This is a genomic window from Ruminococcus sp. RTP21359st1_H3_RTP21359_211015 (genome assembly GCF_040909065.1).
GTDB classification, from domain to species: domain Bacteria; phylum Bacillota; class Clostridia; order Oscillospirales; family Ruminococcaceae; genus Hominimerdicola; species Hominimerdicola aceti.
Window position 1 is genome coordinate 1 of sequence record NZ_JBDGDD010000019.1, and the last position, 57,671, is coordinate 57,671.

The 57,671-nt window shown below is 43.2% G+C and carries 52 protein-coding genes; 42 read left to right on the plus strand and 10 right to left on the minus strand.

Annotated elements, in window-relative coordinates; all coding sequences use genetic code 11:
• Window positions 1–75 precede the first annotated feature (75 nt).
• Window positions 76–297, minus strand: a complete 222-nt coding sequence (locus AB5Z01_RS08955) for a helix-turn-helix domain-containing protein (protein WP_022288629.1) — start codon at window positions 295–297, stop codon at window positions 76–78.
• Between the two features lie 203 nt (window positions 298–500).
• Between AB5Z01_RS08955 and AB5Z01_RS08960 the strand changes: the two genes are divergently transcribed.
• The 23 genes from AB5Z01_RS08960 to AB5Z01_RS09070 all read left to right on the plus strand — a co-directional run bounded on the left by AB5Z01_RS08960 (window position 501) and on the right by AB5Z01_RS09070 (window position 25,850).
• Window positions 501–1,358 (plus strand): hypothetical protein, encoded by an 858-nt coding sequence (locus AB5Z01_RS08960; RefSeq protein WP_117892191.1) that lies wholly within the window; start codon window positions 501–503, stop codon window positions 1,356–1,358.
• A 128-nt stretch (window positions 1,359–1,486) separates the two neighbouring features.
• Window positions 1,487–3,289 (plus strand): translation elongation factor 4, encoded by a 1,803-nt coding sequence (gene lepA / locus AB5Z01_RS08965; protein ID WP_117858531.1) that lies wholly within the window; start codon window positions 1,487–1,489, stop codon window positions 3,287–3,289.
• 197 nt (window positions 3,290–3,486) lie between these two features.
• The gene (locus tag AB5Z01_RS08970) at window positions 3,487–3,960 is read left to right on the plus strand and encodes a hypothetical protein (RefSeq protein ID WP_022288626.1); all 474 of its coding nucleotides are present in this window, start codon (window positions 3,487–3,489) and stop codon (window positions 3,958–3,960) included.
• The gene (gene hemW, locus AB5Z01_RS08975) at window positions 3,957–5,054 is read left to right on the plus strand and encodes a radical SAM family heme chaperone HemW (protein ID WP_117864455.1); all 1,098 of its coding nucleotides are present in this window, start codon (window positions 3,957–3,959) and stop codon (window positions 5,052–5,054) included. Before AB5Z01_RS08970 ends, hemW begins: the two co-directional genes overlap by 4 nt.
• 149 nt (window positions 5,055–5,203) lie before the next feature.
• Window positions 5,204–6,202, plus strand: coding sequence for an efflux RND transporter periplasmic adaptor subunit (locus AB5Z01_RS08980; protein WP_332009100.1), 999 nt, complete (start codon window positions 5,204–5,206; stop codon window positions 6,200–6,202).
• Window positions 6,203–6,335: 133 nt separating this feature from the next.
• Entirely contained in the window at window positions 6,336–7,187 is an 852-nt protein-coding gene (locus AB5Z01_RS08985; RefSeq protein ID WP_117864457.1) for a hypothetical protein, read from the plus strand.
• Window positions 7,188–7,456: 269 nt separating this feature from the next.
• Window positions 7,457–8,431: a hypothetical protein gene (locus AB5Z01_RS08990; protein WP_332009101.1), complete on the plus strand. Its 975-nt coding sequence runs from the start codon at window positions 7,457–7,459 to the stop codon at window positions 8,429–8,431.
• 132 nt (window positions 8,432–8,563) lie between these two features.
• Window positions 8,564–8,836 (plus strand): hypothetical protein, encoded by a 273-nt coding sequence (locus AB5Z01_RS08995; protein ID WP_302844589.1) that lies wholly within the window; start codon window positions 8,564–8,566, stop codon window positions 8,834–8,836.
• Window positions 8,837–9,172: 336 nt separating this feature from the next.
• Window positions 9,173–9,556, plus strand: a complete 384-nt coding sequence (locus AB5Z01_RS09000) for a hypothetical protein (RefSeq protein WP_332009103.1) — start codon at window positions 9,173–9,175, stop codon at window positions 9,554–9,556.
• Window positions 9,557–10,285 (plus strand): F0F1 ATP synthase subunit A, encoded by a 729-nt coding sequence (locus tag AB5Z01_RS09005; protein ID WP_287216261.1) that lies wholly within the window; start codon window positions 9,557–9,559, stop codon window positions 10,283–10,285. It begins immediately after the preceding gene.
• A 53-nt stretch (window positions 10,286–10,338) separates the two neighbouring features.
• On the plus strand, window positions 10,339–10,593 hold the full coding sequence (gene atpE, locus AB5Z01_RS09010) for an ATP synthase F0 subunit C (RefSeq protein ID WP_022288618.1): 255 nt from the start codon (window positions 10,339–10,341) through the stop codon (window positions 10,591–10,593).
• Between the two features lie 55 nt (window positions 10,594–10,648).
• Window positions 10,649–11,164, plus strand: a complete 516-nt coding sequence (gene atpF / locus AB5Z01_RS09015; RefSeq protein ID WP_038671185.1) for a F0F1 ATP synthase subunit B — start codon at window positions 10,649–10,651, stop codon at window positions 11,162–11,164.
• Window positions 11,164–11,712, plus strand: coding sequence for an ATP synthase F1 subunit delta (gene atpH / locus AB5Z01_RS09020; RefSeq protein ID WP_256320944.1), 549 nt, complete (start codon window positions 11,164–11,166; stop codon window positions 11,710–11,712). The genes atpF and atpH overlap by 1 nt, the downstream gene beginning before the upstream one ends.
• A 20-nt stretch (window positions 11,713–11,732) precedes the next feature.
• A complete protein-coding gene (gene atpA, locus AB5Z01_RS09025) occupies window positions 11,733–13,247 on the plus strand; it encodes a F0F1 ATP synthase subunit alpha (protein WP_195221459.1) in 1,515 nt (504 codons plus the stop codon).
• A gap of 13 nt (window positions 13,248–13,260) precedes the next feature.
• The gene (gene atpG, locus AB5Z01_RS09030; protein ID WP_046439679.1) at window positions 13,261–14,124 is read left to right on the plus strand and encodes an ATP synthase F1 subunit gamma; all 864 of its coding nucleotides are present in this window, start codon (window positions 13,261–13,263) and stop codon (window positions 14,122–14,124) included.
• A 153-nt stretch (window positions 14,125–14,277) separates the two neighbouring features.
• A complete protein-coding gene (atpD, locus tag AB5Z01_RS09035; RefSeq protein ID WP_046439681.1) occupies window positions 14,278–15,687 on the plus strand; it encodes a F0F1 ATP synthase subunit beta in 1,410 nt (469 codons plus the stop codon).
• 116 nt (window positions 15,688–15,803) lie between these two features.
• Window positions 15,804–16,205 carry an ATP synthase F1 subunit epsilon gene (atpC, locus tag AB5Z01_RS09040; RefSeq protein ID WP_256321389.1) on the plus strand — a complete coding sequence of 134 codons (402 nt, stop codon included), beginning with the start codon at window positions 15,804–15,806 and terminating at the stop codon, window positions 16,203–16,205.
• Between the two features lie 156 nt (window positions 16,206–16,361).
• A complete protein-coding gene (locus AB5Z01_RS09045) occupies window positions 16,362–18,140 on the plus strand; it encodes a Na/Pi cotransporter family protein (RefSeq protein ID WP_287216263.1) in 1,779 nt (592 codons plus the stop codon).
• 95 nt (window positions 18,141–18,235) lie between these two features.
• Window positions 18,236–19,690, plus strand: a complete 1,455-nt coding sequence (locus AB5Z01_RS09050; protein WP_330023400.1) for a nicotinate phosphoribosyltransferase — start codon at window positions 18,236–18,238, stop codon at window positions 19,688–19,690.
• A 92-nt stretch (window positions 19,691–19,782) separates the two neighbouring features.
• Window positions 19,783–20,037 (plus strand): heavy-metal-associated domain-containing protein, encoded by a 255-nt coding sequence (locus AB5Z01_RS09055; RefSeq protein WP_022288609.1) that lies wholly within the window; start codon window positions 19,783–19,785, stop codon window positions 20,035–20,037.
• 269 nt (window positions 20,038–20,306) lie between these two features.
• Entirely contained in the window at window positions 20,307–20,681 is a 375-nt protein-coding gene (locus tag AB5Z01_RS09060) for a metal-dependent transcriptional regulator (RefSeq protein ID WP_117858556.1), read from the plus strand.
• The gene (locus AB5Z01_RS09065) at window positions 20,678–21,460 is read left to right on the plus strand and encodes a ZIP family metal transporter (RefSeq protein ID WP_368365473.1); all 783 of its coding nucleotides are present in this window, start codon (window positions 20,678–20,680) and stop codon (window positions 21,458–21,460) included. The genes AB5Z01_RS09060 and AB5Z01_RS09065 overlap by 4 nt, the downstream gene beginning before the upstream one ends.
• Window positions 21,461–21,881: 421 nt before the next feature.
• Window positions 21,882–25,850: a X2-like carbohydrate binding domain-containing protein gene (locus AB5Z01_RS09070; protein ID WP_368365474.1), complete on the plus strand. Its 3,969-nt coding sequence runs from the start codon at window positions 21,882–21,884 to the stop codon at window positions 25,848–25,850.
• 79 nt (window positions 25,851–25,929) lie between these two features.
• Here AB5Z01_RS09070 and AB5Z01_RS09075 read toward each other — a convergent pair whose 3' ends face one another.
• On the minus strand, window positions 25,930–28,029 hold the full coding sequence (locus AB5Z01_RS09075; protein ID WP_368365475.1) for a heavy metal translocating P-type ATPase: 2,100 nt from the start codon (window positions 28,027–28,029) through the stop codon (window positions 25,930–25,932).
• Entirely contained in the window at window positions 28,029–28,277 is a 249-nt protein-coding gene (locus tag AB5Z01_RS09080; RefSeq protein WP_022288604.1) for a hypothetical protein, read from the minus strand. Before AB5Z01_RS09080 ends, AB5Z01_RS09075 begins: the two co-directional genes overlap by 1 nt.
• Window positions 28,278–28,768: 491 nt before the next feature.
• Between AB5Z01_RS09080 and AB5Z01_RS09085 the strand changes: the two genes are divergently transcribed.
• The 5 genes from AB5Z01_RS09085 to AB5Z01_RS09105 all read left to right on the plus strand — a co-directional run bounded on the left by AB5Z01_RS09085 (window position 28,769) and on the right by AB5Z01_RS09105 (window position 33,246).
• Window positions 28,769–30,688: an EAL domain-containing protein gene (locus AB5Z01_RS09085; RefSeq protein ID WP_118159456.1), complete on the plus strand. Its 1,920-nt coding sequence runs from the start codon at window positions 28,769–28,771 to the stop codon at window positions 30,686–30,688.
• 95 nt (window positions 30,689–30,783) lie between these two features.
• On the plus strand, window positions 30,784–31,140 hold the full coding sequence (locus tag AB5Z01_RS09090; protein ID WP_195221453.1) for a type II toxin-antitoxin system RelE/ParE family toxin: 357 nt from the start codon (window positions 30,784–30,786) through the stop codon (window positions 31,138–31,140).
• The gene (locus AB5Z01_RS09095) at window positions 31,137–31,457 is read left to right on the plus strand and encodes a DNA-binding transcriptional regulator (protein WP_195221452.1); all 321 of its coding nucleotides are present in this window, start codon (window positions 31,137–31,139) and stop codon (window positions 31,455–31,457) included. The genes AB5Z01_RS09090 and AB5Z01_RS09095 overlap by 4 nt, the downstream gene beginning before the upstream one ends.
• A 124-nt stretch (window positions 31,458–31,581) precedes the next feature.
• Complete coding sequence (locus tag AB5Z01_RS09100; protein WP_158455080.1) at window positions 31,582–31,728, plus strand: hypothetical protein; 147 nt, start codon at window positions 31,582–31,584, stop codon at window positions 31,726–31,728.
• 198 nt (window positions 31,729–31,926) lie between these two features.
• A complete protein-coding gene (locus AB5Z01_RS09105; protein ID WP_195221451.1) occupies window positions 31,927–33,246 on the plus strand; it encodes an aspartate kinase in 1,320 nt (439 codons plus the stop codon).
• Window positions 33,247–33,333: 87 nt separating this feature from the next.
• Here the strand turns inward: AB5Z01_RS09105 and nrdR are convergent, their stop codons facing one another.
• Both nrdR and AB5Z01_RS09115 read right to left on the minus strand, forming a co-directional pair.
• Window positions 33,334–33,786 carry a transcriptional regulator NrdR gene (nrdR, locus tag AB5Z01_RS09110; RefSeq protein ID WP_022288601.1) on the minus strand — a complete coding sequence of 151 codons (453 nt, stop codon included), beginning with the start codon at window positions 33,784–33,786 and terminating at the stop codon, window positions 33,334–33,336.
• Window positions 33,787–34,073: 287 nt separating this feature from the next.
• Window positions 34,074–35,249, minus strand: a complete 1,176-nt coding sequence (locus AB5Z01_RS09115; RefSeq protein WP_138339064.1) for a glycosidase — start codon at window positions 35,247–35,249, stop codon at window positions 34,074–34,076.
• A gap of 447 nt (window positions 35,250–35,696) precedes the next feature.
• Between AB5Z01_RS09115 and AB5Z01_RS09120 the strand changes: the two genes are divergently transcribed.
• Window positions 35,697–37,115 carry an extracellular solute-binding protein gene (locus tag AB5Z01_RS09120; protein WP_333632860.1) on the plus strand — a complete coding sequence of 473 codons (1,419 nt, stop codon included), beginning with the start codon at window positions 35,697–35,699 and terminating at the stop codon, window positions 37,113–37,115.
• A gap of 62 nt (window positions 37,116–37,177) precedes the next feature.
• Here AB5Z01_RS09120 and AB5Z01_RS09125 read toward each other — a convergent pair whose 3' ends face one another.
• From AB5Z01_RS09125 to AB5Z01_RS09140, 4 genes are all read right to left on the minus strand, one after another.
• Window positions 37,178–38,194 carry a lysostaphin resistance A-like protein gene (locus tag AB5Z01_RS09125; RefSeq protein WP_368365476.1) on the minus strand — a complete coding sequence of 339 codons (1,017 nt, stop codon included), beginning with the start codon at window positions 38,192–38,194 and terminating at the stop codon, window positions 37,178–37,180.
• A gap of 202 nt (window positions 38,195–38,396) precedes the next feature.
• Complete coding sequence (pduL, locus tag AB5Z01_RS09130) at window positions 38,397–38,972, minus strand: phosphate propanoyltransferase (protein WP_022288597.1); 576 nt, start codon at window positions 38,970–38,972, stop codon at window positions 38,397–38,399.
• 164 nt (window positions 38,973–39,136) lie between these two features.
• A complete protein-coding gene (locus AB5Z01_RS09135) occupies window positions 39,137–43,663 on the minus strand; it encodes an NPXTG-anchored protein (protein ID WP_287215462.1) in 4,527 nt (1,508 codons plus the stop codon).
• A complete protein-coding gene (locus AB5Z01_RS09140) occupies window positions 43,660–44,379 on the minus strand; it encodes a TetR/AcrR family transcriptional regulator (protein WP_272125456.1) in 720 nt (239 codons plus the stop codon). Before AB5Z01_RS09140 ends, AB5Z01_RS09135 begins: the two co-directional genes overlap by 4 nt.
• Window positions 44,380–44,620: 241 nt before the next feature.
• Here AB5Z01_RS09140 and thrH point away from each other — a divergent pair, with 241 nt between their 5' ends.
• From thrH to AB5Z01_RS09205, 13 genes are all read left to right on the plus strand, one after another.
• Entirely contained in the window at window positions 44,621–45,223 is a 603-nt protein-coding gene (gene thrH, locus AB5Z01_RS09145; protein ID WP_117904714.1) for a bifunctional phosphoserine phosphatase/homoserine phosphotransferase ThrH, read from the plus strand.
• Between the two features lie 371 nt (window positions 45,224–45,594).
• On the plus strand, window positions 45,595–45,894 hold the full coding sequence (locus AB5Z01_RS09150; RefSeq protein WP_022288593.1) for a DUF2325 domain-containing protein: 300 nt from the start codon (window positions 45,595–45,597) through the stop codon (window positions 45,892–45,894).
• A gap of 43 nt (window positions 45,895–45,937) precedes the next feature.
• Window positions 45,938–46,510, plus strand: a complete 573-nt coding sequence (locus tag AB5Z01_RS09155; protein WP_038671240.1) for a DUF3793 family protein — start codon at window positions 45,938–45,940, stop codon at window positions 46,508–46,510.
• A 12-nt stretch (window positions 46,511–46,522) separates the two neighbouring features.
• Window positions 46,523–46,930 carry a flavodoxin gene (locus AB5Z01_RS09160; RefSeq protein WP_117897679.1) on the plus strand — a complete coding sequence of 136 codons (408 nt, stop codon included), beginning with the start codon at window positions 46,523–46,525 and terminating at the stop codon, window positions 46,928–46,930.
• A gap of 296 nt (window positions 46,931–47,226) precedes the next feature.
• Complete coding sequence (locus AB5Z01_RS09165; protein ID WP_022288590.1) at window positions 47,227–47,439, plus strand: FeoA family protein; 213 nt, start codon at window positions 47,227–47,229, stop codon at window positions 47,437–47,439.
• Between the two features lie 69 nt (window positions 47,440–47,508).
• Window positions 47,509–47,730, plus strand: a complete 222-nt coding sequence (locus tag AB5Z01_RS09170; protein WP_022288589.1) for a ferrous iron transport protein A — start codon at window positions 47,509–47,511, stop codon at window positions 47,728–47,730.
• 104 nt (window positions 47,731–47,834) lie between these two features.
• Window positions 47,835–50,324, plus strand: coding sequence for a ferrous iron transporter B (locus AB5Z01_RS09175; RefSeq protein WP_287215468.1), 2,490 nt, complete (start codon window positions 47,835–47,837; stop codon window positions 50,322–50,324).
• Between the two features lie 51 nt (window positions 50,325–50,375).
• A complete protein-coding gene (locus tag AB5Z01_RS09180) occupies window positions 50,376–50,534 on the plus strand; it encodes a FeoB-associated Cys-rich membrane protein (protein ID WP_287215470.1) in 159 nt (52 codons plus the stop codon).
• Between the two features lie 34 nt (window positions 50,535–50,568).
• Window positions 50,569–50,946, plus strand: a complete 378-nt coding sequence (locus AB5Z01_RS09185) for a metal-dependent transcriptional regulator (protein ID WP_022288586.1) — start codon at window positions 50,569–50,571, stop codon at window positions 50,944–50,946.
• Window positions 50,947–51,123: 177 nt separating this feature from the next.
• The gene (locus tag AB5Z01_RS09190) at window positions 51,124–51,822 is read left to right on the plus strand and encodes an ABC transporter ATP-binding protein (RefSeq protein WP_368365477.1); all 699 of its coding nucleotides are present in this window, start codon (window positions 51,124–51,126) and stop codon (window positions 51,820–51,822) included.
• Between the two features lie 11 nt (window positions 51,823–51,833).
• Window positions 51,834–54,092 (plus strand): ABC transporter permease, encoded by a 2,259-nt coding sequence (locus tag AB5Z01_RS09195; RefSeq protein WP_368365478.1) that lies wholly within the window; start codon window positions 51,834–51,836, stop codon window positions 54,090–54,092.
• A 295-nt stretch (window positions 54,093–54,387) separates the two neighbouring features.
• Window positions 54,388–55,773, plus strand: a complete 1,386-nt coding sequence (gene trkA / locus AB5Z01_RS09200) for a Trk system potassium transporter TrkA (RefSeq protein ID WP_117892637.1) — start codon at window positions 54,388–54,390, stop codon at window positions 55,771–55,773.
• A gap of 10 nt (window positions 55,774–55,783) precedes the next feature.
• Window positions 55,784–57,253, plus strand: coding sequence for a TrkH family potassium uptake protein (locus tag AB5Z01_RS09205; protein ID WP_117858599.1), 1,470 nt, complete (start codon window positions 55,784–55,786; stop codon window positions 57,251–57,253).
• Window positions 57,254–57,287: 34 nt separating this feature from the next.
• Here AB5Z01_RS09205 and spoIIID read toward each other — a convergent pair whose 3' ends face one another.
• A complete protein-coding gene (gene spoIIID / locus AB5Z01_RS09210) occupies window positions 57,288–57,554 on the minus strand; it encodes a sporulation transcriptional regulator SpoIIID (RefSeq protein WP_038671255.1) in 267 nt (88 codons plus the stop codon).
• Window positions 57,555–57,671: the final 117 nt, after the last annotated feature.

The following is a 57,671-nucleotide window of genomic DNA, read 5'->3' on the forward strand; positions in this document are numbered from 1 at the left end:
ACAAAAAAGACTGCTTTCCTACCCTTTTAAGGGTGGTTGCAGTCTTTTTTTATTGCGCGTTTTTTTACAGCGCCTTTACATATCTTTATAGTAGGTCTTGTTTTTGGTTAGTCCCAGAAGATAGTCTACATTTGTTTTGTGATATTCAGCTAGGGCTATGAGGATATCCGTGGGAATATCACGCTGTCCTAGTTCGTAGTTGCTGTAAGCTTGCTGTGAGCAATGGAGTATTTTTGCCATATCGTTTTGTTTAAGGTCTGCATCTTCTCGCATATCTCGTATTCTTTGAAAAACCATGCGGCGCTCCATTCCTTTCTGATAGTCTATATTTAATATATCATACAACATTATGTTGTGCTTTTCTTACTACATTATGTTGTAAAAACACTATGGCTGTTTGTGGGTATTTAACAAAATATTTATAAATGTCGAAAATATTGTTGACTTGCATAGGAGAATGTTGTAAAATAAATTTATTAAAGAAATATGGAGGTAACATTATGAAAAAAATATCTGCTCTTTTATTGGCAGTGGTAATGGCTTTTGGCATGGCAGGCTGTTCTGACAGCGGGTCTTCCGACAGTGATAACGAAAGCTCTGCTGCGGCTGTGCAGACGGAAAGCAGTGCTGCTGACTCATCAGAAGATGCAACAGCAACGACAACTACCACAACAACTGCTCCTGCGGTAACGGAATCATCACAGGCTGAGGTGGCTGACACAAGCACAGCTGACGAAAACAAGCCTGCAAGCGGTGACAGCAATGACATTGCGGCTAGTGCTATAGAGCCGTCTGAAACAAGCGAGGAAAATCTTGCGCCTATCGGTCAGTGGATAAAGACTACCAGATATTGTGCTACAGACAAGATCTACCACACTATTTATACAAGAATAACAAAGGTAGTTAGCAAAAGTGAGGACGCAGATTATGTAAACAAGGCTATCGAGCTTAACAACTCTGTTGGCAGTGATTTTTCCAAGATAGACGAGAGCGAGCTGAAAATACCTGATGACTGTGAGCTTTGCGTTATGGAATATGAGGTCTATGTTCCTGAGGATTTCCCTAGCGATGAATGGGGCATAATCTCTCCTGATGTAAACTATTCTGCTTCCAACAAGGGCGGCGGAGGAATACCTTCTGCTGACGGAGCTTCTACTTATATCGGCATGGGCGGAACTACTGAGCTTCTTACACAGAAAAAGAACGAATATTTTGTTGGAAATACATACAAGTATGTAAACCTTTTCCTTATGGTAAAGGGCTACAAGGATTACAAGTTCACATTCAGCTCTTATCCAGAGGGAACAACTTCTGACAGCTCTGATGACGCTGTAACGGCATATATCAGCGCAGAATAATATGTATTTTGGGGCAGGCACGTTGTGTCTGCCTTTTTTCTTTGCGGAGAAATTGACAATGTCGGGCAAGCGTGTTATAATAAAGTATTATGGAAAAGTATACTTGTCTGAGAGAGGAAAATCAGTAAATGAACGAAAATAATATACGAAATTTCTGCATTATAGCTCATATAGACCACGGCAAATCTACTCTTGCCGACAGAATTTTGGAGCTTACCGATACTGTGAAGCTGAGAGATATGGAAAATCAGCTTCTCGATAATATGGATATCGAGCGTGAAAGAGGTATCACTATCAAGGCTCGTGCGGTGCGCCTTAATTATCACGCTGACGACGGGCAGGACTATGTTTTCAACCTTATCGACACCCCAGGTCACGTTGACTTCAACTATGAGGTGTCACGTTCTCTTGCTGCCTGCGAGGGTGCATTGCTTATCGTTGACGCTTCCCAGGGTATAGAAGCGCAGACCCTTGCAAACACTTATCTTGCTATCGAACATGACCTTGAGGTAGTGCCTGTTATAAACAAGATAGACCTGCCGTCCGCTGACCCTGAAAGGGCTTGCACAGAGGTAGAGAACGTTATCGGCATTCCTGCTATGGACGCTCCGAGGATATCAGCTAAAATGGGTACGAACGTCAAAGAGGTGCTTGAGCGTGTTGTAAAGGATATACCATGCCCAAAGGGCGACGAGAACGCTCCGCTTAAGGCTCTTATTTTTGACAGCTATTATGACCAGTACAAGGGAGTTATAATATACTGCCGTGTGAAAGAGGGGCATATCAAGGCTGGAGATACCATCAGGCTTATGGCTACGGGGGCTGAATTTCAGACGGTGGAGATAGGTTATATGGGAGCAACTGACCTTGTGCCTGTGGGCGAGCTTCATGCAGGCGAGGTAGGATATATCGCCGCTTCTATCAAGGATATCGGCGACACTCGTGTGGGCGATACTGTGACAAATGCGGCTGAGCCTTGCGCTGAGGCACTCCCTGGATATAAGAAAGTAAACCCTATGGTATACTGCGGAATCTATCCTGCGGACGGAGCAAAATATCCTGACCTTCGTGACGCTTTGGAAAAGCTTATGCTCAATGACGCTTCACTGTCCTTCGAGCCTGAAACTTCAATTGCACTGGGCTTTGGTTTCAGATGTGGATTCCTCGGACTTCTGCACATGGAGATAATCCAAGAGCGTTTGGAGAGAGAATATAATCTCGACCTTATCACAACTGCGCCGTCTGTTATCTACAAGGTAAATCTGACTAACGGCGAAACTGTGTTCATTGATAACCCGACAAATTATCCTGATGTGGCAAATATTGCTTCGGCGGAAGAACCGATAGTTAACGCACATATTTATACGCCGTCTGAATATGTTGGAAATATAATGGAGCTTTGTCAGGACAGACGTGGCGTATACAAGGATATGAAGTATATAGACGAAACTAGAGTTGACCTGCATTATCAGCTTCCCCTCAACGAGATAGTTTATGACTTCTTTGACGCATTGAAATCACGCACAAAGGGCTATGCTTCATTTGACTATGAGATGATGGGCTATGCGAAGTCTAAACTTGTGAAGCTTGATATACTCCTTAACGGCGAGGTGGTTGACGCACTTTCATTCATCGTACACGAGGATAAGGCTTATTCAAGGGGCAGAAGACTGACTGAGAAGCTTAAAGAAAATATACCAAGACAGCTCTTTGAAATACCTGTGCAGGCGGCTATCGGCGGAAAGATAATAGCCAGAGAAACTATCAAGGCTATGAGAAAAGACGTGCTTGCTAAGTGCTATGGCGGAGATATTACAAGAAAGAAGAAGCTGTTGGAGAAGCAAAAAGAGGGAAAGAAGCGAATGAGACAGCTTGGATCTGTGTCAGTGCCGCAGGAAGCGTTTATGTCGGTGCTGAAACTGGACGAGTAGAGAGTTTCAGTGAGGAGTGAGGAATGGCGGAGCCATACCGAGCAAATCACCAATACAAAGTAGAGAAAACACCGAGCGGAGTAATTTTGCAACGGTAGAATTTTGGCGTAGGGGCTGGCGCCCTCGACAGCCCGTTCGGAGAGTGGATAGGTTTTGGTTTATACAAATATATCAACATTTTTTTGAAAGGAGCAGCTATGCCTGATATACAAAAGTCTATGAAATTGTCGCTGGCTTTCGGGCTGAGCGGTGCGGTGATATTGCCTGTGCTTTATGAGGTGTATGCTAATATCTCTGCGGCGGCTGGGCTTGTGCTTATCGCTGTGTGGGCGGTGTGTGCAGGAGCTAAATTCTCGGCACTCAAATTCAAGGAAGCTTTTATGGGTATGGTATGCACACTTGCTTATGCAGGTATTCTTGGCGTTATCTGCTATATCGTTATCCACCCCAAAGTTTCCGATATGCTAAACAGGCGGTCGGTGTATTTTCAGCTCAGTTTGAAACAGCAGGCTTATTTCGTGCTTTATGCGGTGCTTATAAGCCTTTGTATGTTCCTTGTGTGGGGCGGTATATTTGGTGTGAAAAAGGCGATAGAGAGATTTCGGCTCAACCGTGAAAAAACAGGAGAGTATATCGACAAGGCTTTTGATGATGACGAGGATATGCTATGACGGGAATTTATATCCATGTGCCTTTCTGTAAAAGAAAATGCCCTTACTGTGACTTCTATTCCGTTTGCAGACCTGAGCTTTATGAGGACTACACGCAGGCTGTGTGCCGCAATATAGAGGCTTTCAAGGGTAGGGACATAAAATGCGATACTATCTACTTCGGTGGCGGTACGCCCTCTGTGCTGTCGGCTGAACAGGTTGACAGGATAATAGATACGGCAGGAAAGTGCTTTGATCTTTGCCAGCCTGAAATAACCTTGGAGGCTAATCCCAGCTCTGTGGACAGGGAGAAGATGTCAGGGTGGAGAAAAGCAGGGGTAACAAGGCTTTCTTTTGGCGTTCAATCGGCTAATGACAGGGAGCTTGGCTTCTTGGGCAGGCTCCATGACTTTTCTCAGGCAAAGTCGGCTGTGGAAACGGCGGCTCAGGTGGGATTTAGGCACATCTCCTGCGATATCATGCTCGGGGTAAAGGGTCAGACCCTTGAAAGTCTTTGGGATAGCATAGAGAGCCTTACGGCACTCCCTGTTGATCATATTTCGGCTTATATGCTGAAAATAGAAAAGGGTACGGCTTTTGATTGTGATGAGATGAGAAACGCTGTGGCTGATGACGATATGCTGTGCGATATGTATTTGCAAACTGTGGGACAGCTTGCAAGCAAGGGCTTTTTACAGTATGAGATATCAAATTTTGCCAAAGAGGGCGGAAAATCACGGCACAATCTTAAATATTGGCACGGGGAAGAATATATAGGCATTGGTCCGTCGGCACATTCTTTCTTTGATAATGAGAGATATTACTGCAAGAGCGATGTTGAGGAGTTTATTTCTGACAAGGTGCAGAGCATGGTGGTGCTTGAGGACGACCCTGACAAGGCAGAGGAGTATGTCATGCTGGGGTTAAGGCTCACGGAGGGCATTGACATAGGTAAAGCCGAGGAGCTTGGTGGTAAAGAGCTTGGGGAGAATATCCGCAAGAAGGCGGCTTTGTTTCAGAAACAGGGGCTTTGCGTGGTCGAAAAGGGTATTTTAAGGCTTACGCCTGCGGGATTTCTGGCTTCAAACTCTATTATCGGTGAACTGCTGTGGTAAACCTGTATAAATATAGGCAGACAGTGTTGTGCAGTTATACAATAGATATACGATATGTAGGGGATAAGCTTGAAAAATGACGGAAAATGTGGTATAATTCACTGCGGCGGAGTGTGTCCGCAGTTTTATATTACCGAGAGGGCTTTTTTATGAAAAGTATAAGATTTATTGCTTTGATCTCAGCAGCGGCAATGTGTTTCGGACTTTGCGCCTGCGGAAAGTCGGAGAAAAAAGACGAGATAGCTGTGCCTATTCTTGAAACTAAGGATATAACATATAAGACGGTAAAAGCTGAGATAGGAGATATATCTCAGGAGTATCATCAGGAGGGTGTTTATGATTACCCTTACAGTGAAACCGTCACCTTCAAGGCAAGCGGTCAGATAAAGTCTATAGATGTGGAGTCGCCTTGTGATGTGAAAAAGGGTGACCTGCTTTGCACACTTTATTCTGACGATGTGGACGAACAGATAGAAGAGGAAGAAATAAGGCTCAATCAGGCGAAGCAGACAGTCGCTACATTGCAGGCGAACGGTGCTGACTACAGCGAGATACAGCTTTCTCAGTATGATTTACAGATAGAACAGCTCAAATATGACAGTCTTGTGGCATCCTTGGAGGATTATAAGGTTTACGCTCCATGTGACGGACAGTTTGATCTTGCAGACAGACGAGGTCAGGAGCTGACAGCGTTCATGCCGGTGAATAAGGGCGAGGTGCTTGGGTATACTTCCGATAAATCACAAAAGGCTCTGTGCGTGTCTGTGTTTGATAACGCGCTCACAAACGTCAATTTTGGCACTGCAGTGCAGATAGTGCAGGGTGCCAATACGATGGGCGGCACTGTGACGGATATAATCTACAATGAGAGCGGAGATTTCTCGGCATATGTTTATGTTATCACCCCTGATGAGGAGAACGATATGCTGGATCTTGGCGGCATAGAGGTTGTCTTTGACGTGTATTCAAGGCTTGATACTGTGATAGTTCCGCAGAAGGCGGTGAAGAGGCTTGATGGACGCAACTATGTGAACCTGCTTGTGGACGGTGTAAAGATAGAGCAGGACGTAGAGCTTGGCATCGAGGACAACGACAACGTTGAGATACTTTCGGGACTCAGCGGCGGTGAAGAGATAATACTCAATTGACGGCATTCAGCCAACTAAATACTATTTGATATGTCTGATTTGTGTTTTAAGAAAAAATAAAGAAATAAAGCACTTGATTTTTTGCGTAATTTCGTGTAAAATAAAAGAACAGAGTGTCTAGGGAGGACTAAAAATGAAGGATTTTTTATCTAACGTATGGGTAAAGCGAGCGGTATCAGTTTTCAATGTCGCTTACTTTGCTGTAATAACTCTGCTCACTTATGCAACGTTCCTGTATGATCTGGAGTTTGCGGCAGGCAGAGAAAAATCGTTTTTCACAGTGTATGTGGTGATTAACGTAGTTTTTATGGGTCTTATGCTCTTTTCAAGACGTGAGCTTGTGACGGAGATACTGAGCATACTCATGCTTCCGGTCGTGTTCTGCATGATACTTTTCAACATGGGCGACTGGATATTGATAGTTCCGCCGTTCATTGTTGCTATCATAATGTTCTTTGCAGCAGGCACGAACGAAACTGTAAAGGTTATAATGGGTACAATATATCTGCTTTTGTATGTTCTTGGAATAGTTGCATACTTTGTGCTTAATATCCTTTTCGGAGGCACGTCTGTTGAAACTGTGCTAAATTCAGATCTTGACACATCGTCAAGTGTTTATGCTCTCTACAGAGATAACTTCAAGAAGCTCACTGAAGTAACGTCAGAATCAAATACCATATCGCCTGACGGCCAGTATCAGATAATACTTTATGATGTAAAGGACAGCGACAAGGGTGCTGTAAAGATATGCGTAGTGCCATACAATCAGGATATCGAGCTTAAATTCTTTACTCTTAAGCAGAAAGGTATCAAAAAGACCATTTCCAACAAGGGTATAAGAGGAACAGTTCCTGATGTTGGCTGGGTAAAGGAGGACGGAGTCCTCAAGGTGCAGTACAGACTTTCGGAGGCTGATGATCTGAGAGCCACTTCTGTTACAACAATGCCGGATAAGCAGTATTTCCAATTCCTTGGTATTCAATAAGTTCGCAGGACCGTCTGAGAAGGCGGTCTTTTTTTGATAAAAATGGCTGTCAATAAGAGCTTATTCATAAGAATCGTGTGGTTATTTTGGTTAAAACGCTTAGCTTGTATTACAAAACAGTTACATTATATGAAAAATTGTATGGTACACTTGACAGATTTGTTAAAAAGGTGTAAAATATTAATAGTGTTTTATAACGTTTCGATACTTGTGTGAACGGCTATGAAAGCGTTTACATACAATAGTATCAAGGGAGGATAAGAATTAAAATGAGATCAAAGAGAATACTTGGCGTGGTATCAGCGATAATGATGCTTGGCGTTTGTGCTGTGCCTGCTTATGCCGACAGTGAGGCTGAAATACCTGAATATAGTGCCGACAAGAGTATCCTTACAACAGATACTTCAGCACCGTCCTTGTCGTTTGATATGAAGGATTGGGAGAGATATATCAAGGTGACTCCTGACGGTGAGAAGATATCAGTGGGAGCATCCCAAGAAAAGACCTATGCTTATCAGGGTGCAAGCCTTAAGATAACAGCAACACAGCCTAATGACATAAGCGATTATTGTACTTTTGCTTCGCTTATAAGAGATGATGATAAGAATTTGGTTTATCCTGGCTCTGATTCTGAAGATGCGCCTTATATAACGATGGGCGTTGAGATCGACGCCAAGGATTTTGGTATGACTTGTTTTGACGGCTGTATGGTTTCTTTCAAGTACAGGATAAATCAGGACGCTCAGGGCAAACTTATGGGAGATTCTGTGTTTGCTTTTCCTTGTACTGAGGAATACAAAAAGGTGACCAGCAATAGTGTTCAGCTTGAAATAAATACAGATGCAAGCAATAATGTTACTCAGTATGCGACAGCACTTATACCAGTACCTGACAAGTGCGGAGCAACAAAGTTCGTATTCGAGATACCGGTTATAAAGAAAATGGATAAGACAGATGTGCTTTATATTGATAATCTTGTAATAGATACTCCGTTGCAGAAGAACGGTGTAGATCTTCAGGTAATGAATCTCGATGGCTACAATAAAAGTGCAAAGGCACAGGAGATCGTGCAGGGCTTAAAGATACAGCCTAAGTCAAACGGACTGAGCAGCACTTCGTCATCTGAGGCTGAATCTTCAAAGGGTATCGGAGTAGTAGGCATTGTAGTTATTGTGGTCGTTGCGGTGGTTATTGTCGGTGCTGTTATTTTCGTTATCAAGAAAAAGAAATCGCGGTTCTATTGATTTTTTTGATCTGACAGAGAGATGGGCTTTTGGCTCATCTCTTTTTTGTTTTTTTTATGAATATATCCTCATCTCCGAGAAATAATAGCATTAGCCTAAAATGGCATATCTTATACTGAAAGGAACTTAATTATGAAAAAATTGTTTGCTATGCTAACTTGTCTTGGCCTTTGCGGTGTTATGCTCGCAGGCTGTTCAAGAAATGACGATAACTCAGGTTCGACATCTTCCGGCGTTACTACGACCACAACTTCTAAAAATGAGGTCACAAGCAGACGTGATGACAGCGACACGCTTGTGAGCCGTGTTGGCGATGGTATCAAGGACACTGTAAGCGGTGGTGCGGATATTATTGATGATACTGTAAGCACTGTAGAAAGCGTTGTTGACGATATCATCAGATAAGCTGCACATATGCTTGCGGACTGCTCAGCCGTGATATTATTTCGGCTTGCGGCAGTCCGTTTTTTATTGTGAAATCGTATGACAAAACTCAAACAATGTCAAAAGTCAATGATTGACTATCGATAAATTATTAACGCCAAATCATAATTAACTAATTGTTTGACTAACTGTGAACGAAATGTAAAATCCATGTAAAATAAATGTTTAAGTTTGCGGTTTGCTCTTTAAAAATGTGGGGCTGTGTGGTATAATGAAATACATCAGGCAGATATTTTCTGCTATTAAGAAAATGTAAAGATTTATGGTGGATTTCTTTATGAAAATCGGAGAAAATAAGTGAAAAATATAGGCTCTGAGCTTGGCGGCTTGCTGAAAAAAATATGCTTATGGGGCGGTGTTATGGCTGCTGTATGCTGGGCATTTACTTTGCTGTGGGGCTTTGACATCACACAGCTTGCGGGCTTTGCATTGGGCTGGGGCTATATGTGCCTTTGTATGTACTACCTTGGTGTGACCTGCGAAAAGGCTGTGGAGCTTGAGGGCAAAAAGGCTAAGCGGACAATGCTTGGGTGCTATATGGCAAGGTATGGGGTGCTTTTTGTGCTTTGTGCTGGGGCTATGCTCACGAAGACTGTGAGTGCAGTGGGGATACTGCTGCCGCAGTTTTATCCGAGGATAATTCTGTATGTCATACAGATAAGAGAAAGAAGGGATAAATAAATGACGGGTATAGGAAACGGCCCTAAGATAGTGTTTGAGATAGGCGGTCTGAGGATCACCGAAACGGTGGTGATGGGCTGGCTTATTATAGTTGCGGTGCTGATACTGTGCTTGTGGCTCACACACGATTTGAAAAAAGTGCCTGAGAAAAAACGTCAGGTGGTTGCGGAGATGCTTGTGAACTTCGTCAACAACATGGTCAAAGAGAACATGGGCGTTAAGATGATGAAGTATGCCCCTTATATTGCTACGCTGCTTATTTATGCGGTGTTTGGCGCTCTTATCAGTATGATAGGTCTGAGGTCTATGACTGCGGACATCAATGTTACGGCAACGTGGGCACTTATGACATTTGTGCTTATCACATACAACAAGATAAAAGCGAATGGTTTCAAGGGCTATCTTAAAAGCTTTGCTCAGCCTGTGGCTTTTATCCTGCCTCTCAATATCATCAGTGAGGTGGCAACGCCTGCGTCTATGGCGTTCCGTCTTTTTGGTAACGTTGCAGGCGGCATGGTAATAACGGGACTGCTTTATGGTGCACTCGGCTCACTGTCATCTGCACTGGGTCTGACTTTTGAGGCAGGCTCATGGGCGTTCAGTGTATTTCAGGTAGGTATACCTGCGGTGCTCAGCGTGTATTTCGACCTGTTCTCAGGGTGCATACAGGCTTATATCTTCTCCATGCTCACCATGGTAAACGTTGGTGCGGCTGCGGAAACAGAGTAAATTACCGCTTTTGCGGAAAAGTATAAATATGTAAATAACGGAGGTTTATCATTATGGAAAAGGCTATTCTTCTTGGCTGTTCAGCAATCGGTGCAGGACTTGCAATGATCGCAGGTATCGGACCTGGTATCGGTGAGGGCTACGCAGTAGGAAAGACTATCGAGGCTATCGCAAGACAGCCTGAGGCTAAGGGTGACTGCACAAGAACAATGTTCATAGGCGTTGCTATGGCTGAGTCAACAGGTATCTACGCATTCGTAGTAGCACTTATCCTGCTCTTTGCTAACCCATTTATCGGAAAGCTTTAATAAAAAGCTTCAAACAAGATTTGCTCTGCATGGATGCGGAGGGGAGGTTGGATAAATGGTATTGGCAGCAGGCGATGTGACAGAGTTTCTGTCAATAGATCTGACAACGATAATTGCGACTTTGCTGAATACGCTCATACTGTTTTTGGTGCTCAAGCATTTTCTGTTTGACAAGGTGAACAAGGTCATCGAGGACAGGAAAAATGATGTTAAGGAAACTTACAGGCAGGCTGACGAGGCAAAAGAAAATGCCGAGAAGCTGGAAGCTGAGTATACAAGCAGATTAGAGGGTGCAAAGGAAGAGTCTGCACAGATTATACAGACGGCAACAAGAAAGGCTCAACAGCGTTCTGACGAGATAATCAGCGAAGCGAGAACTGAGGCAAAGGGTCTTGTGGATAACGCTTCAAGAGAGATCGAAAGAGAAAAGAAGATCGCTGTCAACCAGATCAAGAACGAGATCACCGATATTGCTTTCTCGGCTGCGGCGGCAGTTGTGGAAAAGGATATGACAGGCGAGGACAACGAACGTCTTATCGAGAAGTTCATTGACAATGTGGGTGAGATGTAATGGCAGACAGTATCGGGAATATTTACGGCAACGCACTTTTTGAGGTGTGCTGCGAAGAAAACTGCCTTGATGAAGTCTATGGTGAGCTTGGGAGCATAAGGGATATACTTTTCTCTCAGGGTCAGGAGGAATATGTGGAGCTGCTTGCGTCACCGCTGGTAACAGAGAACGAGAAAAGGGCGGCACTGGAAAAGGTGTTTATGGGCAGGGTACAGCCTGTTACGCTTAATTTTCTTTGCCTTGTGAGCGAAAAGGGCAGGATAAGGTTTCTGCCTGAGATATGCGCAAAGTTCAAGGAGCTTTATGAAAAGCATAATAATATCATAGAGGTCACTGCGGTGACGGCTATGCCTCTGTCTGAAAGGCTCAGGGACAAGCTTGTGGCTAAGCTGGAAGCTGTTTCTGGGGCAAAGATAGTGCTTGTGGAAAAGGTGGACAAAAGCCTTATGGGCGGTATCGTGCTGAGATATTCAGACACAGAAATAGACGGCAGCGTCAGAACTAAGCTTGATAATATCAAGGCTCAGATCGACGGGGTCATTGCATAGGAAAGGAACGGTATTTTAATATGAAATTACGTCCTGATGAAATAACAGGCTTGATAAAACAGCAGATCAAGGACTACCGCAGCAAGCTTGAGCTTGACGATGTGGGGACGGTCTGCACTGTTGGCGACGGAATTTCAAGAGTTCATGGACTTGACAAGTGTATGTCGGGCGAACTTCTTGAATTTTCTAACGGAACATACGGCATGGCAATGAACTTGGAGCAGGATTTTGTAGGCTGTGTACTTCTCGGCTCTGAGGACGGAATAAAAGAGGGGTCTGGAGTAAAGAGAACAGGCAGGATAGTTTCTGTGCCTGTGGGAGACGCACTGCTTGGCAGAGTCGTGAACGCTCTCGGTGCACCTATCGACGGCAGGGGCGCTGTGCTTACAACAGAAACAAGACCTGTGGAAAGCCCTGCTTTCGGAATAATTACAAGACAATCAGTAAACAGACCATTGCAGACAGGTATCAAGGCTATCGACTCTATGATACCGATAGGCAGGGGTCAGCGTGAACTTATTATAGGCGACAGACAGACAGGTAAAACTTCTATAGCACTTGACACTATCATAAATCAGAAAGGCAAGGACGTTATCTGTATCTATGTTGCGATAGGTCAGAAGCAGTCTACTGTGGCAAACGTGGTGGATACCCTTTCTAAGCATGGGTCAATGGATTATTCTATAGTTGTATCGGCAACGGCTTCTGAAATGGCGCCTTTGCAGTATATAGCACCATATGCAGGCGTTGCAATGGCTGAGTATTTCATGCTTCAGGGCAAGGATGTGCTATGCGTTTATGACGACCTTTCAAAGCACGCTGTGGCGTACAGAACTATGTCACTTCTGCTTCAAAGACCAACAGGCAGAGAGGCTTATCCGGGAGATGTATTCTATCTCCATTCAAGACTTTTGGAGAGAGCCTGCTGTCTTAACAAGGACTACGGCGGAGGCTCTATAACCGCTCTGCCTATTATCGAAACTCAGGCAGGCGATGTTTCGGCTTATATCCCGACAAACGTTATATCTATCACTGACGGACAGATATTCCTTGAATCTGAGCTGTTCTTCTCAGGCGTCAGACCTGCGGTAAACCCTGGTATATCAGTATCCCGTGTAGGCGGTTCGGCACAGATAAAGGCTATGAAAAAGGTTTCAGGCTCGCTGAAACTGCTTTATTCACAGTACAGAGAGTTGCAGTCATTCTCGCAGTTCGGCTCTGACCTTGACAAGGACACTAAGGAAAGACTTGCACAGGGCGAACGTATCGTGGAGGTGCTCAAGCAGGGCAAGACCTCACCACTGGACGTTGAGAAGCAGGTGGTCATAATCTATGCGGTGGTAAACAACTATCTGAAAAATATCAGAGTTGAAGATATCGCTGAATTTGAGAAAGACCTTTTTGTGTATATAGATGAAACTCACCCTGACATTTTCTCTTCAATAAGAGAAACAGGAGAGCTTACAAAAGAGAATGAACAGGCAATAAAGGACGTGCTTGCGGAGTATTCACAGAAGTTTCTTCAAAGCAGATAAGGAGCGCTGAGCAATGGCAACAGCTAATATGAAAGACGTCAAAAGACGTATCAAAAGCGTTGAAAGCACCATGCAGATAACAAAAGCCATGCAGCTTGTGGCGGCTTCTAAGCTCAGACGTGCCAAAGACAAGGCGGTGGCAGTTCAGCCGTTCTTTGAAACGCTTTTTAAGACAATGTGCGATATATCCTGCGACAGAGCTTTCAAGTCGGTGTATACAAAGAAGAAGTTTCTTAATTCCACACTGCTTATAGTGGTGGCAGGCGACAGGGGACTTGCAGGAGGATTTAACTCCAACGTGCTGAAAATGGCTAAGGCAAAGGCTGACGATGTGCTGTCATCAGGCGGTCAGCTTCGTGTTATGGCTGTGGGCAAAAAGGCTGTTGAGTTCTTTGAGAAGCGTGACTATGACCTTGTGTGGAAATATCCGCAGATAGCGGAGAGCATTGACACTGACACTGTTATAGACATTGTGGAAGATATTATCGCAGGCTTCAGAAATGGTGATTATGACAAGGTAGAGCTTGTGTATACCACATTCGTGTCGGTACTGACACAGGAGCCTTGCAGTTTGCAGATACTTCCCGTGGAGGATCTTGACAAGCTTGGGGGAAGAAAGCATCCGTCAACTATCTATGACCCGTCCCCTGAGGAGGTCTTTGACGGCATGATACCGCAGTATATAGGCGGTATGCTTTATTCTGCGATAGTGGATTCTTACGCTTCTGAGCAGGCGGCAAGACGTACTGCAATGGAGTCTGCAACGGACAACGCAGGAGAAATGATAGACAATCTGTCGCTTCTTTACAACAGAGCAAGACAGGCGCAGATAACTCAGGAGCTTACAGAGATAAGCTCGGCAACTATCGGAAGATAGAAATAATAATTATGCCCCGAATGTGGGCGTTCAAAAGTAAATGTAGTGGGTATTGTTTGAGAAGTCTTGCAGGGGCGAACAGTGTTCGTCTGCATTTTGCAGGCTTTTAAACATATCAAGCTATGATATCCCTTTTTGAAAGGTGGTAAATAAATGGAAAGCAAAAACATAGGCAAGGTAGTCCAGATAGTGGGAGCGGTAGTTGATGTCCGCTTTGAAAAGGACAGCTTGCCTGACCTGCTCAATGCCATTGAGATAGACAACAAGGGCGAAAAGCTCGTTGTTGAGGTGGCTCAGCATATAGGCGACGATATAGTAAGATGTATCGCCATGGGCTCTACAGACGGACTTGTGAGAGGTATCGACGCTGTTGATACAGGCAAGGCTATTTCCGTTCCGGTGGGCAAGGAAACTCTTTCGAGAATGTTCAATCTTCTGGGCGAGCCTGTTGACAATCTGCCTGCCCCTGAAACTAAGGAGCGCTGGGAGATACACAGAGAGCCTCCGACATATGAAGAGCAGTCTGCTTCAAACGAGATTCTGGAAACTGGTATCAAGGTCATCGACCTTATCGCACCATATCTGAAAGGCGGAAAGATAGGTCTTTTCGGCGGTGCAGGAGTAGGCAAGACGGTGCTTATTCAGGAGCTTATAAATAACGTTGCCAATCAGCATGGTGGTATCTCGGTATTCACAGGCGTTGGAGAGCGTACCCGTGAGGGCAACGACCTTTATTATGAGATGAAAGAGTCGGGAGTTATCGATAAGACTGTGCTTGTGTATGGTCAGATGAACGAGCCGCCCGGAGCGAGAATGAGAGTTGCACTTTCAGGTCTGACAATGGCGGAGTATTTCAGAGATGTTGAGCATCAGGACGTGTTGCTTTTTATCGACAACATATTCAGATTTACTCAGGCAGGTTCTGAGGTGTCGGCACTCCTTGGCAGAATGCCGTCAGCCGTTGGTTATCAGCCTACACTTGCAACTGAAATGGGTCAGTTACAGGAGCGTATCACTTCAACAACAAAAGGCTCTATCACTTCCGTTCAGGCAGTTTATGTGCCTGCGGACGATTTGACAGACCCTGCGCCTGCAACTACGTTTGCTCACCTTGACGCAACAACTGTGCTTTCAAGAAGTATTTCTTCACTGGGTATCTATCCTGCCGTTGACCCGTTGGAGTCAAACTCCAGGATACTTTCACCTGAGATAGTGGGCAACGAGCATTATCAGGTGGCAAGACAGGTACAGTCTATCTTGCAGAGGTATGTGGAGCTTCAGGATATCATCGCTATCATGGGTATGGACGAGCTTTCTGACGAGGATAAGCTCACTGTATCAAGAGCAAGAAAGATACAGCGTTTTCTGTCACAGCCGTTCTCCGTTGCTGAGCAGTTCACAGGCATGAAGGGCAAATATGTGCCTATCAAGGAGACTATCAGAGGCTTCAAGGAGATAATCGAGGGCAAGCATGACGATCTGCCTGAATCTGCTTTTCTGTTCGTGGGAACTATCGACGAGGCTGTTGAAAAGGGCAGACAGATCGCAGAAAGTGAACAGTAGTAACAGAACGTTTAAAGAAAAATACTTGACAAGAGTCGGATTATAGTATATAGTGAATGTATGTGGCAATTTTGTGCCGCATGCGCTGATTTGTAAAAAACTTATGGAGAAAGATTATGACGCCTTTTGATCTTAAGATAATAACCCCTGAAAAAATTTTTTTTGAGGGAAATACTGAGCAGATCATTGTGAGGACCGTATCAGGTGATATCGGTATACTTGCAGGTCATGCGCCATATGTGGCAAATATCGTTTCTTCTCCTTTCCGTATCAAAATAGAAGGTGAGTTCAGAACAGCCGCTATTTCGGGAGGGCTTATAAAGGTGTCTGCTGACGGTGTGACAGTGGTGACATCTGCTATCGAATGGGCTGATGAAATAGACGTTGCAAGAGCCGAAAAGGCAAAGGCGGCGGCAGAGAACAAGCTCAGAGAAAATGCTAGCCAGAAAGAGTTTGAAAGGGCAGAGCAGAAACTGCGACGTGCCATGAACAGACTTGTGGTGGCAGGAAAGAAATAATTATCAAAGTCAGAGCCTTGCGGGATATCCGTGCAGGCTTTGGCTTTGTTTTATTTATTAAGTAAAATCGGCGTAAAGGTAAGGTAAGTAATGGGGTGCGCAGGGGCGTGCTCGGACGTTGTGCAGTGGAAAAAACAAGAAAAGGAATGAATTGATTTGAGTATCTTTAACATTATCGGAATGGCGGGCGGACTTGGTCTGTTTTTATACGGAATGACCATATTGAGTTCGGGACTTGAAAAGGCTTCGGGCGGACTTATGGAGAAGGTCCTTGCGAAAATGACGGGAAACGTGTTCTCAGGAATACTTTTCGGTGCATTGGTAACAGCAGCGGTGCAATCATCGTCTGCAACTACTGTTATCGTGGTGGGACTTGTAAACGCAGGCCTTTTGAAGCTTAAGGGCGCAGTTGGAATAATCATGGGTGCGAATATCGGAACGACCATGACAACGCAGATATTAAGGCTCACAAACCTCGAGGGCGACAGCAGCGGCCCTGCTATATTACAGCTTTGCAAGCCGTCAAATTTCTCGTCTATACTTATCGTTATCGGTCTTATCATCATAATGGTGGGAAAGAAGAACAAGACAAAGAACGTGGGCGAGATAATGATGGGCATAGGTATCCTCTTTACCGGAATGATACTTATGCAGGAGAAGATCGCTCCGCTGGCAGAGCTTCCACAGTTCGAGCAGCTTTTTGCAGTGCTTAAAAACCCTGTTCTGGGCGTATTGGTGGGTGCGATATTCACGGCTATCATACAGTCATCAGCCGCTTCTATAGGCATTTTGCAGGCGCTTTCAGTGTCAGGCGCTATCACATTCGCTTCTGCATTTCCTATCATAATGGGTACTAACATCGGTACTTGTGCTACACCTCTTATTTCAAGTATAGGTGCTTCAAAGAACGCTAAGAGAGCCGCTATGATACACTTCTATTTCAATCTTATCGGTACTATAATCTTTCTTATCGGCGTTTATATCATTCAGTATACAATAGGACTTCCGTTCTGGAATAAGAGCTTTACAACGGGAAGCATCGCAAACTTCCATACCATCTTCAATGTTGTGGTAACTATAATCTTTCTGCCGTTCTATACAGTGCTTGAAAAGCTTGCCGAATGGACTATTAGAGATAAGAAGAACGCTGAGGACGATGATACTTTCACTAAGGAGGATCTTCTTGACGACAGATTTCTTGTTACTCCAAACGTTGCTATCGCACAGGCTACAGAGGCAGTTGTTCAAATGGGTGTGCTGGCACAGAAGAATTTCATATCGGTAAGAGAGCTTTATGACAAGTATGACCTTAAGTCTATCGACAAGATAAAAGAGCGTGAAGAGCTTATCGACAGGCTGGAGGACAGAGTAGGTTCATATCTTATAAAGCTCAACGACTGCGGTCTGAACGAGGATGAGTCGAGAACTGTTACTGCGCTTTTCCACCTTATCTCGGAGTATGAGAGAATAGGCGACTATACTATAAACATCTATGAAACTGCGGATGTTCTTTATGAAAAGGAGATCGGTTTTTCTGAGCAGGCGAAGCACGAGCTTGACGTTGTGTGCAACGCCATTCAGGAGATAATCGGGCTTGCTATCGAAGCCACAAAGACAGGGGATATGAACGTTCTCAAGGAGGTCGAGCCACTTGAAGAAGTAGTAGACAGACTTGTTGAGGAGCTTAAGGCTGTTCATATCGACAGGTCTAAGAATGGTCTTTGCAACATCGAGGTGGGTGTGAACTTCCTTGATATACTCACAAATGTTGAGAGAATATCAGACCACTGCTCAAATATTGCGGTCTATCTTATCGCAAACCAAGAGAAATACAACAGCCTTAAAAAGCATGAATATCTTGATAAGCTTCACAGAAACGGTCCTGACTATTACGAGAAGCTGTTGGCTGAATATTCAGAAAAGTTTGCGCTTTAGTTCAGGTTTTTGCACCTGTGGCGTGATATAATATTGTAAAACAGCAAGGAGGGACATTGGTCCCTCTTGTTATAAGCTGAAAAGGAGAGAGCAAAATGGACAAATTCAATTACACTATGCTGTGCGATTTTTATGAGCTGACAATGGGAAACGGCTACTTTGTAAGCGGTATGCAGGAAAAGATATCTTATTTTGATCTGTTTTTCAGACAGATACCTGACGGTGGCGGATTTGCCATTGCCTGCGGTCTTGAGCAGGTTATAAACTATATCGAAAATCTGCATTTTGACGAAGAGGACATAGAGTTCCTGCGCTCAAAGGGCATTTTTGACGAGGGCTTTCTTGAATATCTTAAGGATTTCCGCTTCACAGGAGATATATTTGCTGTTCCGGAGGGTACTGTTGTGTTCCCAAACGAGCCTATCATAACGGTGAGAGCACCTGCGGTGCAGGCGCAGCTTGTGGAAACTTATCTTCTGCTTTGCATAAATCATCAGACACTTATTGCAACAAAGGCTAACCGTATTGTAAGGGCGGCTCAGGGCAGGGCGGTATCTGAGTTTGGTTCAAGACGTGCTCATGGTGCAGACGCTGCCATACTCGGTGCAAGAGCCGCAGGCATAGGCGGTTGCTCAGGCACAGCCTGCACTATCACTGACCAGCTTTTCGGCTTTAATGCAACAGGCACAATGGCACATTCATGGGTGCAGATGTTTGACAGCGAGCTTGAAGCTTTCAAGACTTACTGTAAGTGCTATCCTAATGGCACTGTTCTGCTTGTGGACACTTATAATGTGCTGAAAAGCGGTGTGCCTAACGCAATAAAGGCTTTTGACGAGGTGCTGAAGCCTATGGGCTGCCGACCTGTGGGAATAAGGATAGACTCGGGAGATATAACTTATCTTTCCAAGAAAGCAAGAAAAATGCTTGACGAGGCAGGCTATCCTGATTGCAAAATATGTGCCTCAAACGCCCTTGACGAGTATCTTATAAGAGATATGATATATCAGGGCGCAAAGGTGGATATGTTCGGAGTGGGCGAAAGACTTATCACCGCAAAGAGCGAGCCTGTTTTCGGAGGAGTTTACAAGCTTGCGGCTGTGGAGGACGATGATGGCAATATTCAGCCTAAGATAAAGATTTCTGAAAACGTGGCGAAGATAACCACTCCGCACTTCAAAAAGCTTTACAGAATTTATGATAAGAATAACCACAAGGCTGTGGCTGACCTGCTGTGTGTTCATGACGAGGTGATAGATGAAAGCAGACCTCTTACGCTTTTTGACCCACAGTTTACATGGAAGAAAAAGGTCGTCAAAAACTTTGAGGCAAAGCCTATTCAACAGCAGATATTCAAGGACGGCAAGTGCGTATACAAGAAGCCTGCATATGAGGATATCGTAAAGTATGCGGCATCTGAGATAGACACTCTTTGGGACGAGATTACAAGATTTGAAAATCCGCACACTTATTATGTTGACCTTTCTCAGAAGCTTTGGGAAGTGAAGAATTTTCTTCTTGCGGAGAACAACAGACAAACGGCAGATTAAAATTTACATTATTGACTTGAAAAAAGCTATAGGCTGTGTTACAATAAGCATGGTTAGCAAATTCTAACCTATTAAGCATTGGAGGGTCAGAAATGGAAAAGATAACAGTAAAAATAGACGGAATGATGTGCGGAATGTGTGAATCGCATATGAATGACACTTTCAGGCAGAATTTCAAGGTGAAAAAGGTAAGCTCTTCCCATGCAAAGGGCGAAACTGTGGCTATAGTTGATGAGGATATCCCTGATGAAAAGCTTAAAGAAGCAGTTGAGAAAACAGGTTACACTTTTATTTCCGCTGAAAGAGAGCCTTATGAGAAAAAAGGATTTTTTGCAAGATTCAAGTAAATAGCTATGCACAAAGTCGTGGCAGATGAAAAGGTCTGTCACGGCTTTTTTGTTTGCTTGACAAAACATATTTTCTGTGATATAATAAATATCAGTTAGTATACATTAACCGATATTCTATACTTTTGATACTGCACGAGAAGGGTGCGGCTAAGTTTGCAAAAAGCTTTTTGTGAAAAGGCATTTTGTTTTGATAGGCTTAGCTTCGTGGCGTGCAGTAATTTTATAGATGCAAGTTAGCTATAGCTAACAAAGAAAGGGGCATACAAATGGGAAACATTCACACATCTGGGGAGGACTATCTGGAGACGATACTCGTTTTATGGAACAAGCAAAACGGCGAGGTGAGGAGCATTGATGTTGCAAGGGAACTGAATGTTACAAAACCCAGTGTATCAAACGCTATGAAGATACTTCGTGAGGGAAAGTTCATCACAATGGACGAAAACGGTTTTATCACTCTAACTGATGCCGGCAGATATGTTGCGGAAAAGATCTACGAAAAGCACCTTGTATTGACAGAGTGGCTTGTAAGTCTTGGTGTTGACAGAAAAACATCTGAACATGACGCCTGCAAGATAGAACACGTTTTGTCTGACGAGAGCTTTGCGGCATTGAAGAAGCATATCAGTGAAGAACAATGAGCATGACTATTTTTAAAGGCATTCTGATACCGTTTTTGGGTACATCTCTTGGTGCGGCGTGTGTGCTTTTCATGAAGAAAAATCTGCATTATCTTGTCCAGCGAGCCTTGACAGGCTTTGCGGCAGGAGTAATGGTGGCGGCAGGCGTGTGGAGCTTGCTAATACCCTCTATGGAGCAATCAGCGAGAATGGGTAGACTGAGGTTTGTTCCTGCGGCGGTGGGATTTATGCTTGGAGTGTTTTTTCTGCTTTTTCTTGACAGGGTGATACCGCATCTTCACATGAATGCCACCGAACCGGAGGGTGCAAAAAGCAGTTTTCAGCGCACAACGATGCTTGTGCTTGCGGTGACGCTTCACAATATCCCCGAAGGAATGGCTGTTGGCGTTGTATATGCAGGCTGGGCGGCTGACCATAATGCTATAAGCGCCGCTGGTGCGTTGGCATTATCCCTCGGTATCGCAATACAGAACTTTCCAGAGGGTGCGATAATATCCATGCCACTGCGTTCGGAGGGTATGGGAAAGGGAAAAGCGTTTGTTTACGGCGTTTTATCGGGAGTTGTCGAGCCTGTTGGGGCTGTGCTGACGATACTTTTGGCACAGTTTATAATCCCTGTTTTGCCGTATCTTCTAAGCTTTGCGGCAGGTGCTATGATTTATGTCGTGGTGGAGGAGCTTATACCTGAAATGTCGGAAAAGCCACACTCCAATATTGGAACTATAGTTTTTGCGCTAGGTTTTGTGCTTATGATGATACTTGATGTGGCACTTGGATAGGTGTTTTTTTATGTTTACATAGGGATCATCTTTATGTATGGTAAGTGTATTGAATATCTTTTTTGTATAGCCGGGCATATCATTTTGAAGTGATATGCCCGGCTTTGTTTTGTGTGTAAATTGCATTTGTTAATTTGTTTATCTTAAACGTTTGATGTTAATATGAAGTGTAAACGTTTTTTAACTATTGTTTTCTTTGGCAATGAAAGACAAAAATAATATAAAATGATGATTACTTATAGCACAATTCACTAAGTTTATACTTCTTTATTTGTCAAAAACATTGATTTTTAAAAACTTGCTTGCTTAATCGTTTTAAGAGATTGACATTAAATTAAGTTTGTGATAAAGTAAAAATGCAATAATTCGACAAGCTAAATTAATCAAAAATTAGCTAAAGTAATGAAAAAGGAGTATGGTTATGACAGGAGTAATGAGAAGATTTTCTGCGGCTCTGGCGGCTGCAGCAATGGCTGTTAGCATTGTGCCTTTCGCAGATATCAGCGCATATGCGGAGTATGCGGCGACACACCCAGAGGGATTTGTTTATGCTGACGGCTCAAAGTTTATGTGTGACGGAAGCCCTTACTATTACGGCGGCACGAACTGCTATTATCTCACCTATAAGTCAAAGAGTGAGGTAAAGAATGTTTTCGATGACGCTTCAAAAATGGGGCTTAAAGTAATAAGAATTTGGGGAAATCTTGACGTTGGTAAGAAAACAGGCGAGATCGACTCGCAGTCTGGTCATGAGACTTTTGAGGGCAACAATGACGGAACGGGCGAAAAGGACGGAGTTTACTTCCAGTATTGGGACGATAAGGCTGGCAAGCCTGTTGTGAACGAGGGTGAGGACGGCCTGAGACATCTTGATTATATTATCAAGCAGGCTGAAGAACATGATATGAAGCTTGTTATCACTTTCACGAACTATTGGGAAGCGTTCGGCGGAATGGGTCAGTATGTAAAGTGGTATCAGATGTCACAGGGCAAGAGCGTTGGTAATAGCAAAGTGGACGAAAAGGACACCTGCGATTTTTACACTAATGAAACTATCAAGGGTTGGTATAAGGATTATATCAAGACTTTGTTAAATCACACCAACTACTACACAGGCGAGAAGCTTATGGATTCTGAAGCTGTTTTTTCTTGGGAGCTTTCAAACGAGCCGAGATGTACTGTTGACGAGTTCTGCAAGGACGATATTCTTTATAACTGGGCAAAGGAAATGTCAGCATATGTAAAGTCTATCGACCCTTATCACATGGTATCTGTTGGCGACGAGGGCTTTTATAATCTTGGCTATCAGGAAGCTGCAAGGCAAGATCTTCCGTCTTCCGCATATTCAGGCTACTACGGTGTTGACTTTGACAAGCTTATGACTATCGATACTGTAGACTTTGGCACACCGCATATGTACGTTGATCAGTGGGGCTTTGACCTTGGCGATGATGACCTCGAGTGGATAAAGCGCCATGCCCAGACCACATCTTCCGCTGACAAGCCTATTATCTTTGAGGAATTCGGTCTTACAGACAAAACAAAGCGTGACGCCGCTTATTCCGATTGGCTGGATATTGTAACAGGGGACTACTATGAGGGTGTCGAATATCAGGGCTTCAACTACTGGATGATAGCTTCCTATCTTGATGACGGCACTCTTTATCAGGACTACGACGGCTACACCGTTTACGGCCCTGAGGGTATCGAAAAGACGGACAGCACAAGAACTCTTATGATGAACGCTGCTGCAAAAATGGAAAAGAAGAACATTATAAACACCACTGACAAGTCTACATACAGTTTTGACAGAAGCAAGTCAGATAACGTTGTGGTGAATGTTTCTATGAAAGAGGGCAGCATAAGCGGTGTTGAGGTCGGCGGAAAGAAACTCTCGTCAGACGATTACACCATAAGGGGCAACGCTGTTACTATCAAGGCTTCTTATCTTAAAAGGCAGGAGCTTGCAAAGTATTCGTGCAGGATACTCACAACAGGCGGCAATCAGCCTAAGTTCAATCTGACGGTGAGCGACAGCTCTATCCCTAAGCCTATTATCTCACCTGAGATAATCTCTGTTGACGTAAACCCTAAGAAGTGCAGTGATGTTGATATCACCATGGATCGCAAGACAAGCGAGTTCAGAGGCATTGTTGCTGATGGAAAAGCACTCGCAGAGGGTACAGATTACACAACTTCGGGCGACACTGTGACCATTAAAAGTGCATATCTCAAGACGCTTTCAGCAGGCATTGTGACGCTTAAGTTCGATTTCTATGAGGGCGAGGATAGGGAGCTTACAATAAATGTTTTCGACACCACAGGCTTTGATGAGCTTGACACATTTGAGAGCTATTCAAATGATAAGGCACTTTGGTCGTCTTATTCAAGAAACACAGGCGGCAATGAAGTTTCACTTTCTCTTGCTGCAAAGAACGGTTCAAAGGCGCTTGCTTTCGGATATGATATCGGATCACCAAACGGCTACTGCGGAGTAAACCACCCTATTGCAGTAAGAAATGCTTCATCATTTGCAGGCGTTGAGCTTTGGGTAGAGGGGGACGGCACGGGCAACAGCCTTACTGTTCAGCTTAGAGATGCAAACGACAATTATTTTGAAGCGCAGATAGCACTTGATTTCGCAGGCGGAAAAACTATCAAGATATCATTCGCTGACTTTAAAGCACCAAGCTGGCAGTCGGGCGGAAATCTTGATACATCAAAGCTTAACCAGTTCTCGTTCTATATGGGCGGAGATTCTGCTCAAAAGACAGGTACAGTTTACATAGACAATGTTGTTTTCTACGAGGACGGACAGATCGAGAAGCCACACCTTTCCACAAAGTCAGGCATATTTGACGCTGATGCTCCAAGCGGTGTGAGAACAGACCTTGTGCTTTATGGAAAGAGCGTAGAGTCTATCATAGTAAACGGCAAGAAGCTTACAGGCGGCTTAGATTATTCTACAAGCGGAAGTCAGATAATGCTCAACGAAAGCTGGCTCAAGACGCTTGCAAATGGTAATTACACACTTACATACACATTCTCAGACGGAAACACAGATGCATTTGCACTCACTGTCAAGAATGTTAAGTCATCACACACCCACAGCTACACCGCAAAGGTAACAAAGGAAGCTACTTGCACAACAGAGGGCGAGAGAATTTATATTTGTACTTGCGGAGACAGGTACACTGAAATTATCCCTGCAAAGGGTCACAGCTGGGTAAAGGGCGAGACAGTTGCTCCTACAGAGAACGAAAAGGGCTACACTATCCACACCTGCGCTTCCTGCGGCGAGACAAAGAAGGACGATTACACCGATCCTATCGGTCACAGGCACAGCTATACCCTCACATCAACAAAGGCTGCAACTTGCGAAGCTGACGGCGAAAAGGTATACACTTGCTCATGCGGTGAAAAGTACACTGAAACTATCCCTGCGACAGGTCACAGCGAAAGCACATGGATAATCGACAAGGCGGCTACTGCGACAGAAAATGGCTCAAAGCACACTGAGTGTACAACTTGCGGCAAGGTGATAAAGACAGAGGTTATCCCTGCAACTGGAGAGGTAAGTGACAAAATAGAAACTGTTATCTTCACAGGCTCGGCAAAGACATCAGGCTGGGGTCAGGCTATCACACTTTCCACAACTAAGGAGGGCGGCAGCTTTGACAGCTCAGTTATCGAAAAAGACGGATATTTTGAAGTTCAGTTCAAGGGCGGCACAGACAAGGCGGAGGTCATTCTCCAGAGTTGGTCAGGCGGTGCAGACTGGGCGAGAGTTTCACCAGCTGAGGTAACAGAAAAGGATGGTATTGTATACGCAAAGTATAGCTACGACGATGTTGCGGCGGCGTTCGGAACAACAGATTTCTCTAAAGTAGACCGCTTCCATGTTGGTGCGGCTAACGGAGATATCGAAGTTCTTAGTGTTAAGTATATTGTCGGAAAGTCAACAGAGCCGGTTGATCCGGTAGATCCTGTTGACCCTGATAAGCCGGAGCAGGATCCATATGTATCTATTTTCTGGGGTGCAAAATCATGTGGCTCATGGGGTCAGGCAGTTTCAGTTTTGACTTCAAAAAATTATGGCAGTTTTGATGTTTCGTCTCTTTCTGCAAACGGCTATTTCTATGTTGAGTATTCGGGCGCAGAGAACGAGCTTGAGCTTATTCTCCAGAGCTGGTCAGGAGGAGCAGGCTGGGCAAGAGTTCAGCCTAGCGAAACAGGCAGAGCGAATGATCATTACTATGCTAAGTTCACATATGCAGACTGTGTAAAGGAGCTTGGTGCAGGTTTTGATAAGCTGGATCAGCTTCATGCTGCGGCCAAAAACGGTGATATCACAGTTTATTCTATTTGCTACTGTACACCTGCTAGGTAATTTAAGAAAAAAGCGTTACATTTATTAAGATGCAAAAAAGAGCGAATGACGTTACGATCATTCGCTCTTTATATTTTGTTTACTTGTTTTTCTTTTTGCGCTTTTTATCCTCTAAAGGAGTCATGCTCTTTGCACAGATCGCCATTGTTGAAGCGTTGTGCAGAAGCGCTGAGGCTGACGGCTGTAAAAGCCCGAAAGCTCCTGACAGCAGAAGCACTGAATTGAACAGCAGTATAAATCTGTAGTTACTGTTTATTCGGTGCATTAGCTTCTCGCTAAGCTGTCTTATAGACGCAAGCTGTGTAAGGTCTGCACCACGAACTGTTATATCGGCAGTTTCCTTTGCGATATCGGAAGCATCGCTCATTGCAACAGAAACGTTCGCCGCCGCAAGGGCTGGAGCGTCGTTTATTCCGTCGCCTACCATTATTACTCTGTGTCCTTGCTCTTTGAGCTGTTGAACATATCTGTGCTTGTCCTCAGGAAGAACCTGCGCCCTGAAATCTGATATGCCAAGCTTCCGTGCAGTTATCTCGGCAGCCTTTGCGCTGTCGCCTGTGAGCATAATGATATTTGTTATGCCTGCTTCTTTGAGCTGTTTAACAGCTTCCTCAGCTTCAGGTCTGGGCGGGTCGCTTATGCAGAGCGCACCTGTGAGCTTGTCGCCTACAGCAAGATAAACTACCGAGCATGCTCCCGACTTTTCGTCGATCTCAGCCTGCTGTTCGTCTGTTATCTCTATGCCCTCGTCCTCGCAGACAAAATGCCTGCTTCCTATGATAGCACGTTTGCCGTGAAGCGTTGTTGAAATTCCGTGGGCAACTATATACTGCACCTCAGCGTGTTCCTCGGCATGGTCGATATCTCTATCGGCCGCACCCTTTACTATAGCTCTCGCTACGCTGTGAGGGAAGTGCTCTTCAAGGCAAGCCGCAATTTTCAGCGTTTCCGCCTCGGAGTAATCCCCGAGGGCTATTACCTTTTCAAGCACAGGCTCAGCGTTTGTAAGAGTGCCGGTCTTGTCAAAAACGATAGAATCGGCAAGTGCGTATTCTTCAAGATATTTTCCGCCCTTTACCGTAACGTCATCATCAGCGGCTTCTTTAATAGCGGATATAACGGCTATAGGTGTTGAAAGCTTGATAGCGCAGGAATAGTCCACCATAAGAACGGAAACTGCTTTTGTGACATTTCTAGTAAACAGCAGTGTAAGACCAAAGGCAAGGAAGCTGTACGGCACGATAGAGTCCGCAAGACGCTCCGCTTTGCTCTGCACCCCTGCTTTAAGGTTTTCTGAATTGTCGATAAGCTCGATTATCTTGCTTATCTTTGTGTCGGAAGAAAGCTTGCGAACTTTTATCACAACTGAGCCTTCCTCGACAACTGTTCCCGCAAATACGCTTGCTCCTGCGCTCTTCATGACCGCAAGAGGCTCGCCTGTCATGGAAGCTTCATTTATGTAAGCTTCGCCCTCGGTTATCTGACCGTCAACAGGAATAACGCTTCCTGTGCGAACTCTTATGCAATCGTCCACCTGAAGCTGTGACATTGGTATAAGAGTATCAGCGTCCTTGCCTGCCAGCCATACCTGATCTGCCTTTATCGCCAAGCTGTCAGTAAGAGCGGCTCTTGTTCTCGCTCTTGTGTAATCCTCCAGCAAGCCTGATACAGAAAGCAGGAACATGACAGTGCCAGCCGTATTGTAATTTTTCTGGATAAGACAAGCGCTTATTGACGCTCCGTCAAGCACTTCAACTGTAAGCTTGCCGTCAAACAGTGCGCTTACGCCCTTTGCTATGTATTTAAGTCCGCTGTACACGATAAGTGCTGCGCCTATAGGTGCAGGCAGAATAGCTTTTCTTATATATCTTTGCATCACAAGCTTTGCAAGGTCAGATTTGAATGTTCTGTCTATCTCCTCGGTGTCATACTGATTGTCGCTGACAGGTGCTAGGTCGCTTCCTCTGAGCTTTCTTACAAGTTCGACAGCTTCGGCTCTGTGACCCTCTTTATAGCGTATAAGTATTCCGCCGTTCTCATAGTGAGCCTCGCAGGCGATCGCCCACGGGTTTGACATAACAAGCTTATGTATCGACCGTTCAAGTTCTTTTGTGAAAGCGTTGCTACCACAGCGGAAACGTATGCGGCGGGGCTTGTCATAAACGATCTGAGCTTTCATTATTCAGTTACTTCTTCCTCGTCATCTATTCCTGCCTCGACCTTAGCGTCATAGCAGATGTCAGATGCTTCGTCCTTCATGCTTCTCAGTGCTGACTGAGCGTCGCTCTTGAGCTTCATTCCCTTTGCCAGACCTGTAACGGCAAGCTCTCTTGTTTTCTTAGCCTTTACGACTTTCTTGCCAAGAATGACTGCGGCTGCTCCGCCTACTGCACACCAGAATTTCTCGTCTTTAAAACATTTTAACATAATATTACCTCCTGTTTTGTTTTTAGATATTAGTAAGAACTAATTATTTCGGCATATACAGAAACTCTGCCAAAATACGAGCATATAACAAGTCCTTTGACAGGATCTTTACCGTGATTTCAGTATAACTCTATATTGTTTATTAGTCAAGTCAAACCGACAAATTTAAAAATTATTTAAAACTATGTATAATCTTTTGCCGTAAGTTAAATTATCATCGTTTTTCTAACTTTTCATTTTGGGGTGAAGCTTTAGGATAATGTTAAAATGTTTATGATATCTTATCAGTAAACCGCAAGAATGGACATTACCATGAATAAATGAACATTACAACGAATAGATAATAATTGACAAAAACCATAAATTCGGGCTTTTATTTATATGTAAGTTATGCACACAACCAAAAATATTATAACTTTTTGTTAAATCGGTTGAAGCCATAACAGAGTTATGTTAAAATATTATCATAACAATACGGGGAGGTCTGCGTTGTGGGTTATATTATCCATTATGATATATGCGCCCTTGTGATATATGCTATCACAGGAGTTGTATTCTATTTCAAAAAGCGTATTCCGTGCAGCAAGAATAAGGTCTTTGGCATTCTCGTGGGCGACTCGGCTTTGTCAACTGTTTTGGATATTTTAAGCGTGTTGTCTACCGGCGAATGGGGTATAGGGCTTAAAACCTTCTTCCATACGGCTTATTATTTTACACATAATCTTATTCCGTTTCTATTTGTGATCTATATACTTTTCCTGACGGACGGCTTTAAAGAGATGTCGGCTCTTTTCAAAAGCTTTTTATATACACCGATGATCGTTGATCTTTTGCTTGTGATCACGACGCCTGCAACACATTTTATCATCTATGTGGATAGTCAAGGTGGTTATCATCGTGGCACTCTTCAGCCATTTACATACATTGTGGCGATCTATTATCTTATATTTGGCATCGTTTACGCAATGGGTAATAGAAGTATGCTCTCAAGACAAGTGGTCACTTCTATAACAGCCTTTATCTCAATGACGGTAGTGGCGGTAATTGTTCAGATGATCAATAAACACCTTCTTGTGGAGTGCTTTGCGGCATCTGTATGTATGCTTCTAATAATGTTCACTTTGCAAAGTCAGGACGATATGATAGACCAAGGAACAAAAATGCTCAACTGGAGCAGCTTTGTCAATAGGTGTTCCATAAAATATGCCTCAGCTTCTGATTTTACATTATTGCTCATAAGGATACCGGATTTCAAAATGTTTATGAAAACCTTTGGCGGACGTTTTTCCAACTCTCTGTTAAGAAGCTTTTCCGACTATCTTTATAACTTTGTTAATCTGGGCGATGGATTTTATTTGGAGGACGAATGCTTTGCTCTTATGTTCCCGAAGGATTCTGAAAAGGTGGGGGAAACGTATCGTGCGATAAGGAAAAAGCTGTCTGAAAACTGGAATATAGGTACTGTGGATACTTTGATAACAGCCTGCTTTATGCGTATCGACTGCCCTGAGGACGTTGACAATGCAGATATGCTGGTGGACTTTATCGAGCAGTTCAAGCATCGTGAACCTGAAACTGAAAGACTTCTTCATGCAACTGACATAAACTTTTATGACAGCAAACGTCGAAGCGAGGTAGAGAATGCTATAGACAAGGCTCTGGATAATCGTGGTTTTGAGGTATACTATCAGCCGATATATTCAAGTTCAAGAAATAAGATAGTTTCCTGTGAAGCCCTTGTTAGGCTTAAGGATGAAAAGCTTGGATTTATCTCTCCGCAGGAATTTATTCCTATAGCTGAGGAAAACGGCAAGATACTTAAAATAGGCAAATATGTTTTCGAGGAAGCCTGCCGCTTTATAAAGAAAGGCATGGGAACTTCACTTGGTATCGAATATGTGCAGGTAAACCTGTCGGTAGTCCAGTGTATGCAGTCGGACCTTGTAGAGCAGCTTCTCAGCGTTATGGACAGATACAAGGTAGACCCGTCATCTATTTGTCTTGAAGTAACGGAAACTGCGGCGGTGTATACTCCGCACATTATGGAGAAAAACATCAAGACCCTTTCCGACTATGGTGTGAAGTTTGCACTTGACGATTATGGTACGGGATATTCAAATATGACATATCTTCTCAGCCTGCCTTTCAGATTTATCAAGCTTGAAAAGGAAATAGTCTGGGAATGTTTCAAGAGCGAAAAGGCGCATATCGCCATTGAGAGTACAGTGGCGATGATAAAGAAGCTCAATATGCAGATAGTCGCCGAGGGTATCGAGGACAAGCACCAACTCGACACGCTTCTTGGCATGGGCTGTGATTTCATTCAGGGATACTACTTCTCAAAGCCTGTTCCTGAAAAAGATTTTATTGAGGTGCTTAAAAAGAACAATACTCAGGCTGTGACGGTTTAAGCAGTCTGATGAAAAAAGCCCTGACTTCGGTCGGGGCTTTTTATATGTCTTGACAAACCCTATTAAATAGGGTATAATATATATGGGTGATGGTGTTGACGAGAGAATTTATAATGCTCCCTGAGTTTGAGAAACGCTGGGGGCAGATAGGTTTAACTGACAGTGACTTGAAACGATTGCAGGCGGAGTTGCTTTTTACTTCACAGGATAATCCTGTTATGCAGGGAACAGGCGGTCTTAGAAAAGTCAGATTTGCACTGGAAAACAGAGGTAAAAGCGGAAGCGTTCGTGTTGTGTATGTAGATTTTGTGGTTTATGAAACTATATACCTGATAACTGCATATACTAAAAATGAAAAAGATAATCTTAGTAAATCAGAACGAAATGCGATCAAAGCTGTGATAGAACAGCTTGAAAAGCAGATAAGATCAAATAAGGAGGCTTTAAAATGAATGTTTTTGAAAGTATCATGACGGGTTTGAATGAAGCTGTTGAATATGAAAAAGGCAAACTTCCTGCCCCAAAAACTACCTTAACGATAGAGCCTTTGCCCGATATATCAGCAGAAGAAATAAAAGCTATCAGAAAAAGATTAGGTTTTACACAAGCTATGTTTGCAGCGGTGATAGGTGTTTCTACTAAAACAGTGGAAGCTTGGGAAACAGGCACAAATCGTCCTATCGGACCTGCAAGAAGGATGATATCACTCATTCAGCTTGACCCTGAAATACTTCAGAACTGTCATATCGTAATTGAAAGCGTTGTTTGATATGATATCCGCCCTGACTTCGGTCGGGGCTTTTTTTCACATAGTTTTCACTTTGCATTAAGGTCTGTTTAAGTGAGAAACGCTATAATATAGTCATAACAAAACCGAGACGGGAGGCGTTCTTGTGAACGTAAGTAATATGGCTATTCTTATTATTGCGGCTGTGCTGCTTTCTTTGCCGCTTGTTTTATCTGCTGCATTTTGTGTTGAAGAACGCTGGGGCTTTCTTTCACGAAAACATGATAAGTGGATAGACGAACATTACAGATAATAGGCAGACAGATAAGTATGAGTTGTCCGTCATACAAATACAAGCGTATTTCACAAACATACATCGAAAAAACTATAAAAATTAGTCCATTTATACATTGACTTAATCACGCAAATTCGGTATACTATTTATTGTAACGTCAGCGTGGGAAAAGTACGCAGACAGGAATAATTCTATAGTTTATAAGGGGTTTGTGAAATGACAAAGGTTGTAAAATTCGGCGGAAGCTCTCTTGCAAGTGCTGAGCAGTTCAAAAAGGTAAAGGAGATAATCACAGCGGAAAGCTCAAGAAGATTTGTTGTGCCGTCTGCTCCTGGTAAAAGATTTTCAAACGATACAAAGGTAACTGATATGCTTTACGGCTGCTATGATCTTGCTGCAAAGGGCAAGGATTTCAGCAGCGAGTTCGACGCTATCAAGGAAAGATATTACGGCATAATTAATGATCTGGGTCTTGACCTTTCTCTTGAAAAGGAGTTTGAAACTATCAAGGCTTGCTTTATCGGCAAGGCAGGACGTGACTATGCGGCTTCCCGTGGCGAGTATCTTAACGGTATCGTTCTTGCTAACTATCTTGGATATAACTTTGTTGACGCTGCCGATGTTATCTATTTTAACGATCAGGGTCAGTTCGATTCTGCAAGAACAAACGAGGTGCTTCCTCAAAGACTTGCTACACTTGACAATGCGGTAATACCTGGTTTCTACGGCTCAATGCCAAACGATACTATCAAGACATTTTCAAGAGGCGGTTCTGACGTAACAGGCTCTATCGTTGCCGCAGCAGTAAACGCTGATCTTTATGAGAACTGGACAGACGTATCAGGATTCCTGGTATGCGACCCTAGAATTATCGACAACCCACAGCCTATCACTACCATAACATATAAGGAACTGAGAGAGCTTTCTTACATGGGTGCAGGCGTACTTCATGAGGACGCTATTTTCCCTGTAAGAAAAGCAGGTATCCCAATAAACATCAAGAACACAAACAAGCCTGAGGATATGGGTACGATGATCGTTGAGTCCACATCTCAGAAGCCTGCATTTACTATCACAGGTATAGCAGGAAAGAAGGGCTTTACTGTAGTTAATATCGAAAAGGATATGATGAACGCAGAGCTTGGTTTCGGCAGAAGAGTTCTTGAAGTTTTCGAGAAGAATGGTATCTGCTTTGAGCATATGCCATCAGGCATCGACACAATGTCTGTCGTTGTTCATCAGGCAGAGTTTGCTCCAAAGGAGCAGGAGATAATGTCAGGTCTGCACAGAAACTGTCACCCTGATACAATTGATATTGAAACAGACCTTGCGCTTATTGCAGTTGTGGGACGTGCAATGAAGTCAAACAGAGGTACAGCAGGCAGAATATTCTCAGCCCTTGCACACGCTCATGTAAACGTAAAGATGATAGATCAGGGCTCTAGCGAGCTTAACATCATCATCGGTGTGAATGAGGCTGATTTTGAATCTGCAATGAAGGCTATCTATACAATTTTTGTTGATACACAGCTTTAATACAATATAAAAAATATGGCGGACGGCTTTGGCTGTCCGCTTTTTTGGTGCAAAAAAGCGTCCCGAAAATTATCGGAACGCTCTTATTTATTTCTTCTTGTCAGAAAGCTCAGTGATTATCTGAATGAACGAATCAACGTCAGAGAAGTCCTTGTAAACGGAAGCAAAACGCACATATGCAACGTGGTCAAGCTTTTTCAGTCCCATAAGCACCATATCGCCTATCTCGCTTGTAGTGGTCTCGGTCTGCATTTTGTTTGCAAAGGTGTTCTCTATATCGTCAACAAGGTTTTTCATATCATCAACACTGACAGGACGCTTTTTGATAGCGTTCTGAATGCCTTTTATAAGCTTCTGTCTGTCAAAAGGCTCAAACGAGCCGTCACGCTTGTATACCATAAGCTGTGGCTTTTCCACCACCTCATAAGTAGTGAAACGCTTTCCGCATTTCGGACACTCACGGCGGCGACGCTTTTTTCCCTCGCTTGGACGTGAATCTATTACTCTTGTATCTTCATAGTTGCAAAAAGGACATCTCATTATAAACACTCCTTAGTTAAGAGAAAATTTTGTGCGTGATATTGCATATATTGTGCTTTTATTAATTAATTATACCATAGATTGTGGACGATTGCAAGAGGGTATATAAAAAAAGTTGCGGTAAAGGGACTCAGCAGTTTTGCGGCAGACAAACCATAGCATAATTGTAGAGGACGACGTCCCCTACATGGGTAGTGCAATATTTATGCACGGATATCGCAGACTTGAAAAAAGTTTTAGTGTACAAAAAAACAGACAGCAGAAGCCGTCTGTTTGTGTTTGATATATTACTTGTTAAGATATTCGAGATTTTTTCTGATAAGATCGCATCTCTGCTTTACGCAGTCAACAGAACGCAGTGGGTCTGACGGAGTGTTGAATGTGTAATCCATAAGCTTGTCGATCGTTGTTGCCGCAACGTGAAGTCTTGTGTCTGATGAAGCGTAGTAAATATACACGTCACCGTTTTCACGAACGATCGCGCCGTTTGTGAACGCAACGTTTGATACGTCACCCACTCTTTCACTGCCGTGTGGTGCAATGAAAAGTCCTGACGGCGAAGCGATTAGCTTAGAAGGGTCTTTAAGGTCAGTTGCGAATACATAAATTACGTATCTAAGACCTGCGGCTGTATTTCTTACGCCATGTGCAATGTGTATCCAACCTTTTGGTGTCTTGATAGGCACTGCGCCTGCACCATTCTTTACCTCTGTGATTGTGTGATACTGCCTTGGTGAGATAACAACTTCGTCTGTGCAGATAACAGGGTTTGTAATGTCTTCGCAAAGACCGAAGCATACTCCTCCGCCTGAGCCAGTTTCGATAAAATCGTCCTGTGGACGTGTGTAGAATGCGTATTTTCCGTCAACGAACTCAGGGTGAAGCACAACGTTTCTCTGCTGTGGTGACTTGGACTTGAGATTAGGAAGTCTTTCCCATGTCTTAAGATCCTTTGTCCTTACGATTCCAGCCTGAGCTGTAGCGGCAGAAAGATCGTTTGAAGTCTTGTCTTTGCTCTCTGAGCAGAATACACCGTATATCCAGCCGTCCTCATGCTGAGTAAGTCTCATATCGTATACGTTTGTTTCCTCCGGTTCAGTGTCAGGAAGCTGAACAGGGAAGTCCCAGAAACGGAAGCCGTCAACAGGGCTGTCGCTCTCTGCTACTGCAAAAAATGACTTTCTGTCATTGCCCTCAACTCTTGCAACAAGGTAATACTTGCCGTTGAGATAAATAGCGCCTGAGTTCAGAACTGCGTTTATGCCCAATCTCTCCATGAAGTATGGATTTGTCTCAGGGTTCATGTCATATTTCCAGATAATAGGTGCGTGTGCGGCTGTCAGAACAGGGTAAACGTATCTGTCATAAATTCCGTTGTAGCTGTCGGACACAATGTTTTTTCTGTTGATGAGAGCCTCGTATTCGGCTGTCACCCTTGCTTTGTTTCTTTCAAAATCTGTCATATCAAGCAATTTCCTTTCGGTAAAAAATCTTCTTAAACAAGTATACTATAATAATTCGCTAATTACAAGTACCACTGAAAACATCAAACGATTACATGAAAAAAGTTTTACGAACTGCATAAATGCTGTACATATTTTGCTGTTTTGGTTAATGTTTTCTACAAAAAGCTCTTGTATCTGTTTTATATTCATTCAAAACGGGCATATTGAATATTTGAACTTTATGCGTATATTTTAAACTATATTGATTGTAATACCGCGTTTTAACAATACATATGGATTTAATTGTGCAAAGTGTACAATTAAATTGCTGATAATTGTGCTATAATGGTGATTGACAATAGCTTTGTATGTGTTGTATAATTATAGCAAGATTTAATATATGAACTCATCAACTACATACGGACAGCTTTGATGCTAAAATATTGAATTATGGAGGAATATTTTATGAATTACAAAAAGTACATAGCGGCTGTAATGGCTTTGTCAATGGCAACAGGAGTAGCGGGTTGCGGAAGCTCATCAAACTCTTCAAGCAAGGCGGAGGACGATTTTTCTGCAACAGAGAACGTTGCGGTAGCTGACACGGAATCTATCGAGGCTATCCCTGAGGGTGCTGAAAAAGAGATACTTTATCTCGGTGAGGGCGACCTTAACCCTACTAAGGGCAGTCCTGAGAAGAGCACAGAGCTTCAGCTTTTTGAGAGCAAGGGCGGAAAGATAAGATTCCAGCAGACTTCAAATGAGGACAGATTTGATAATCTTGCTGCTGCTATCACAGCTAACAAGGATATTCCTGATATATTCAAGTATGAGTGGCTTGCGTTCCCTTCACAGGTAGTAAAGGATATGTATCAGCCTATCGACAGCATAGTTGATTTCAGCCAGCCTTTGTGGTCTGCAACAAAGGATACAGCAGATCAGTTCATGCTCAATGGAAAGCACTATGTTGCGCCTCTTGGCTATTCTGCTTCTGCTATGCTCTGCTATGATAAGGATATCATTGACGCAGAGGGCCTTGACGATCCATATGAGCTTTATGTAAACAATGAGTGGACTTGGAAGAATTGGGAGGATATCATGTCCTCATATGTTGGCAACGCACCGGCTGATACTGAGCGTTACGGTGTAAACGGCTTCTTCAGAGCGCACGTTGTTCAGCAAACAGGCAAGCGTCTTGTAAACTATGATCCTGCAACAAACGAGTTTTCAAGCAACCTTAACGACCCTGATATCGAAAAGGCTCAGAACTTCCTTTATAATATGATGAAGGACGGACTTATCCTCAACGGCTGGGTAGGCTCTGCAAGAGATTGCTTCAATCAGAACTGCTTGTTCTATGCAATGGGCGATTGGGCTTACACAGGCAACCAGACTCCAAAGGAGGGCGAGAACTGGGGCGTTGTTCCTATCCCTCAGTATGACGATAATCAGCAGAAGATAACAACGTCTGATATGACAGCTTTCATGTGGGTAAAAGGTTCAACAAGAAGCGAAGCTGTTAAGTGCTGGTTTGAGTGCGTAAGAGCTTCAAAGACAGATCCAAAGTATGAGCAGACAAACAAGGACAAGTTCATGGAGAACAACCCTAATTGGACAGACGAGATGTATGATGTGAAAATGGACGTTGTTTCTGACGATTACCTTATGCTCTTTGACTATGCTTACGGTATATCTTCCGCTCTCGGCGACAGAAAGCAGTTTGACGGAAACCAGTGCCTTGTTGACGCACTCTACAGTGATGCTTCAAATGTTGATGAAGAGGGTGTACAGTCCACATGGACGCAGGTTCGTGAGAAGTATTCTGCAACTGTAGATTCCGAGATCAAGGAACTCAACCAGAAGATCGCAAGCCTTAAATCATAATAAATAACTCCTGATAAAAATAACGCAGGCTGTAAAAAGTCTGCGTTATTTTTATGCGTATTTTAGAATAGCCCAAGTCCTAAAGCTGTGCGGACTGTGATGAAGATAAGCCCGGCAAAGGCGAGTATGGTAACAGGTGCGGTGAGATAGATGACTATCTTTTTGCCTTGTGAAACGTCAGGACAGAAGTTTATGAGCCTGAAGCTGTCACGGTGATACCTAAGCTCTTTTACGAAAAGCACAAGACCAGCTATCATAAGTCCGAATGAAAGCAGTGCGACAGCAATTATTATCATTGGTGCTGTGCCTGTGATCTGACCTTTTTCAAGGTCTGCGGCAAACTTGTCAAAGTCTATGGAACCAAGTGCGACACTCTGAATTGCTCCGATAGTGTTCATGGTGAAGTGAAGTATCAAAGACGGGAAGATAGATCCTGTTTTTGCAACCATAAAGCAGGCACACATTCCCATAACAGCCGCATAGAGTATCTGCTGATAGCTTCCGTGCCAAAGTCCGAATGTCAGCCCCACCATTATAATGCCTGTGAGCTGTCCGCATTTTTCAGCATTTCTGAAAAGCGTACCTCTAAACATAAGCTCTTCAAAAAACGGTGCAAGCACTGACATTGCCAGCACACTCGTTACGCCGCCCAGGGCAGTGCCGCTTGAAGTGAAGTCAACGCCTTTAAGGCTCGTTCCCGAAGCTTTCTGCACGTATGAGAAAATAAATGTGTTGATATAATTTGCGGCATAGATAAGCCCGAATGATATGACGATCCATTTTGCGACCCATTTTGCAGGCATTGAAGGTTTTCTGAAACAGGCTGTTATTTTAAGTCCCTCTTTTTTGCCACTCACAAGTCTGAATACAATAAGAACTATTGGCACAACTACGAGATACTGTATGCAGTAGCTCACAAGCTGAGCGATATCCTCATAGTAGGCTGACTTTCCTGCGATATGGTACACCGCCAAGTCGCCAAGTCTTATAAGTGCGATATCAAGCATATAGAAAATTATCACCATAAGTGAATTTACGTTTGAGGTCTTTCGTATAAGTTTTATTGTATCATTATTCATTTTATAATCTCCATATTTGCGTTATGTGTTTTACAAGAAAATTATATCACAGGTGGAGTTTTGTGTCAATCGAAACGTTGTTATTAGTGAGGAGTTAGGAGTGAGGAATGAGGAATTATGGTATCGCCTGCGGCGATGATTTTTTTGTTTTTGTATGAAAAAAGACCGCCCTATGATGAGCGGTCTTATATGTACTATGAAATTAGAGCTTAACTATCTCGCCGTACTGCTCTCTGCCTGCGCCTACAGCGTTTGACTCGTCTGTATCAATGTGCATAGCAAGAGCGAACTTGTCGCTTACTCTGATAACAGTGTCGCAGAGGATAGCTGTTCTTTCTGCAGACTCTATCTTTACTGCAACGATATCCTTATCCTTTACGCCGAATGTTTCAGCGTCAGCAGGTGTCATATGGATATGTCTTTTAGCAACGATAACGCCCTCAGAACACTCTACTTCGCCACATGGGCCAACAAGCTTGCAAGCGCCTGAGCCTGCTGTGTCGCCTGACTCTCTGATAGGAGCGGCAACACCGATAGAACGTGCGTCTGTAGCTGAAAGCTCGATCTGGTCTGCTTTTCTTACAGGACCGAGGATAGATACGTTTGCAAGCTCTCTCTTAGGACCTACAACTGTAACTCTCTCCTCGCAAGCAAACTGACCAGGCTGTGAAAGATCTTTCTTCTTTGTAAGTGTTGCACCCTTTCCGAACAGCGTTTCAAGAGTTTCCTGAGTAACGTGAACGTGACGTGCAGATGTTTCAACGATAAACTTTGGCATGATGAACATTCCTTTCAATTATTGTATTTACATTTCTATTTTACTACTATTTTCGCCACAGGTCAAGGGGTAATTTAACTTTGGGTAACAAATTTTTTGTCATGTTGATCAAAAAAACAGCGGCTGCCGTTTGAGACAACCGCTGTGTGCAGTTAAGAGATCAGTTATTTCTTGTGTTTTTTCTTTATTCCCATTGCCGCACCGCCGCTTATCAACAGCATTGCAAGCCAAAGGCTCATACCACTGCCACTTCCGGTCTGTGGATTTTTCTGCTCGCTCTTAGGCTTATCAGCCGTAGAGCTGTCTGTCTTGCTCTCGTTAGTATCGCCTTTCGTCTTATCTGGCTTTGAGTTATCTTTTTTGTCATCACTTGGAGTGTCTTTCAGCTTATCTGTAATAGTGTCTGCCTTTTGTATCTCCTTTGTGCCGTCCTTGTCACCGAAATACTTGCCGCATTCTTCGCAGTACCAATACTCGATATTTCCCTCTTTATCATGTGTTGCGTCAACTTTATCTATATGTGTGAGCTTTCCATGATTGTTCGGGTCGATATCGCCGTATTCACTGCCGCAGATATCACAGGTGGCTTTCTTTGTGCAGGTCGCCTTGCCGCCGGAATGTGTACAATTGTATCCACACTCTGTACATTCGCCTGCGTTCCATTCGTGGGGTTCTCTCTCGATAGTCACCTCGCCGCAGCAATCATATTTTTTCTCATGTTCTTTGCTGTCAAAGTCCCAAACAGGTTTGCCTGTGTGATTTGTCGGGTCAAGGTCGCCGTATTCTTTATTACAGAATTTGCACTTTGCTTTTTCAGTACAAGTCGCAGTGCCGCCCACATGGTTTTCGAGCACGGTTACTTCTTTTTCACCTGTGATGACAAAACCGTCTTTGAGTTTTGCCGAAGCGTAAACCGTCATTGTTCCGCTCTCAAGATCTGACGCACTTACCTTTGCGGTGTAAAGATCGTCTTTTGCGGTAAACGCCAATTCCGTACCGTCGCCTGCAAATCTGAAGCCTGCTGTCACGTCAGTACAGCCCTCAGGCAGAGCAAATGTAAATTCATAATCACCTAAAGGACAGGTCTCGTCAGTTCCGTTTATGGATATCTTCAAAATAGTTGATTTTTTCGTTTCATATCCGCAAATTGTACATTCCTGCCAATATTCGCCGCCTTCCGTATTCCACTTGTAGGCGTGAAGTTCCTTTTGGCTGTCAGTTCCGCACTCACTGCACTGCTTCCAATGTCCGTTTTCGTCGGATATATAATCGCCGAAGCTGTGTTCGATAGGCTCGCCCTCAGTAGCCTGACAGCGTTTGCAGGTCTTTGGAGCTGTGCAGGTCGCTTCTTTCCAATCATGTCCCAATGGGTTTATAGGCTCATCTTTGTACTGTGAACATTCGGAGCAATTAAACCTCTTCACACCCTTATCGATGCAAGTCGGCTCGGAGATTATCGTTCCCTCGTCAAATATATGTCCGTCTACTGCGCAGTTTCTTATTACTGTAAGCGTTGCTTTTTCCGATACCCAAGTACCCACATAGTCCGCATTTTCAGCGTTCTTGACCGTACATCTGTACATATATCCGTTAAAGCTTATGTTCGTTGCACAGGTGGTGAATGTAGTTGACCATTCTTCCTTGCCGTCCACGACTTTTGAATCAAGAGAGAACGTTCCGTCAGCTTCGGTAACGTCTGCAAAAGTCTTTCCATCGTCCTTGCTCACCTGCCATATCACCTCAGCTCCGTAAGGATTTCCCTGAGCGATAGGAAGTGTGAACGTAGCCTTTTCTCCGCTGTTTATGGTCTTATTGCCGAGTGAGGCTGTAAACTCAGGAGAATAATATATTGTAAGCTTTGCCGCGTTTGAAACTACAGAGCCGTATTCATTTGATACAACACAGCGCACAAGCTTTCCGTTGTTTTCTTTTCGCACTTTTAATGAATGTGAATTGTCGTTGGTATATGGGATATCAACGAAAGTTTCTCCGTTATCGCTGCTTTCCTGCCACTGATATTGGAGCGGTTCACTGCCTGTTGCTTCTACATTGAAGAAATAGTAACGTTCAATTACGATAGTTATTTCTCCGGGCTTAACAGGTTTAGGCTGGCTAGGAGCGTTTGTTGCACCGCTTTGCGGGTGTTTTACTATGACCGGTGCTTTTTCGGAGAAGTTTATCGTAACAGGGCCGAAAACGGTCGGCTCAGTTTTTTGTCCGTCGCCTGTTGATACCCATGTTTTGCATCTTATCTGCCAGCCGTTCATTTGGCTTTCTATAGTAGGCTCGTAAACAGAAGAAGTTTCGCCGTCAATGGCGGTGAAAGTCTTTCCGCCGTCCTTGCTCACTTCCCATAGGTAATTCAGCCGTACTGCGCCATTTGGTGTATTGTTTGTGACCTCGAATTTTGCCTTTTTATCCAAGTGGAATTTGTCAGGAGCAGTAAATACCGGCTCGTCAATGAAGATATATGCGTCATAGGTATATGAATGATTGAGCTTGGAATCCCAGCCTAAATAATATACATCTGCCTGATAATGCGTACCATTGTCACTGTTGCCCATACGCCCCACATACATGCTTGTGCCATGGGCATTTATTTTTGTGCGCTTGTCGTTTTCAACACTGTACCATTCTACTCGGATATCACTGTCTTGCGGTGAGGACGGCTCGTTTTCCATTGTTTTCAGCGTAACGACGTCGTTCTTTTTCACAACAAAGTATTTTAATGTTATAGGATCAAAAGGTATCCTATGCTCTAAGATATTCGTTCCATAACGCAGATTAAAATAGGTGTTCTCATCTTCAAGAGTGCCGTCAGCTTTTATTTTAAAAGCATTCACGCCATAAATGGAATCCTGTGACTTGAGCCAGAGATGAAGCTTGTTTCCGTCATGGAATATTTCTGAGCGGTTATAGCCATAAAAATCGTCATATGGCGGCTGACGTGTGTTAGCACTGCCTATAAACTCATTGCCATCTGCACCCCTTGCAACATAGGTGTACTTGTGTACCGAGTTTCCTTTTGCGTCCACAGCCTTGCCGTTGTCATTGAAGTCAGCGCTTCCGCCTGATATCTGCAAGATTACGTTGTCACCAAGCGTTCCAGAGTAGTTTCCGCTATCAATGATGACCTTGCCCTCTCCTACAATGTTAAGTCCTCGCACGATCGCACTGTTTGTAAATTCTATCGTGCCGCCTTTCAGCTCGATAGGATAAGTGAAATTATATGTTTTATCAGGGGAGGTCTTTAATTTTAAAGTTGCGCCGTCATAGACAATGATCTTCGGAAGCTCAAAACCGCTTTTGATATCTATGTTCATTTTGATATCGCCTGAAAGTATGTTTACATCAAATGGAACGTTGGTGTCCAGATCGATTTCATATATATCTTTTAGATCTATTCCGCTTGCTAAATAAAATGTTTCATAATCATGCATATCCTTGAAATATGACATTTTACCACGGCCATTATCATCTTTTATATAGATGTCATCCATGTTTTCTGTATAATATTCTGTATACCCTCCGAAGCCATACTGCGCAAACTTCTTGAAGTCAGCGGGACAAGTATCGCTTTCATAGAGTTTCAGCCGTCCCGAAACTGTTATTTCGTTGCCGCCTGATTTACGGAAACCACGATTGACGCTTTCATAATCCACATACTCTGTTCCGGCACGGACACGTCCTCTTCCTAAAAATTTTATGGCGTAATGGTGAACTTGTACGCCATATTCCATGAATCCCGGCGTGGACGGATTAATGTTTCTGCCTTCTACTGTGGCGTTGTTCTTTATTACAATACCGCCTGCTTCAAGGCCTGAGGTGTATTCTGAATCATACTCTTGTGGTTTGTATATCTCTTTAAAGACGTTACCTTCGACCTTACTGCCGTCAACTGTCAAAATTCCATATACCATTATTCCTGCAATAGTTGAACCTGCATTGTTGAAATATCCGCCTGAAGTGAGATTTTTTGGTCTGTAGTGTGTGTAATTGGTGCACTCTCCCTTAACAGGTCTGTATGTAGCACGACCCTCTACGGTGGTATTAGTGCCGTTTACATAAAGCGACCCCTCGACATAAATGCCGTTCATGCCCACAGTTGGTCCGTTTGCGCAAGCCCAAACAGTGCTGTAGTCATTAACTATCATATTATACTTTACGATAATGCAAGCGCCGAAGCTTTCGCACGATACATTAGTAGCATTTTGTTCAGTACCGTCGCCGATAGTAAGATTTGAGCAGTATATTGCTGCGTCATGTGTTACTGCTGAAAACGTTCCGCTGCCAATGATAGTGATATTACTGTCAGGAGCATAAATTCCGCTGTAGCTCTCATTGTATTTGGTTGCAGCTTGGCTTGAAAACGGGCTGTCACCAAGATCAATGCTGCCGACAAGCTTTATGTTCAGATCTTGTTCGCCTTCAACGTATATAAGACCAAATCGGCTGGGTCTTTCGCTGTTGCCGTTTATACGTTTGCCTATAGTCGCCATATTGTAGCCAAGAAGCGTCAGAGTCTTGCTTTGTATATCGTATTTCCAGCCTTGTTTGCTCCATGTTTTATCAGATGTTACCTGTTCGTCGCCTATCCATATGCCATATTCTGTGACCGCAAATGCGTTCAATGGTGTAATGGACATTGCCATACATAGAGTAAGTATGATGCTCAATAACCGTTTTTTCATATTGTTTCCCCCTCTTCATCATCTTTTGAAAGTTTAAAATCGAATGTCATTTCCAGCATTGCAAACAGCTTATACATGACCTCTGTGGCGATAGCTCTAATATCAAGCAATCTGATAAATGCAAGCACTTTTGCCTGTTCTTCCTCCGGTACTTTATACACTCGCATTGCCGCCGTCAGAAAACGTCTAAGCTTGTGGTCAAGCGGGAAATGGATATCGCATTTTCTTGCCATATAGTTGCGCATTATTCCTGATGTTCCGATTTCCATTTCATAGAAATCGCTCTCGGTATAGCCCGGAAAATTCGAGCCGAATATCTGTTTCAGTTCCGCCGTAGTGTGGACATAGATATACTCAGCCGTTTCAGGCATAGTATAAGCTTCAATGTAGATCTCTCGGAGATTTTCATTCAGCTCAGTGAGGGTTATCTGTATGGCAGTTTCCACAGCATATGTGTATATCGGCGACATATTATCACCAACAATGTTCTTTGCCACTCCAAATTGTCCGCTGAACATCGTGCCCACAAGTTCCATTAGAATAGCGTCTTTTGTGGAGAATAAGTTCTGAAAGCTTCCTCTTGCAACGCCAGCTTTTTTCACTATCTGTGAGATAGTTGTCTGTTTATACCCCTGTTCCAGAAACAGTTGGACGCATACAGTGAGTATTTTTTTTTTCGTTTCGATACCGTCTTTTCTTGTAGAAATATGTATCACCTCTTTTCATTATTTATTAATAATGATTTATAAATTAGTATGTGTATTAGTTATAACATATATAACACAAATTGTCAAGTATCAGAAAGGGGTAACAGCGAAATTTTACAATTGGCAACGATTTTTTGTATTATTTTTGCCTTAATGATTTAAAGCAAAACTCTTGTATTATTATAAAAAGTATGGTATAATCAAATTACGAATTTTTTTGTATATTTCTAAGGAGGAAATAATTATGAGTATGTATATCACTTGTCTTGACCTTGAGGGAGTTCTCGTTCCTGAGATATGGATAGCTTTTGCTGAGGCTACAGGTATCCCTGAGCTTAAAAGAACAACAAGAGATGAGCCAGACTATGACAAGCTTATGAAATACCGTATCAACATTCTTAAGGAGCATGGTCTTGGTCTTAAGGAAATTCAGGATACTATCGCAACTATCGACCCAATGCCAGGCGCAAAGGAGTTCCTTGACGAGCTGAGAAGCTTCACACAGGTAATAATCATCAGCGATACTTTCTCACAGTTTGCAGGTCCTCTTATGAAGAAGCTTGGTTATCCTACTATCTTCTGCAACACTCTTGAAGTTGCTGACAACGGCGAGATAACAGGCTTCAAGATGAGATGTGACAAGTCAAAGCTCACAACTGTAAAGGCTCTCCAGTCTATCGGCTTTGAAACTATCGCAAGCGGTGACAGTCATAACGACCTCGGTATGATACAGGCAAGCAAGGCAGGCTTCCTTTTCAGAAGCACAGACAGCATAAAGGCTGAATATCCTGAGCTTCCTGCTTATGAAACATATGATGAGCTTATGGCTGCAATAAAGGCTGCTATGGACTAATAGTCTTTAATAAAGGAAAAACATAGATGAAAAAGGTAATATCACTTATAATAACAGCGGCTTTGTCACTGTCTGCGATGCATTCATGAAACAATTCGCAGAGCTTTTAAGCAAATAATATTTGTTTTTTTACGGCGTTGTGTCTTTTGGCACTTCGCCGTATTTTTTTGCAAAACAATACCAAACATAATCTGCGATATGTAACGCATATTATATATAGTATCTTCGCTTTTGCCGTGAATATTTTATCATATGAAAAGTTTATACTTCTGACATAAGTTTCCCTTGACAAACGGGGTTAGTTTATGCTAATATGAATATGGTTAGTAAATACTAACCTAAATTAATGAAAAGGAGGAGTTAAGAAAAGTATGAGCGTTATAATAGTAGGCGGAAATGACCGTATGGCAACACGCTATAAGGATATCTGCAAATCATATGATTGCAAGGCTAAGGTGTTCATCAAATATCCTACAGGTTTTGATAAGAAGATAGGCAGTCCTGATCTGGCAGTGGTGTTTACTGATACAGTGTCACATAAAATGCTCAATGGTCTTAACCAAAGAGCAAGCAAACTTGATTTTCCCGTGGCTATATGCCATTCATCAAGCTGTTCGGCTTTGAAGAACGTGCTTGAAAAATATTGTACTAAAGGCGTTGTAAACGCATAGATCTATATGTATGGGTTAGGAATTTCTAACCAAAGGAGGGACTATGTCACAGTCTGAGCTGAGAAATTTTGAAAAAAGCATGGCTTATCATCTTGCCCCTGCAATGCTTGGAATAAAGCCTGCCTGTCTTATGTCAATGGAAAAGAACAAGGACGGGCTTGAAGAAAATGTCGAGCTTTTTAACAGCAGGGCATATACAAAGGGCATGAAGCTAACAGTGCTTTGCGAGTGCAAAAGCAGAAAGCTGCTTTTTCTCTATAACGAAAAGCTTTTATCTGACAGACTTGCAGACAACAGAGTAAGAAAGCTTCTTGAAAGCTTTGGCTATGACAGCCGTATGACCCTTGAACAGCAGCTTGAAAGGCTGTCTGGAAGAATATCCGCAAGTGAGGATTTTCCTCATGAGATAGGTCTGTTTCTAGGCTATCCTGTTGATGATGTTACAGGGTTCATACAGAACAAGGGAAGAAACTATCTTCTTTGCGGATATTGGAAAGTCTACTCTGACGAAAACAGAGCAAGACGTATTTTCAGCAATTATGACAAGTGCAGAAATTATCTGTGTAATAAACTTGCTCAGGGCGAAAGCATTTACCAAGCCCTGAAAATTTCTTAGGAGGTAATCATAATGAAAACAGCAGTAATTTATTGGAGCGGTACAGGCAACACAGAGGCTATGGCAAAGGCCGTTGCAGAGGGTGCAGGCGCAGAGTGCTTCGCAGTTTCTGAGTTCAGCGGCAATGTTGAGGATTATGACGCAATAGCTCTTGGATGCCCTGCAATGGGAGCAGAGGAGCTTGAGGACAGTGAGTTCGAGCCATTTTTCGCAGGCATAGAGGGCAAACTCTCAGGCAAGAAGGTAGCACTCTTCGGCTCGTACGGCTGGGGTGACGGCGAGTGGATGCGTCAGTGGCAGGACAGAGTTACGGGCGACGGTGCAACACTTGTAAATGGCGAGGGACTTATTGTAAACGAAACTCCTGACGACGACGCTCTCGCAAGCTGCAAGGCTTTGGGCGAGGCTCTTGCTAAGTAAGCATATATCTCTAATGTAATAATGTAAACTGCAAACGCAGGCGGAAAAAGGCAGTTTTGCTTTTCTGTCTGCGTTTGTGCAGTGATTAAGTTATTGAAAACTAACTAAAGTTATACCTAACTAACTCATGATTTTGTGCAAGCTTACAAAATTGAAAAAACGGCACATTTAGTCTTGACAAATTCGGTTAGCCATGCTAAACTATATTACGGGTTAGAAAATGCTAACCCTTTTGATAAGCCTGAAAGTTAGACGAATCTAACTTTTGATACTGACAGAAGAACAGGAGGGTCTGAATGATGCCGCTGACATTTGCAAACGTAGGGGAAGAAAACATGATAAAGAAAGTAGGCGGAAAACCTGAAACAAGAAAGTTTCTTGAAAATCTGGGTTTTGTCGCAGGTGGAACGGTAACGGTAGTAAGCACTATCGGAGGAAACGTTATCGTTAAGGTCAAAGAATCAAGAGTAGCTGTTTCAAAGGAAATGGCTGCGAAGATAATGGTATAGGAAACATTTGGCGGTCAAGCCATGATAAATATGTTTGAAGATATTTTGTATAGTTAGGAGGATAAGGTTATGGCAACATTGAAAGAAGCTAAGATCGGTTCAACAGTTACCGTGAAGAAGCTCAACGGCACTGGTGCTGTAAAGAGAAGGATCATGGATATGGGCATCACAAAGGGTGTTGAAGTCCATGTAAGAAAGGTTGCGCCTTTGGGTGACCCTATTGAAGTAACAGTCAGAGGCTATGAGCTTTCGCTCAGGAAGGCTGACGCTGAGATGATCGAAACGGTCTGATACATAGTTCAGGCAAACAGCAAAAAATTTCATCGGCAGAGCTGATGTGTACTTAGAAGATGAGGATATATCAGAGTGCCAAAATTCTGAAAGGATCAAATTGTATGGAGATCAAAATTGCTCTCGCAGGTAACCCTAACTGCGGTAAAACAACTCTTTTCAACGCTCTTACAGGTTCAAACCAGTTCGTAGGTAACTGGCCGGGCGTAACAGTTGAAAAGAAAGAGGGTAAGCTCAAGGGTCATAAGGACGTAGTTATCATGGACCTTCCTGGTATCTATTCTCTTTCACCTTACACACTTGAGGAAGTAGTTGCAAGAAACTATCTTATAAGCGAGCGTCCGGACGCTATCCTCAATATCATCGACGGTACAAACCTCGAAAGAAACCTTTATCTTACAACACAGCTTGTTGAGCTTGGTATCCCTGTTGTTGTTGCTATCAACATGATGGACGTTGTTAAAAAGAACGGCGACAAGATAAATACAGATCAGCTTGCTAAGGAGCTTGGCTGTCAGGTCTGCGAGATATCAGCACTTAAAGGCACCGGTATCAAGGAAGCTGCTGAGCTAGCAGTAAAGGCTGCTGAGTCAAAAGTTCCAATGGTACCTCAGCATTCATTCAACGGCGTTGTTGAACACGCTATCGCTCATATTGAGGAAGCATTTCTCAATGATGTTGCTGAAGAACAGCAGAGATGGTACGCTATAAAGATATTCGAGAGAGATGAGAAGGTCATCGAACAGCTTGGTATGTCTGAGCAGGTAAAGACCCATATCGAAAAGGATATCTGCGCTGCTGAAAAAGAAATGGACGACGACTCGGAGAGTATCATCACAAACGAGAGATACATTTACATAGCTTCAATAATCAAGGATTGCTATAAAAAGAAAAATCAGGGTGGTCTTACAACATCAGATAAGATCGATAAGGTCGTAACGAACCGTTGGCTCGGTCTTCCTATCTTTGCAGTGGTTATGTTCCTTGTTTACTATATCTCAATGGTAACAGTAGGTTCAGCCGCAACTGACTGGGCAAACGACGGACTCTTTGGTGACGGTTGGCATCTGTTCGGCATCGGTTCATCTGACGCTGAGGACGCTGCTGACGAATATGGCAGCTCGCTTGACATAATCAACGCATTTATCGAGCAGCAGGGCGGCGAGGCTATCGACAACGAAGCTGATGACTTTGATGTTGCCGCTGCAAAGACAACAGCAGACAATCTGCTTGCTACAGTAGATAAGTCCGCAACTGCTGAGTATACAGTAGAGGACGAGGAAACACTTGAAGAAACAACAAAAACAGCTAAGTATGCTGATCTGGAAGCTGCAGTTGCAGCCGCTGAGAAGTACAACTTTGCTGATCCAGACCCAGCGGATTACGGCGTATGGGTACCTGGTATCCCTGTACTTATCGAAAGCGGTCTTGACGCAGTAAACTGTGCAGATTGGCTCAAGGGTCTTATCCTTGACGGTATCGTTGCCGGTGTTGGTGCGGTTCTTGGATTTGTACCACAGATGCTCGTACTCTTCATTCTCCTTGCTATCCTTGAGGCTTGCGGTTACATGGCTCGTATCGCATTCGTAATGGACAGGATCTTCAGAAAGTTCGGCCTTTCAGGAAAGTCATTTATTCCGATCCTTATCGGTACAGGTTGCGGTATCCCTGGTATCATGGCTTCAAGAACTATCGAGAACGAGCGTGACAGACGTATGACTGTCATGACAACAACATTTATTCCTTGCGGTGCTAAGACACCATTTATTGCAATGATCGCAGGTGCTATCTTCGGAGGCTCTGCATGGGTAGCAACAGGCGCATACTTCATCGGTATCGCAGCTATCATCATTTCAGGTATCATGCTGAAAAAGACAAAGATGTTCGCAGGAGATCCTGCACCATTCGTTATGGAGCTTCCTGCTTACCATATCCCTACAGTAGGCAACGTACTCAGATCAATGTGGGAGCGTGGCTGGTCATTCATCAAGAAGGCTGGTACTATCATCACACTGTCAACTATCTTTGTATGGTTCACTTCATACTTCGGCTGGGTAGACGGTTCATTCGGTATGCTCACAGAAGACCAGATGGAATACAGTATCCTTGCTCATATCGGTAAGGCTATCTGCTGGATCTTCGCACCTCTTGGCTGGGGCAACTGGCAGGCAACTGTTGCAGCTGTTACAGGTCTTGTTGCTAAGGAGAATATCGTTGGTACAATGGGTATCCTTTACGGCGGCGGAGATGGTTCAGTTTACTCTGCGATCGGTGCTGCATTCACTGGCATCACAGGTATGTCATTCCTTATCTTCAACCTCCTCTGCGCACCTTGCTTCGCAGCAATGGGAGCTATCAAGCGTGAGATGAACAGCAGAAAGTGGTTCTGGTTCGCAATTGGCTACGAGTGTGGTTTTGCTTATGTTATCGCACTTATCGTAAATCAGCTTGGCAACCTCTTTACTGGTAAGGTGAATGTTATCGGTCTTATCTTTGCAATAGCCCTTATCGCTCTTATCATCTATATGCTCGTTAGACCTTATAAGGAAAGCACAAAGCTTGAAAAGGACGTTAAGGTAGGCGCAAACGCATAATAAAAAGCAAATATCATCACTGATCTTGCATAAACAGTTGGGAGGATAATTATGGACACAGTAGTCGGTACGATTCTGATAGCAGTGATTCTCGTTGCTATCGTGGCAGCTATAATTTACAAGCTCGTAAAGGATAAGAAACAGGGCAAAAGCTCTTGCGGTGGCAGCTGCGGCTGTTGTCCAAATTCTTCTCGCTGTCACAGATCATGATAAAACAGTAATAAACTTCGGGGAGGTCATCTGAATGCTGACTAAATCACAGAAAAGGTATTTATTTGCCATATACAGACTGGGTCAGAACGGCAGACCTGTCAAGTCCACAGAGGTAGCTTCTGTTCTGGGCGTGACAAAGGCAAGCACCGTCAAGATGACTCAGAAGCTTATAGACGAGGGCTATATAATCAAAGAGCCTTACCGTGAGATCACACTGACATCTGAGGGCATAAAGGCAGCCAATGAGCTTTATACTCCAAGTGTGATACTTCAGGATTTTCTTGAAAACCGTGTAGGCGTTGAGAGAAAAAATGCCGAGAATGACTCGGTGGCTATTGTTTCTCAGATATCTGATGACGCTCTCGACAAGCTTGTAAGCTTTGCTTTGCAAAGCACGACAAACGGCTAAATCAGTAATATTTATATCGTTAGATCCCGCCTTTTTCGGCGGGATTTATCAGATATATCGGTTAGTTGTAATTAACCACAATGCGAAGTAAGTTATGGCATACAAATATGTATAATATGACGTTTAAAAACGGCAAAGATACATTATTAAAATAAATAGTTAGAAAGGGGAATGAATGTGTTTCTTGAAATAAAGAACATAAAAAAGCATTTTGGCGAGGGCGAGATCAGAGTTGAAGTGCTTAAGGGCATTGATATCGAAATAGAAAAAGGAGAGTTCTGCGTGCTTCTTGGACCGTCAGGCTCAGGTAAATCAACACTTCTGAACATTATAGGAGGAATTGACGCCGCTGACGAGGGGTATATCTCAATAAACGGCGAAAAAACAGCCGACATGAACGAAAAGGCATTGACCCTTTACAGAAGAAAGCACTTGGGTTATATCTTCCAGATGTACAACCTTATACCTAACCTGAATATCAAGGAGAATATCGAGGTAGGCGCATATCTTAGCGACAACCCTCTTGACGTTGACGACCTGCTTAAAACCCTTGGGCTTTACGAGCATCGTCACAAGCTTCCTAATCAGCTTTCTGGAGGTCAGCAGCAGAGAACTGCTATTGGCAGAGCCATCGTCAAGAACCCTGATATCCTGCTCTGCGACGAGCCTACAGGTGCGCTTGACTACAATACCTCCAAGGAGATATTACAGCTTATAGAGGACGTAAACAAGAAGTATGGAAACACTATCATAATGGTAACACATAATGACGCTATCAAGCAAATGGCTGACAGAGTTGTAAAGCTTAGAGATGGTATGATAAGAAAGAATTATCTTAATGAAACTAAGCTCACAGCCGCAGAGCTTGATTGGTAAGGAGGGGCAGCATGAAAAACCCTCTTATCAAGCGTTTGCCCAGAGAGCTTAAGGGCGAAATAGGAAAATACATCGTTCTATTTTTGTTCATCACAATGATGATAGGCATAGTATCAGGCTTTCTTGTTGCGGCAGGCAGTATGTCTGTTGCTTATGACGAAAGCTTTGAGAAATACAATATCGAAAGCGGAAATTTTGAACTTCTTCAAAAAGCCGATGATGATGCTATCAAGAAGATAGAGGATGGTGAGGAGAAGATAAAGGTATATGAAAATTTTTATCTTGACAAAGAAACAAAAGAAGTTGACAGCACTATCAGGCTTTTCAAAAATCGTAAGGATATCGACAAGATATGTATAATGGACGGTGAGCTTCCTTCTGCTGATGACGAGATCGCTATTGACAGAATGTATGCTGACAATAACAAGCTTAAAGTCGGCGACAGCCTGACGGTCGGCGGCAAGAAGCTTAAGATAACAGGTCTTGTTGCACTTTCAGATTACAGCGCACTGTATTCTAATCCGTCTGATATGATGTTTGACGCTTTGAAGTTCGGTGTAGCTATCGTTACCGATACGCTTTTTGACGATTATGGTGAGGCTGATCTTCATTACAGCTACTCATGGAAATATGATAAAACCCCGGCAGACGACAAGGAAGCTCAGGATATGGCTGAGAAGGTCATGAAGCATATAAATGGAATCTCAATGCTCACTCAGTTTATTCCGGAATACTCAAATCAGGCGATACATTTTACAGGCGACGATATAAAGGGCGATAACACAATGATAACAGTTTTTCTTTATCTTGTTATGGTCATAATCGCATTTGTTTTTGCTATAACAACGGGAAACACTATTGCAAAAGAAGCAAACGTTATAGGTACGCTCAGAGCCTCAGGCTACACAAAGGGCGAGCTTGTTAGACATTATCTTGCAACGCCTATGATAGTAGTGCTTGTATCTGCCATTGTAGGCAACATACTGGGTTACACCTGCTTTAAGGAGTTTGCGGTCAAAGCGTACTATGGAAGCTACAGTCTGCCAACATACAAAACGATCTGGAACGCAGATGCGTTTATAAAGACGACAGTAGTTCCTCTTATAATACTTTTCGTAATAAACCTTGTAATGCTTGTAAATAAACTAAGTCTTTCACCGCTTAAATTTTTAAGACGTGATCTTAAAAAGCGTCAGAAGAAAAAGGCTTTTAAGCTCAACACAAGGATAGGCATATTAAAGCGTTTCAGACTTAGAGTCATCTTCCAGAACATTCCTAACTATATTACAGTGTTTGTTGGCATTCTTTTTGCCAATGTTATCATCTTCTTTGGCCTTGGCATGAAGCCTATGCTTCTTCATTATCAGGATATAATAGAAGATAATATGATAAGCAAATATCAGTATGTGCTGAAAATGCCTGCTGAAACTAAAACAGAGGGTGTAGAGAAATATTGTTCAGGCTCTCTTAAAACTGTCGATGACAAGCTAAAAGAGGAAACGGCAACAATTTACGGAGTTAAAGAAAACAGCAAGTTCGTTCATGCAGATATAAAAGACGGCGGAGCGTTTATCTCTGATGGTTATGCTCAGAAGTATAACATAGAGGTTGGCGATGAAGTGACGCTGAAAGAGTCTTACGGAGATAAAAAATACAATTTTAAGGTAGAGGGTATCTATGACGATCCTGCAACTATAGCAGTTTATCTGACAGACAGCGACTTCATAAAGACCTTTGAACTTGAGGACGGGTATTTTAATGGTTATTTCTCCAATACAAAGATAAAGGATATAGACGATCTGTATATTGCGACAACTATAACGAAAGACGACCTGACAAAAACATCACGACAGCTCATACTGTCTATGGGTTCTATGATAAGCATGTTTGCGACAGCGGGTGTTATAATGTTCATGCTAATTGTTTATCTTCTTTCAAAGGTCATAATAGAAAAGAACAGCCAGTCTATTTCTATGACAAAGATACTGGGTTACAACAACAGGGAAATAAACAGCCTTTATATAACGACTACGACCATAGTCGTTATAGCCTCAATGCTGCTGACTGTTCCTATAGTAAATGTTACTTTGAAGTATATATTCAAAGTTGCTTTCGCTCAGTATTCAGGCTGGATGCCATATTATGTGCCAGCAAAAATATTTGTTGAAGTGCCGCTGCTCGGTATCGTTTCATATGCGGTGATAGCATTTATCCTTACAAGACGTGTAAAGAAAGTACCTCTTGATGAGGCACTCAAAAATGTAGAGTAATTCTTCCAAATCATTCTTTCTTAATTGAGCTGTGCTGTCGGTATGTATCGGCGGCACAGTTTTTTGTTTTTTTTTATAACTTTTTTTTGAAAATCGCTAATTTGGAAAAATGAGTTAGGCAATCGCCGTAAATTTTATTAATATCTTTACTATACTTTAACATATTATTAACAGCATAGTGATACATTATATGATATGGAATTATACGCTTTTATAAATAGGCTCTGCTTAATGAAGAGAAGAAGTGCAGAGAACTGCAGTGAATGGCAGTATGTCATTCGGTTGGAGGAAAAATATGAGTAAACAAAAGAAGCCTGCAGGCGGTTTGAATATTATCATTGTGGGCTGCGGAAAAGTAGGCACGACCCTTGTTGAACAGCTTGTGAAAGAGGGTCACGATATCACGATAGTCGACAAGAATGCAAAGAAGATACAGGAACTCAGTAGTCTTTATGATATTATGGGCATCGTAGGAAACGGCGCAAGCTTTAGCGTTCAGCAGGACGCCGGCATAGAGAACGCCGACCTTATAATTGCTGTCACAGAGTCTGATGAGCTTAATTTGCTTTGTTGTACACTTGCCAAGAGAGTAGCGAAGTGTTCAGCTATAGCAAGAGTAAGAACACCTGATTACAGCAAGGAGATAGTCTATCTAAGAGAGAAGCTTGGTCTTGCAATGGTCATAAATCCTGAGCTTGAGGCTTCAAGAGAAGCGTCAAGAATACTTTGTCTGCCAACAGCTCTTGAGGTAAACACCTTTGCGAATGGTCAGGCGGAGCTTATAAAGTATAAGATACCTGAGGGCAATCCTCTTGTCGGCACTACGATCGCTGAGCTTAGTCGTAAAACGGCAACAAGCCTGCTTATATGTGTTGTTGAGAGAGAAGGGGAAATATATATTCCATCTGGCGATTTCACAATGAAAAAGAATGATGTTATCTTATTTTGCACCCAAAGAAATTTTTCAAGAACATTCTTTGAGGATATCAGTGTGAAGACAAATCAGGTGAAGAACACAATGATAATAGGCGGTGGCAAGGCGGCTTATTATCTTGCAAAACGTCTTATTGGCATGGGGATCAACGTCAAGATAATCGAGAATGACAGACAGCGCTGTGAGGATCTCAGCGTGCTTTTGCCAAAGGCGATAATAATAAACGGTGATGGCACTGACGAGGAGCTTCTGAAGGAAGAGGGCATAGAGTATGCAGAGTCATTTGTGGCTCTCACGGGAATAGACGAAGAAAATATCCTGCTCACTCTTCATGCCAGACAGGTGTCAAATGCTAAGACTATCACAAAGATAAACAGGATAAACTTCAAGGACGTTATAAGCAGACTGGACCTTGGAAGCGTAGTATATCCAAGATATATCACCTCTGAGGCGATAATAGCCTACGTCCGTGCGAAGAACGAATCGGGAGATAGCAATATCGAAACACTGTATCATTTGTTTGATCATAGAGTAGAAGCTATCGAGTTCAAGGTAGATCAGGAGTCAGAGGTCACAGGTACACCGCTACAGGCTCTTGATTTAAAAAGACATTTGCTTGTGGCGTTCATAAACCGAAACGGCAAGATCATTATCCCGAGCGGTCAGGATACTATAGAGAGGGGCGACACTGTAATGGTCGTCACTACTCATACGGGATTTAACGATATCACTGATATTCTGAAATAGCGGAGGAAATATGAACAGCTCGATCATTCGATATATTTTAGGAAACGTTATGCGAATGGAAGCCTGCTTTTTGCTGCTGCCTTGCATAGTGTCGCTGGTTTACGGGGAAGGCGTGGGACTTTATTATCTTGGAACAGCCATTGTGTGCCTTGCTTTTGGCATGGTAATGGCTTGGAAAAAGCCTAAAAACTATGTGTTTTATCTCAAAGAGGGTTGTATAGCAACATCTTTGAGCTGGATAGTTATGAGCCTTGTTGGGTGTATGCCTTTTTGGATAAGCGGAGAGATACCAAGCTTCACGGATGCTATGTTTGAAACAGTTTCCGGCTTTACAACAACTGGTGCTTCGATCCTTACCAATGTTGAGGCGCTTTCTCATACTGCACTTTTTTGGCGAAGCTTCACGCACTGGATAGGCGGTATGGGAGTTTTAGTTTTCCTGCTTGCTATCATACCGCTGAGCGGTGGCTCAAATATAAATCTTATGAGGGCGGAAAGCCCTGGACCATCAGTGGGCAAGCTTGTTCCAAAGATGAAATATACCGCAAGGATACTTTATATAATCTATTTTGGCATGACCATATTGGAATTTATTTTCCTTATTATCGGCAAAATGCCTGTGTTTGACAGCATTTGTACAGCCGTTGGAACGGCAGGCACGGGTGGTTTTGGAGTCAAGAACGACAGCTTAGGAAGCTATTCGCCATATTTGCAGTGGGTGGTTGCCATATTCATGATACTGTTTGGCGTGAATTTTAACGCATACTATTATATTATATACAGACACTTCAAAAAGGCATTCAAAATGGAGGAAGTACGGTGCTATTTTGCTATAATCCTCATTGCCACAGCTATAATATTCGCAAATATCCTCGACCGCTGTGTCAGCATTTTTGACGCACTTACAAAATCAGTATTTCAGGTGGCGTCGCTCATTACAAGTACGGGCTTTTCTAGCACTGACTTTAATCTGTGGCCTCAGATATGCCGGACGGTGCTTGTACTTATAATGTTCATAGGAGCTTGCGCAGGCAGTACGGGCGGAGGTATAAAGGTATCAAGAGTGATCGTGCTTTTCAAGACAATGATAAAGGAGCTTCACTCCTATATACACCCAAAGAGCATACGCAAGGTAAACCTTGACGGCAAACCTGTTGAGCATGAGATAGTGCGTTCTATAAATGTTTATATCGTAACATTCGTGATAATTTTTGCTTCATCAGTTTTTATGGTGGCATTTGATGGTAAAGATCTTGTAACAAACTTTACTGCTGTGCTGACAACCATCAATAACATGGGACCTGGTCTTGCAGAGGTAGGTCCAACAGGCAACTTTTCAAACTTCTCTGTTTTTTCAAAGTTCGTTTTCATGTTCGATATGCTTGCAGGCAGATTGGAGCTTTTCCCTCTGCTGATACTTTTCCACCCCTCTGCATGGAAAGATCTTATCTCTAAAAGGGCGGAAGCAAGAAAATTCTGATAACATAAAAAGGACGGCTCAGACCGTCCTTTTTTCATTTTACAGCCTTTTTGAACTGCTGTTCATATTTATGCTTGGTCGCTATTCCGCCTCTTATATGTCTTTCACGTTTGTTTTCCTCAAGGACCTCTTTTACGCTTTTGAAAAGCTGAGGAGAGATTTTCGGCAGACGTTCTGTCAGATCCTTATGTACTGTGGATTTGCTTATGCCAAATTCCTTTGCCGCACAGCGTACCGTGGCTCTGTGTGCCGCAACATATTCTCCAAGCAGCACACATCGTTCCTTTTCGGATCCATTCATTGTTCACACCCCATTAAATTTTTCTGTAGTAATCTATATGCTGTTCCTTACCTCATTATTACTTGACGTTCTTTCAGACTTTACAAAATAATTGCCGATAATCAAATAATTTTATGC

Bases quoted from the DNA above. Each gene is read 5' to 3' on its own strand.
- AB5Z01_RS08955 (WP_022288629.1), bottom strand. From the start codon at position 297: ATGGTTTTTCAAAGAATACGAGATATGCGAGAAGATGCAGACCTTAAA.
- AB5Z01_RS08960 (WP_117892191.1), top strand. From the start codon at position 501: ATGAAAAAAATATCTGCTCTTTTATTGGCAGTGGTAATGGCTTTTGGC.
- lepA (WP_117858531.1), top strand. From the start codon at position 1,487: ATGAACGAAAATAATATACGAAATTTCTGCATTATAGCTCATATAGAC.
- AB5Z01_RS08970 (WP_022288626.1), top strand. From the start codon at position 3,487: ATGCCTGATATACAAAAGTCTATGAAATTGTCGCTGGCTTTCGGGCTG.
- hemW (WP_117864455.1), top strand. From the start codon at position 3,957: ATGACGGGAATTTATATCCATGTGCCTTTCTGTAAAAGAAAATGCCCT.
- AB5Z01_RS08980 (WP_332009100.1), top strand. From the start codon at position 5,204: ATGAAAAGTATAAGATTTATTGCTTTGATCTCAGCAGCGGCAATGTGT.
- AB5Z01_RS08985 (WP_117864457.1), top strand. From the start codon at position 6,336: ATGAAGGATTTTTTATCTAACGTATGGGTAAAGCGAGCGGTATCAGTT.
- AB5Z01_RS08990 (WP_332009101.1), top strand. From the start codon at position 7,457: ATGAGATCAAAGAGAATACTTGGCGTGGTATCAGCGATAATGATGCTT.
- AB5Z01_RS08995 (WP_302844589.1), top strand. From the start codon at position 8,564: ATGAAAAAATTGTTTGCTATGCTAACTTGTCTTGGCCTTTGCGGTGTT.
- AB5Z01_RS09005 (WP_287216261.1), top strand. From the start codon at position 9,557: ATGACGGGTATAGGAAACGGCCCTAAGATAGTGTTTGAGATAGGCGGT.
- atpE (WP_022288618.1), top strand. From the start codon at position 10,339: ATGGAAAAGGCTATTCTTCTTGGCTGTTCAGCAATCGGTGCAGGACTT.
- atpF (WP_038671185.1), top strand. From the start codon at position 10,649: ATGGTATTGGCAGCAGGCGATGTGACAGAGTTTCTGTCAATAGATCTG.
- atpH (WP_256320944.1), top strand. From the start codon at position 11,164: ATGGCAGACAGTATCGGGAATATTTACGGCAACGCACTTTTTGAGGTG.
- atpA (WP_195221459.1), top strand. From the start codon at position 11,733: ATGAAATTACGTCCTGATGAAATAACAGGCTTGATAAAACAGCAGATC.
- atpG (WP_046439679.1), top strand. From the start codon at position 13,261: ATGGCAACAGCTAATATGAAAGACGTCAAAAGACGTATCAAAAGCGTT.
- atpD (WP_046439681.1), top strand. From the start codon at position 14,278: ATGGAAAGCAAAAACATAGGCAAGGTAGTCCAGATAGTGGGAGCGGTA.
- atpC (WP_256321389.1), top strand. From the start codon at position 15,804: ATGACGCCTTTTGATCTTAAGATAATAACCCCTGAAAAAATTTTTTTT.
- AB5Z01_RS09050 (WP_330023400.1), top strand. From the start codon at position 18,236: ATGGACAAATTCAATTACACTATGCTGTGCGATTTTTATGAGCTGACA.
- AB5Z01_RS09055 (WP_022288609.1), top strand. From the start codon at position 19,783: ATGGAAAAGATAACAGTAAAAATAGACGGAATGATGTGCGGAATGTGT.
- AB5Z01_RS09060 (WP_117858556.1), top strand. From the start codon at position 20,307: ATGGGAAACATTCACACATCTGGGGAGGACTATCTGGAGACGATACTC.
- AB5Z01_RS09065 (WP_368365473.1), top strand. From the start codon at position 20,678: ATGAGCATGACTATTTTTAAAGGCATTCTGATACCGTTTTTGGGTACA.
- AB5Z01_RS09070 (WP_368365474.1), top strand. From the start codon at position 21,882: ATGACAGGAGTAATGAGAAGATTTTCTGCGGCTCTGGCGGCTGCAGCA.
- AB5Z01_RS09075 (WP_368365475.1), bottom strand. From the start codon at position 28,029: ATGAAAGCTCAGATCGTTTATGACAAGCCCCGCCGCATACGTTTCCGC.
- AB5Z01_RS09080 (WP_022288604.1), bottom strand. From the start codon at position 28,277: ATGTTAAAATGTTTTAAAGACGAGAAATTCTGGTGTGCAGTAGGCGGA.
- AB5Z01_RS09095 (WP_195221452.1), top strand. From the start codon at position 31,137: ATGAATGTTTTTGAAAGTATCATGACGGGTTTGAATGAAGCTGTTGAA.
- AB5Z01_RS09105 (WP_195221451.1), top strand. From the start codon at position 31,927: ATGACAAAGGTTGTAAAATTCGGCGGAAGCTCTCTTGCAAGTGCTGAG.
- nrdR (WP_022288601.1), bottom strand. From the start codon at position 33,786: ATGAGATGTCCTTTTTGCAACTATGAAGATACAAGAGTAATAGATTCA.
- AB5Z01_RS09115 (WP_138339064.1), bottom strand. From the start codon at position 35,249: ATGACAGATTTTGAAAGAAACAAAGCAAGGGTGACAGCCGAATACGAG.
- AB5Z01_RS09120 (WP_333632860.1), top strand. From the start codon at position 35,697: ATGAATTACAAAAAGTACATAGCGGCTGTAATGGCTTTGTCAATGGCA.
- AB5Z01_RS09125 (WP_368365476.1), bottom strand. From the start codon at position 38,194: ATGAATAATGATACAATAAAACTTATACGAAAGACCTCAAACGTAAAT.
- pduL (WP_022288597.1), bottom strand. From the start codon at position 38,972: ATGCCAAAGTTTATCGTTGAAACATCTGCACGTCACGTTCACGTTACT.
- AB5Z01_RS09135 (WP_287215462.1), bottom strand. From the start codon at position 43,663: ATGAAAAAACGGTTATTGAGCATCATACTTACTCTATGTATGGCAATG.
- thrH (WP_117904714.1), top strand. From the start codon at position 44,621: ATGTATATCACTTGTCTTGACCTTGAGGGAGTTCTCGTTCCTGAGATA.
- AB5Z01_RS09150 (WP_022288593.1), top strand. From the start codon at position 45,595: ATGAGCGTTATAATAGTAGGCGGAAATGACCGTATGGCAACACGCTAT.
- AB5Z01_RS09155 (WP_038671240.1), top strand. From the start codon at position 45,938: ATGTCACAGTCTGAGCTGAGAAATTTTGAAAAAAGCATGGCTTATCAT.
- AB5Z01_RS09160 (WP_117897679.1), top strand. From the start codon at position 46,523: ATGAAAACAGCAGTAATTTATTGGAGCGGTACAGGCAACACAGAGGCT.
- AB5Z01_RS09165 (WP_022288590.1), top strand. From the start codon at position 47,227: ATGATGCCGCTGACATTTGCAAACGTAGGGGAAGAAAACATGATAAAG.
- AB5Z01_RS09170 (WP_022288589.1), top strand. From the start codon at position 47,509: ATGGCAACATTGAAAGAAGCTAAGATCGGTTCAACAGTTACCGTGAAG.
- AB5Z01_RS09175 (WP_287215468.1), top strand. From the start codon at position 47,835: ATGGAGATCAAAATTGCTCTCGCAGGTAACCCTAACTGCGGTAAAACA.
- AB5Z01_RS09180 (WP_287215470.1), top strand. From the start codon at position 50,376: ATGGACACAGTAGTCGGTACGATTCTGATAGCAGTGATTCTCGTTGCT.
- AB5Z01_RS09185 (WP_022288586.1), top strand. From the start codon at position 50,569: ATGCTGACTAAATCACAGAAAAGGTATTTATTTGCCATATACAGACTG.
- AB5Z01_RS09195 (WP_368365478.1), top strand. From the start codon at position 51,834: ATGAAAAACCCTCTTATCAAGCGTTTGCCCAGAGAGCTTAAGGGCGAA.
- trkA (WP_117892637.1), top strand. From the start codon at position 54,388: ATGAGTAAACAAAAGAAGCCTGCAGGCGGTTTGAATATTATCATTGTG.
- AB5Z01_RS09205 (WP_117858599.1), top strand. From the start codon at position 55,784: ATGAACAGCTCGATCATTCGATATATTTTAGGAAACGTTATGCGAATG.
- spoIIID (WP_038671255.1), bottom strand. From the start codon at position 57,554: ATGAATGGATCCGAAAAGGAACGATGTGTGCTGCTTGGAGAATATGTT.